The organism is Desulfurobacterium atlanticum (assembly GCF_900188395.1).
Classification (GTDB): domain Bacteria; phylum Aquificota; class Aquificia; order Desulfurobacteriales; family Desulfurobacteriaceae; genus Desulfurobacterium_A; species Desulfurobacterium_A atlanticum.
On record NZ_FZOB01000008.1, the window covers coordinates 1 to 57,492 of the forward strand.

At 37.1% G+C, this 57,492-nt stretch carries 56 protein-coding genes and 4 tRNA genes (1 of these 60 only partly in view); 35 read left to right on the forward strand and 25 right to left on the reverse strand.

Annotated features, from left to right (window positions below):
• Positions 1-176: 176 nt before the first annotated feature.
• A complete protein-coding gene (locus tag CHB58_RS06085; protein WP_180706450.1) occupies positions 177-1,439 on the reverse strand; it encodes a tetratricopeptide repeat protein in 1,263 nt (420 codons plus the stop codon).
• A gap of 84 nt (positions 1,440-1,523) precedes the next feature.
• On the opposite strand from CHB58_RS06085, the gene CHB58_RS06090 reads away from it, so the two are divergent.
• Genes CHB58_RS06090 through gmk form a run of 3 tightly spaced genes read left to right on the forward strand, consistent with a single transcriptional unit; the run spans position 1,524 to position 4,348 of the window.
• Positions 1,524-2,837, forward strand: coding sequence for a peptidylprolyl isomerase (locus CHB58_RS06090; RefSeq protein WP_089323225.1), 1,314 nt, complete (start codon positions 1,524-1,526; stop codon positions 2,835-2,837).
• Positions 2,838-2,842: 5 nt separating this feature from the next.
• Positions 2,843-3,709, forward strand: a complete 867-nt coding sequence (locus tag CHB58_RS06095) for a YicC/YloC family endoribonuclease (protein WP_245807353.1) — start codon at positions 2,843-2,845, stop codon at positions 3,707-3,709.
• Between the two features lie 3 nt (positions 3,710-3,712).
• The gene (gene gmk, locus CHB58_RS06100) at positions 3,713-4,348 is read left to right on the forward strand and encodes a guanylate kinase (protein ID WP_089323227.1); all 636 of its coding nucleotides are present in this window, start codon (positions 3,713-3,715) and stop codon (positions 4,346-4,348) included.
• 11 nt (positions 4,349-4,359) lie between these two features.
• Here gmk and tig read toward each other — a convergent pair whose 3' ends face one another.
• Together tig and CHB58_RS06110 are read right to left on the reverse strand one after the other, a co-directional pair.
• A complete protein-coding gene (tig, locus tag CHB58_RS06105) occupies positions 4,360-5,670 on the reverse strand; it encodes a trigger factor (RefSeq protein ID WP_089323228.1) in 1,311 nt (436 codons plus the stop codon).
• Between the two features lie 15 nt (positions 5,671-5,685).
• Positions 5,686-6,882, reverse strand: a complete 1,197-nt coding sequence (locus CHB58_RS06110; protein ID WP_089323229.1) for an argininosuccinate synthase — start codon at positions 6,880-6,882, stop codon at positions 5,686-5,688.
• A 98-nt stretch (positions 6,883-6,980) separates the two neighbouring features.
• On the opposite strand from CHB58_RS06110, the gene CHB58_RS06115 reads away from it, so the two are divergent.
• The 11 genes from CHB58_RS06115 (at position 6,981) to CHB58_RS06165 (ending at position 15,780) form a co-directional block, all read left to right on the forward strand.
• Positions 6,981-7,057: transfer RNA gene (locus tag CHB58_RS06115), tRNA-Met, on the forward strand.
• Between the two features lie 27 nt (positions 7,058-7,084).
• On the forward strand, positions 7,085-8,422 hold the full coding sequence (gene tilS, locus CHB58_RS06120; RefSeq protein WP_089323230.1) for a tRNA lysidine(34) synthetase TilS: 1,338 nt from the start codon (positions 7,085-7,087) through the stop codon (positions 8,420-8,422).
• The gene (gene hpt / locus CHB58_RS06125) at positions 8,397-8,897 is read left to right on the forward strand and encodes a hypoxanthine phosphoribosyltransferase (protein WP_089323231.1); all 501 of its coding nucleotides are present in this window, start codon (positions 8,397-8,399) and stop codon (positions 8,895-8,897) included. The genes tilS and hpt overlap by 26 nt, the downstream gene beginning before the upstream one ends.
• Positions 8,898-8,922: 25 nt before the next feature.
• Entirely contained in the window at positions 8,923-10,812 is a 1,890-nt protein-coding gene (ftsH, locus tag CHB58_RS06130; RefSeq protein WP_089323232.1) for an ATP-dependent zinc metalloprotease FtsH, read from the forward strand.
• Between the two features lie 12 nt (positions 10,813-10,824).
• Positions 10,825-11,385 (forward strand): GTP cyclohydrolase I FolE, encoded by a 561-nt coding sequence (gene folE / locus CHB58_RS06135; protein WP_089323233.1) that lies wholly within the window; start codon positions 10,825-10,827, stop codon positions 11,383-11,385.
• The gene (locus CHB58_RS06140; protein WP_089323234.1) at positions 11,382-12,182 is read left to right on the forward strand and encodes a tetratricopeptide repeat protein; all 801 of its coding nucleotides are present in this window, start codon (positions 11,382-11,384) and stop codon (positions 12,180-12,182) included. Before folE ends, CHB58_RS06140 begins: the two co-directional genes overlap by 4 nt.
• Positions 12,166-13,014 carry a hypothetical protein gene (locus tag CHB58_RS06145; RefSeq protein ID WP_089323235.1) on the forward strand — a complete coding sequence of 283 codons (849 nt, stop codon included), beginning with the start codon at positions 12,166-12,168 and terminating at the stop codon, positions 13,012-13,014. Before CHB58_RS06140 ends, CHB58_RS06145 begins: the two co-directional genes overlap by 17 nt.
• Before the next feature lie 38 nt (positions 13,015-13,052).
• Positions 13,053-13,943, forward strand: coding sequence for a GAF domain-containing protein (locus tag CHB58_RS06150; protein WP_089323236.1), 891 nt, complete (start codon positions 13,053-13,055; stop codon positions 13,941-13,943).
• Between the two features lie 75 nt (positions 13,944-14,018).
• Positions 14,019-14,095 (forward strand) — tRNA-Arg (locus tag CHB58_RS06155).
• 20 nt (positions 14,096-14,115) lie between these two features.
• Positions 14,116-14,574 (forward strand): nucleoside deaminase, encoded by a 459-nt coding sequence (locus tag CHB58_RS06160; protein ID WP_089323237.1) that lies wholly within the window; start codon positions 14,116-14,118, stop codon positions 14,572-14,574.
• Positions 14,575-14,601: 27 nt separating this feature from the next.
• On the forward strand, positions 14,602-15,780 hold the full coding sequence (locus tag CHB58_RS06165) for a pyridoxal-phosphate-dependent aminotransferase family protein (protein WP_089323238.1): 1,179 nt from the start codon (positions 14,602-14,604) through the stop codon (positions 15,778-15,780).
• Between the two features lie 9 nt (positions 15,781-15,789).
• Here CHB58_RS06165 and CHB58_RS06170 read toward each other — a convergent pair whose 3' ends face one another.
• Genes CHB58_RS06170 through dapA form a run of 6 tightly spaced genes read right to left on the reverse strand, consistent with a single transcriptional unit; the run spans position 15,790 to position 21,646 of the window.
• Complete coding sequence (locus CHB58_RS06170) at positions 15,790-17,001, reverse strand: homocysteine biosynthesis protein (protein WP_089323239.1); 1,212 nt, start codon at positions 16,999-17,001, stop codon at positions 15,790-15,792.
• Positions 17,002-17,014: 13 nt separating this feature from the next.
• A complete protein-coding gene (gene rimO, locus CHB58_RS06175) occupies positions 17,015-18,313 on the reverse strand; it encodes a 30S ribosomal protein S12 methylthiotransferase RimO (RefSeq protein ID WP_089323240.1) in 1,299 nt (432 codons plus the stop codon).
• A gap of 3 nt (positions 18,314-18,316) precedes the next feature.
• The gene (gene hisA / locus CHB58_RS06180; RefSeq protein WP_089323241.1) at positions 18,317-19,045 is read right to left on the reverse strand and encodes a 1-(5-phosphoribosyl)-5-[(5-phosphoribosylamino)methylideneamino]imidazole-4-carboxamide isomerase; all 729 of its coding nucleotides are present in this window, start codon (positions 19,043-19,045) and stop codon (positions 18,317-18,319) included.
• A 9-nt stretch (positions 19,046-19,054) separates the two neighbouring features.
• Positions 19,055-19,837, reverse strand: coding sequence for a 4-hydroxy-tetrahydrodipicolinate reductase (gene dapB, locus CHB58_RS06185; RefSeq protein ID WP_089323242.1), 783 nt, complete (start codon positions 19,835-19,837; stop codon positions 19,055-19,057).
• Positions 19,834-20,772 carry a protoglobin domain-containing protein gene (locus CHB58_RS06190; RefSeq protein ID WP_089323243.1) on the reverse strand — a complete coding sequence of 313 codons (939 nt, stop codon included), beginning with the start codon at positions 20,770-20,772 and terminating at the stop codon, positions 19,834-19,836. The genes dapB and CHB58_RS06190 overlap by 4 nt, the downstream gene beginning before the upstream one ends.
• Before the next feature lies 1 nt (position 20,773).
• Positions 20,774-21,646: a 4-hydroxy-tetrahydrodipicolinate synthase gene (dapA, locus tag CHB58_RS06195; protein WP_089323244.1), complete on the reverse strand. Its 873-nt coding sequence runs from the start codon at positions 21,644-21,646 to the stop codon at positions 20,774-20,776.
• A 146-nt stretch (positions 21,647-21,792) separates the two neighbouring features.
• On the opposite strand from dapA, the gene thrC reads away from it, so the two are divergent.
• From thrC to CHB58_RS06245, 10 genes are all read left to right on the forward strand, one after another.
• The gene (thrC, locus tag CHB58_RS06200; protein WP_089323245.1) at positions 21,793-22,854 is read left to right on the forward strand and encodes a threonine synthase; all 1,062 of its coding nucleotides are present in this window, start codon (positions 21,793-21,795) and stop codon (positions 22,852-22,854) included.
• Between the two features lie 8 nt (positions 22,855-22,862).
• The gene (hisZ, locus tag CHB58_RS06205; RefSeq protein ID WP_245807351.1) at positions 22,863-24,143 is read left to right on the forward strand and encodes an ATP phosphoribosyltransferase regulatory subunit; all 1,281 of its coding nucleotides are present in this window, start codon (positions 22,863-22,865) and stop codon (positions 24,141-24,143) included.
• Positions 24,143-25,432, forward strand: a complete 1,290-nt coding sequence (locus tag CHB58_RS06210) for an adenylosuccinate synthase (RefSeq protein ID WP_089323247.1) — start codon at positions 24,143-24,145, stop codon at positions 25,430-25,432. The genes hisZ and CHB58_RS06210 overlap by 1 nt, the downstream gene beginning before the upstream one ends.
• 55 nt (positions 25,433-25,487) lie before the next feature.
• Positions 25,488-25,564, forward strand: a tRNA-Arg gene (locus tag CHB58_RS06215).
• Positions 25,565-25,602: 38 nt separating this feature from the next.
• On the forward strand, positions 25,603-26,928 hold the full coding sequence (locus CHB58_RS06220) for an HD-GYP domain-containing protein (protein ID WP_245807352.1): 1,326 nt from the start codon (positions 25,603-25,605) through the stop codon (positions 26,926-26,928).
• 93 nt (positions 26,929-27,021) lie between these two features.
• Positions 27,022-28,539 carry a glutamate synthase-related protein gene (locus tag CHB58_RS06225; protein WP_089323248.1) on the forward strand — a complete coding sequence of 506 codons (1,518 nt, stop codon included), beginning with the start codon at positions 27,022-27,024 and terminating at the stop codon, positions 28,537-28,539.
• Positions 28,540-28,549: 10 nt separating this feature from the next.
• On the forward strand, positions 28,550-28,996 hold the full coding sequence (locus CHB58_RS06230; RefSeq protein ID WP_089323249.1) for a 4Fe-4S dicluster domain-containing protein: 447 nt from the start codon (positions 28,550-28,552) through the stop codon (positions 28,994-28,996).
• Between the two features lie 2 nt (positions 28,997-28,998).
• Positions 28,999-30,294 (forward strand): NAD(P)/FAD-dependent oxidoreductase, encoded by a 1,296-nt coding sequence (locus CHB58_RS06235; protein WP_089323250.1) that lies wholly within the window; start codon positions 28,999-29,001, stop codon positions 30,292-30,294.
• Positions 30,294-31,412, forward strand: coding sequence for a class II glutamine amidotransferase (locus CHB58_RS06240; protein WP_089323251.1), 1,119 nt, complete (start codon positions 30,294-30,296; stop codon positions 31,410-31,412). The genes CHB58_RS06235 and CHB58_RS06240 overlap by 1 nt, the downstream gene beginning before the upstream one ends.
• Before the next feature lie 21 nt (positions 31,413-31,433).
• Entirely contained in the window at positions 31,434-32,228 is a 795-nt protein-coding gene (locus CHB58_RS06245) for a GltB/FmdC/FwdC-like GXGXG domain-containing protein (RefSeq protein ID WP_089323252.1), read from the forward strand.
• A gap of 27 nt (positions 32,229-32,255) precedes the next feature.
• Here CHB58_RS06245 and CHB58_RS06250 read toward each other — a convergent pair whose 3' ends face one another.
• Positions 32,256-33,071, reverse strand: a complete 816-nt coding sequence (locus tag CHB58_RS06250) for a mechanosensitive ion channel family protein (RefSeq protein ID WP_089323253.1) — start codon at positions 33,069-33,071, stop codon at positions 32,256-32,258.
• Between the two features lie 171 nt (positions 33,072-33,242).
• Between CHB58_RS06250 and CHB58_RS06255 the strand changes: the two genes are divergently transcribed.
• The 3 genes from CHB58_RS06255 to CHB58_RS06265 are packed head-to-tail and all read left to right on the forward strand — an operon-like array spanning position 33,243 to position 35,901.
• Positions 33,243-34,568, forward strand: coding sequence for a tetratricopeptide repeat protein (locus tag CHB58_RS06255; protein ID WP_089323254.1), 1,326 nt, complete (start codon positions 33,243-33,245; stop codon positions 34,566-34,568).
• Positions 34,550-35,374, forward strand: coding sequence for a hypothetical protein (locus tag CHB58_RS06260; protein ID WP_089323255.1), 825 nt, complete (start codon positions 34,550-34,552; stop codon positions 35,372-35,374). Before CHB58_RS06255 ends, CHB58_RS06260 begins: the two co-directional genes overlap by 19 nt.
• Positions 35,375-35,388: 14 nt before the next feature.
• On the forward strand, positions 35,389-35,901 hold the full coding sequence (locus CHB58_RS06265) for a shikimate kinase (protein ID WP_089323256.1): 513 nt from the start codon (positions 35,389-35,391) through the stop codon (positions 35,899-35,901).
• Here CHB58_RS06265 and bioD read toward each other — a convergent pair.
• From bioD to hisG, 7 genes are all read right to left on the reverse strand, one after another.
• A complete protein-coding gene (bioD, locus tag CHB58_RS06270; RefSeq protein WP_089323257.1) occupies positions 35,876-36,505 on the reverse strand; it encodes a dethiobiotin synthase in 630 nt (209 codons plus the stop codon). The two genes, CHB58_RS06265 and bioD, sit on opposite strands and share 26 nt — an antisense overlap.
• Complete coding sequence (locus CHB58_RS06275; protein ID WP_089323258.1) at positions 36,502-36,756, reverse strand: hypothetical protein; 255 nt, start codon at positions 36,754-36,756, stop codon at positions 36,502-36,504. The genes bioD and CHB58_RS06275 overlap by 4 nt, the downstream gene beginning before the upstream one ends.
• Positions 36,729-37,085: a flagellar export chaperone FliS gene (fliS, locus tag CHB58_RS06280; RefSeq protein WP_089323259.1), complete on the reverse strand. Its 357-nt coding sequence runs from the start codon at positions 37,083-37,085 to the stop codon at positions 36,729-36,731. Before fliS ends, CHB58_RS06275 begins: the two co-directional genes overlap by 28 nt.
• A 14-nt stretch (positions 37,086-37,099) precedes the next feature.
• On the reverse strand, positions 37,100-38,452 hold the full coding sequence (fliD, locus tag CHB58_RS06285; RefSeq protein WP_089323260.1) for a flagellar filament capping protein FliD: 1,353 nt from the start codon (positions 38,450-38,452) through the stop codon (positions 37,100-37,102).
• Positions 38,453-38,471: 19 nt separating this feature from the next.
• The gene (locus CHB58_RS06290) at positions 38,472-38,840 is read right to left on the reverse strand and encodes a flagellar protein FlaG (RefSeq protein WP_089323261.1); all 369 of its coding nucleotides are present in this window, start codon (positions 38,838-38,840) and stop codon (positions 38,472-38,474) included.
• A 105-nt stretch (positions 38,841-38,945) separates the two neighbouring features.
• On the reverse strand, positions 38,946-40,451 hold the full coding sequence (locus tag CHB58_RS06295; protein WP_089323262.1) for a flagellin N-terminal helical domain-containing protein: 1,506 nt from the start codon (positions 40,449-40,451) through the stop codon (positions 38,946-38,948).
• 75 nt (positions 40,452-40,526) lie between these two features.
• Positions 40,527-41,177: an ATP phosphoribosyltransferase gene (hisG, locus tag CHB58_RS06300; RefSeq protein WP_089323263.1), complete on the reverse strand. Its 651-nt coding sequence runs from the start codon at positions 41,175-41,177 to the stop codon at positions 40,527-40,529.
• A gap of 268 nt (positions 41,178-41,445) precedes the next feature.
• Here hisG and purD point away from each other — a divergent pair, with 268 nt between their 5' ends.
• Positions 41,446-42,723 (forward strand): phosphoribosylamine--glycine ligase, encoded by a 1,278-nt coding sequence (gene purD, locus CHB58_RS06305; protein WP_089323264.1) that lies wholly within the window; start codon positions 41,446-41,448, stop codon positions 42,721-42,723.
• A 40-nt stretch (positions 42,724-42,763) separates the two neighbouring features.
• Here the strand turns inward: purD and CHB58_RS06310 are convergent, their stop codons facing one another.
• From CHB58_RS06310 to CHB58_RS06330, 5 genes are read right to left on the reverse strand one after another with little or no spacing between them, the layout of a single operon-like run.
• Positions 42,764-43,759: a sodium:calcium antiporter gene (locus CHB58_RS06310; protein ID WP_089323265.1), complete on the reverse strand. Its 996-nt coding sequence runs from the start codon at positions 43,757-43,759 to the stop codon at positions 42,764-42,766.
• Positions 43,744-46,242 carry a cation-translocating P-type ATPase gene (locus CHB58_RS06315; RefSeq protein WP_089323266.1) on the reverse strand — a complete coding sequence of 833 codons (2,499 nt, stop codon included), beginning with the start codon at positions 46,240-46,242 and terminating at the stop codon, positions 43,744-43,746. The genes CHB58_RS06310 and CHB58_RS06315 overlap by 16 nt, the downstream gene beginning before the upstream one ends.
• A gap of 31 nt (positions 46,243-46,273) precedes the next feature.
• The gene (gene mqnE / locus CHB58_RS06320; protein WP_089323267.1) at positions 46,274-47,377 is read right to left on the reverse strand and encodes an aminofutalosine synthase MqnE; all 1,104 of its coding nucleotides are present in this window, start codon (positions 47,375-47,377) and stop codon (positions 46,274-46,276) included.
• Positions 47,377-48,498 carry an aminofutalosine synthase MqnE gene (gene mqnE, locus CHB58_RS06325; RefSeq protein WP_089323268.1) on the reverse strand — a complete coding sequence of 374 codons (1,122 nt, stop codon included), beginning with the start codon at positions 48,496-48,498 and terminating at the stop codon, positions 47,377-47,379. The genes mqnE (CHB58_RS06320) and mqnE (CHB58_RS06325) overlap by 1 nt, the downstream gene beginning before the upstream one ends.
• Entirely contained in the window at positions 48,476-48,889 is a 414-nt protein-coding gene (locus tag CHB58_RS06330; RefSeq protein WP_089323269.1) for a metal-dependent transcriptional regulator, read from the reverse strand. Before CHB58_RS06330 ends, mqnE (CHB58_RS06325) begins: the two co-directional genes overlap by 23 nt.
• A 229-nt stretch (positions 48,890-49,118) precedes the next feature.
• On the opposite strand from CHB58_RS06330, the gene speD reads away from it, so the two are divergent.
• Positions 49,119-49,520 carry an adenosylmethionine decarboxylase gene (gene speD / locus CHB58_RS06335; protein ID WP_089323270.1) on the forward strand — a complete coding sequence of 134 codons (402 nt, stop codon included), beginning with the start codon at positions 49,119-49,121 and terminating at the stop codon, positions 49,518-49,520.
• 28 nt (positions 49,521-49,548) lie between these two features.
• On the opposite strand, the gene CHB58_RS06340 is transcribed toward speD, so the two are convergent.
• Together CHB58_RS06340 and mraY are read right to left on the reverse strand one after the other, a co-directional pair.
• Positions 49,549-49,932, reverse strand: coding sequence for a TraR/DksA family transcriptional regulator (locus CHB58_RS06340; RefSeq protein WP_089323271.1), 384 nt, complete (start codon positions 49,930-49,932; stop codon positions 49,549-49,551).
• 61 nt (positions 49,933-49,993) lie between these two features.
• A complete protein-coding gene (gene mraY, locus CHB58_RS06345; RefSeq protein ID WP_089323272.1) occupies positions 49,994-51,070 on the reverse strand; it encodes a phospho-N-acetylmuramoyl-pentapeptide-transferase in 1,077 nt (358 codons plus the stop codon).
• A 160-nt stretch (positions 51,071-51,230) separates the two neighbouring features.
• Between mraY and CHB58_RS06350 the strand changes: the two genes are divergently transcribed.
• Both CHB58_RS06350 and CHB58_RS06355 read left to right on the forward strand, forming a co-directional pair.
• Entirely contained in the window at positions 51,231-51,632 is a 402-nt protein-coding gene (locus CHB58_RS06350) for a CBS domain-containing protein (RefSeq protein WP_089323273.1), read from the forward strand.
• A 4-nt stretch (positions 51,633-51,636) separates the two neighbouring features.
• Positions 51,637-52,392, forward strand: a complete 756-nt coding sequence (locus CHB58_RS06355) for a segregation and condensation protein A (protein ID WP_089323274.1) — start codon at positions 51,637-51,639, stop codon at positions 52,390-52,392.
• Here the strand turns inward: CHB58_RS06355 and CHB58_RS06360 are convergent.
• Complete coding sequence (locus CHB58_RS06360; RefSeq protein ID WP_089323275.1) at positions 52,309-53,094, reverse strand: site-specific integrase; 786 nt, start codon at positions 53,092-53,094, stop codon at positions 52,309-52,311. The two genes, CHB58_RS06355 and CHB58_RS06360, sit on opposite strands and share 84 nt — an antisense overlap.
• A gap of 122 nt (positions 53,095-53,216) precedes the next feature.
• Between CHB58_RS06360 and CHB58_RS06365 the strand changes: the two genes are divergently transcribed.
• From CHB58_RS06365 to CHB58_RS06380, 4 genes are all read left to right on the forward strand, one after another.
• Positions 53,217-53,933 (forward strand): DUF2334 domain-containing protein, encoded by a 717-nt coding sequence (locus CHB58_RS06365; RefSeq protein WP_089323276.1) that lies wholly within the window; start codon positions 53,217-53,219, stop codon positions 53,931-53,933.
• Positions 53,926-56,268 carry a glycosyltransferase gene (locus CHB58_RS06370; protein WP_089323277.1) on the forward strand — a complete coding sequence of 781 codons (2,343 nt, stop codon included), beginning with the start codon at positions 53,926-53,928 and terminating at the stop codon, positions 56,266-56,268. Before CHB58_RS06365 ends, CHB58_RS06370 begins: the two co-directional genes overlap by 8 nt.
• Positions 56,255-57,394, forward strand: coding sequence for a glycosyltransferase (locus CHB58_RS06375; RefSeq protein ID WP_089323278.1), 1,140 nt, complete (start codon positions 56,255-56,257; stop codon positions 57,392-57,394). Before CHB58_RS06370 ends, CHB58_RS06375 begins: the two co-directional genes overlap by 14 nt.
• Before the next feature lie 74 nt (positions 57,395-57,468).
• A tRNA-Met gene (locus tag CHB58_RS06380) sits at positions 57,469-57,492 on the forward strand; it runs 53 nt beyond the window's last position.

Genomic DNA, 57,492 nt, shown 5'->3' on the forward strand with positions numbered 1-57,492 from the left:
CCTTCCTCTCGACTTTGTCAAGGGCAAGCCGCTATTTTCTCCTGACTTCTCTCAGGAAAACGCGGCTCCGCTTTCCGCGAGGGGTAAATATAGGCAAGTTTTACACCCTGTCAAGTGCCTTGAGCTTTTGCCCTCAAACCTGACGCGGGAAAATATAGAAACTTCAAACGGAAGTGTCAAGAGTTTTGTTGATCTTTCTTCCAAAGTTTTTCAAGAGAAACAATCTCTTTAAGGCGAGAAAGTCTTGTATAACAACGCTTTCTCTGCTTCTCATCGTTTGAGTTTTTCAAAACGTACTCACATACTTTTTTTGATGCAATAAGCTTGCCATCAGCCTCAAGAACATCTGAAACAATTTCAAGAAGTTCCATTTTTTCTTCTTCTGTAATTAAACCTTCTCTTAAAATTCCCTTTGCAATCTGAAGAATCTCTCCAAACCGCTCCTGTTCCATATAAATAATCGCAAGCTCAAGAAAGGCATCCATTATAAGCCATGAACTTTCTGCGTAATCTATAATTTCCCTTAAAATCTGCTCCGCCTGGTCATACTTTCCTTTTTCAATAAGGAGTTCTGAAAGCATCCGCATACTATCTTCTTTAAGATAAGACTCAGAGTTTGCTATTGCTTTTCTAATATAAAACTCAGCAAGCTCGTCTTTTCCAAGAATATCATAAATGGAAGCCACATATTGGTAGAGGTAAGGAGCATCCGGGAATTTTTCAAGGGACATCAAAAGAATATCAAGGGCTTCTTCTGCTTTTCCATTAGAAATAAGAATTTCAACAAGCTTTTGCTTATAATCCATATCATCTGGCGACTTCCCACAAACCTTACGCATCAATTCCTCAGCCCTATCAAAATCACCAATAAGCTGGAAAAACTTAGCGCTTTCATAAAGGAAAGAAACAGTATCTATTTTTTTTAAGCCTTCCTCTATAACATTTTCAGCCATATCAAGATTACCTGCAGAGTAGTAATAAGTTCCAAGCTCTACATAGGGATACTCCGAAAATGGATCAATCATAAGCAGTGTTTTAAGAATCTTAAGGGCTTCTTTTTTTATTCCCTGCCTTTTATAAAGCTTATGAAGCTCAATATAAGGTTCAGGATCAAAAGGATTTAAATCAATCGCCTCTTCAAGAAGCTTCTTTGCTTCAATGTAATCCTTCTTCTCAATAAGGTATTGACTTTTAATAAGATTCTGCCTTGACCTTATATCAGCTTCTATAAACCGTGCCTGCTCAAAATATTCTTCCGCCTTCTCGCTATTTCCTACCTTTTCATAAGCTTCTGCCAGCAACAGTAGATAATCAACATTTTTCTTAAAGTAGTTTTTATGCTTTTCCAGCTGCGATATGGCTTTCAAATACTTTTTATTCTCTATAAGATTTTTGGCTTCCTTTAGGAGGGTGTCTATCTCTTTTTTGAATCCTTTCAAATAAAATTCTCCTGAGGTTGAGATATCTTCTTTTTTAAAGTATAAATTTAATTTGAAAATTTTCAATAGGCTTGGAGGATTTTAATGCTTGCAAATATAAGAAAGAATATGAAACTTTTCAGCATACCTTTATGGATAGTAACCGCTTCCTTCATACTGACAATTTTCCTTGTATGGGGAAAAGGTTCTGTATCAGGACCAGGCGTTAATGATGTAGCAACTGTTAACGGTAAACCAATCTCGGCAACAGACTTTTACAAAACAGTTGACAGATTAACATCTTCCGGAATGAATAAAAAACAGGCTGAATCGGAAGCACTGCGCAGATTGCTTTTGAGAACGCTTTTACTTGATGCCGCAGAAAAGGAAGGACTTAAAGTAAGCGACTGGGCGGTTGCACAGCGTATAGCAAGTTTCACTGTCTTTCAAGAAAATGGAACATTTTCAGAAAAGCTTTACAAAAAATGGTTAAAACAGAACCATCTAACACCAGAACTGTTTGAAAATGAAATAAGAAAAGATCTTTTAATAGAAAAACTACAAACGGTAGTTGAGAGAACTCCATACGTAACTGAAAAAGAACTTAAACTTTTTTACAAGACAGCATTTGGAAAGAGAAAATATGAATACAAAATATTCAAAATTGACGAAAAGAAAATTAAAGTAAACGAAAAAGAGATTGAGGAATTTTACAATAAAAACAAAGATATGTTTAAAGAGACAAATACAGTGGTTAAAGGTGTAGAAATACCAAAATCTGAAAAGAACGCAAAGGAGCTTGTCAAAGAAGCTTACAGACTGGCAAAAGAAGGAAAACTTTCATCCTTTAAAAAACTTCCGGTTAAAGAAATAGAAGATAAAAAGTTGCTCTCAGAAATTGAAAACAGCACACAAAACCCCGGATACATAGAGAAAGATAAGTTTTATATCGTATATTCAAAAGAATCTACATCAAGAACTGTTCCTTTAAAGGAAGTGAAAGAAAATATTATTGAAATGTTAAAAGGTGAAAAAGCTAAAGAGATAGCACTTAAAAAAGCTGAAAATGCAGCTAAAGCAGGAAAACTTGATAACCCTGTTAAAACTGACTATTTAAGCGGGAATGAACTTATCCAGCAAACAGGACTCATGGATCTAAATGGAGAAATAACAACAAAAATAGTTAAAGCAAAAACAGGAACTTTAATGGGACCTTTCAAAACTTTAACTGGTTATATGGTAATAAAACCTGTAACCGACATAAAAGTGGATAAGTATGAAAAGGATAAAATGGAAACGTTAAAAACATTCCTGCTAACAGAAAAGAAAAAAGCAGCTTTTCAAGCTTACGTTCAATTTTTACAGAACAAAGCTAAAATTCAGATAAATCCAAAATTCTTCCCGGAGAGTAAGCTGTGAAAAGTATGACAGGATACGGAAAAGGAGAAGCCACAAATAACTTGATTAATGTTACTGTTGAAATCAAAACGATAAATAGTAAAGCTCTTGACGTAAGAATCAATCTTTCAAGAGCTATCAACAACCTTATGTCAACCTTTAACGAAATATTGAAAAAGTATATAAAAAGGGGAAAGGTTGATGTTTTCATAAACTACAAACTAAGCCCCGACGTTGAAATCCCTGTATGCGTAAACTATTCAATGGCAAAAACTTACATTAATGCAATAAACAAAATTTCAGGGCTTACAGGAAAAGAGATCTCCATTACAATGAGAGACCTTTTATCTATGCATGATATATTTATGAAGGAAGAGATAGACTTTTCTAAATTTGAACCTGTATTCATTGAAGCTTTTGAATCAGCCTTAAAAAAAGTTGATGAAGAACGTATAAAAGAGGGAGAAAAACTTAAGCAGGACATTGAAAAAAGACTTGAAAAAATAGAGGCAACTGTAAGAAAAATAGAAAACCGATCAAAAGAAATCTCCAAAATTCTTTTTGAAAAACTGAAAGAGAAAGTCAGCAAACTACTTGAAGATTTTGATGATAAAGAAGAATTAACAAAAAGAGTAGAACTTGAAGTAGCCCTTCTTGCAGAAAAGCAGGATGTATCTGAAGAAATCACCAGGCTCTACTCTCATATAAAAAGATTTAGAGAACTCCTAAATGAAGATTTCAGTGGTAAAACGATGGATTTCCTCTGTCAGGAAATGCACAGAGAAATTAATACTCTCGGTTCAAAACTCAAAGAGATAAACATAACAGAGCCTATTTTACAGATAAAAACAGAAATAGCAAGGATAAAAGAGCAGGTTCAAAATGTGGAGTAAAGGATGAAAGGTTTATTAATTGTAATCTCTGCACCTTCAGGCACAGGAAAGACAACCCTTGTAAATATGCTGATGAAAGAGATTCCAACCCTTGAATTTTCAATCTCATGCACCACCAGAAAACCAAGACCGGGAGAAGTAAACGGTAAAGATTACTACTTCCTTTCTTTAGAAGAGTTTGAAAAAAAGATAGAGAACAATGAACTCCTTGAGTGGGCAGAGGTTTATGGCAACTTTTACGGCACTCCAAAAGACAAAGTTTTACAGGCTCTTAAAGAAGGAAAGGACATACTCCTTGACATAGACACTCAAGGAGCCCTTCAGGTTAAGAAAAACTATCCGGACGCCGTGCTTATATTTATACTTCCTCCTTCTCTAAAAGAGCTTGAAAAGAGATTAAAAAAAAGAGGAACTGAAGACCCTGAAACGATAGAAAGAAGACTTTTGATAGCTCATAAAGAGATAAGCCTTGCAACAAAATATGATTACATAATAGTAAACGACCAGATTGAAAGAGCTTTTGAAAATCTTAAATCTATCATTACAGCTGAAAGGTGGAAAACTCATCGGATCAAAGAACAATTTGATGAAATTATTAATGATAAGGAGATGTTAGAACTTTTAAAAAGCGGGGCTTAAGCCCCGCTTTTTTATTGTTCTTCTTTATCTTCTTCCTTCTTCTCTTCTTTAAATTCAACTTCTTCAATCTCAGCAAGTTCAATCAATCTATCAAGAGCTTTCTGTCTTAAAACATCCTGCTTTACCATAGGCATAAGGTTTCTCTCTTCAAGAGACTGTCTTGCAAGAACAGTATCTCCATTAAAAGCCATGTTTGCAAGCTTTTCAATTTCTTTCTCTATATCTTCATCCGTTACTTCAAGACCTTCAAGCTCAGCTACCTTCTCTAGAAGAAGTTTGACCTTTACTGTTTTTTCCGCAGTCGGACGCACCATTTCAGCTATCGTTTGAGGCGAAATTTGCTTTACATCAACACCAAACTGAGCAAGCCTCATTATCTGATTTTCGGCCTGAGCCTTTATCTCCATACTTAAAAGGGATGAAGGCACAGGAATTCCCACTTTTTTAAGTAGCTCTTCAACTATCTTATCTTCCACTTCTTCCTGCTGTCTTTCAGCTTCTGCTTTTTCAAGGTCTTCTCTTATTTTTGACTTAAGCTCTTCTACTGTTTCAACACCAAACTTCTTTGCAAACTCATCATTTAACTCTGGAAGTTTCTTCTCCTTAACCGCAAGAACCTTAAACTTCAAAGTAACATCCTTACCAGCAGCATCTCCATATTTTTCATCTTCAGGAGCTTTAAAAGAAACTTCACCCTCTTCACCCTTTTTCTTACCAATAACCGCTGAGTCAACTTCTGACCACAGCTGATTTTCTCCAAGAACAGCTGTAACTTCTCCTTTCTTCTCTTCACCATCAATTATTGCAACATACTCAAGGTCAACAAGATCCCCTTTCTGGGCAGGTCTATCAACCTCTTCAAACTTTGCTTCTCTGTTAAGTAAAGATTCAAGAACCTGCTCCACATCTTTATCTTCTATTTTCCTAACACTTTTTGTTACCTTTATCCCTTTATAATCCTCAGGTTTAAGATCTATTTCCGGCTTAACCTCAAAAATTACTACACACTCAAGTGTATTATTTCTATCATCATACTTTAAATCTTCAATGTAAGGCTCTGAAATCAAAACAAGATTTGCTTCTTTTATTCCTTTATCAAGCTCCTTTGGGACAATGGCTCTTACAAGATTCTCCTCAATCAAATCTTTATACTGCTTTTTAATAATATTTACAGGAGCTTTTCCTGGTCTGAATCCCGGTATTTTTGCGTTTTTTCTTATCTCTTTACAGATATTCTCAACCTCTTTCTTAACAACTTCAGGTTCAGCTACAATTTTCGCTTCGTAAACAACACCTTCTCTCTTACTTACTGTACAGGCCATCTATATCCTCCTTGATTATTTTCTAACTCTTCCTGCTACCTTAAGTGGTAAACTCCACACTTTTGTGAACGCCGCTCCCGCTTTATGGTCAAATGAATCGTGCGGACTATAAGTTGCAAGGTCTTCAATATACATAGATTTTTCAGCACTTCTACCAACAACATTTCCGCAACCTTTGTAAAGTTTAAATTTAACCTTACCTGTTATAAGTTTTGCTATGTTCTCGTTAAAAGCATCAAGAGACTCTCTCAATGTTGAAAACCAGAGACCGTTGTAAACAACTTCCGCATAAGGATGGCGAACATGGGTAATCTTGTAGTGGTAGGTAAACCTGTCAAGAACCATACTTTCAAGCTCATCATACGCTTTTATCAAAAGAAGTCCGGCAGGGGACTCATAAACCTCTCTTGATTTAATGCCAACAAGCCTGTTTTCAATCATATCAATTCTTCCAAATCCGTGCTTCCCGGCTATCTCATTTAAATCCCATATAAGTTTCCAGAGATCTTTATAAACTTTACCATTTATAGCCACAGGTATCCCTTCCTTAAACTCTATCTCTACATATTCCGGTGTATCAGGAGCTTTCTCTGGAGAAACTGTAAGGACAAAAGCATCTTCTGGAGGTTCAGCATAAGGATCCTCAAGAGGACCAGACTCTATTGCAACACCCCACAAGTTTCTGTCATACGAGTAGGGTTTCTCCTTTGTTGCAACAACAGGAATACCGTACTTTTGAGCATACTCTATCTCCTCTTCTCTTGACTTAAACTCCCACTCTCTGACAGGAGCAAGAACTTCTATATCAGGGTCAAGTGCCCAAACAGATGCTTCAAACCTTACCTGGTCATTTCCCTTACCTGTTGAACCGTGAGCCACATAATCAGCACCTACCTTATGAGCAAGCTCAACAAGTTTCTTTGAAATCAAAGGTCTTGAAAGGGCCGACAGTAAAGGATATTTTCCCTCATAAAGAGCGCCTGCTCTCATAAGAGGCATGCAGTACTCCCTTGCAAACTCCTCTTTTATATCATCTATAACAGCTTCAACAGCTCCGGCCATTTTAGCCTTTTCTTCTATTTCGGAAAGCTCTTCACCCTGACCAACATCAGCAGTATAAGTTATAACCTCAAAACCTCTATCAGTAAGCCATCTAACAATAACAGAGGTATCAAGTCCTCCCGAATACGCAAGAACCACTCTTTTACTCACAACTTCCTCCAGACAAAAGATTAATAGATGGTGAATTTTATACAAAATTGATTGACATTTAAAGAGAGAGTGGCTATATTTGTAGCCATCAGAAATGTGGCGACGTGGCTCAGGTGGTTAGAGCGGGCGGCTCATACCCGCCAGGTCGGTGGTTCAACTCCACCCGTCGCCACCATATAAATAATCTTCTCATAAAAACTGTATGGATTTAAAAAAAAGAGTTCTCCAAACTATTAAAAAGTTTTCTCTTATTTCTCCAGGCGATACAGTTCTATGTGCCGTGTCAGGAGGCCCTGATTCTGTTGCTCTCCTTTTTATTCTTAATGAAATCTCAAAAGAGGAAATTCCAATCTCTCTGTACATCGCCCATTTCAATCACATGTTAAGAGAGGAGAGCGACGAAGAGGAAAATTTTGTAAAAGAGATAGGCAATTCTCTCAATATTCCAGTTTTTACAGAAAGAAAAAATTTAAAAGAGATTACAGGCGGCAAAAACATAGAAGCTATAGCAAGAAGAGAAAGGTATAAATTCCTTTACAAGATAGCACAGAAGATTGAAGCAAACAAAATAGCAACAGGCCATACAGCTTCAGACCTTGCAGAAACAGTAATTTTTAATCTCACAAAAGGAAGCGGTATAAAAGGGTTACGTGGCTTTTTGCCGAAACGGGAGAAAATTATAAGGCCACTTTTTGAAACAACAAAAGAAGAAGTTGAAAATTATCTGAAAGAAAGGAAAATTCCATATAGAATAGACTTTTCCAACTTCTCAATGAAATTTTCCAGAAACCTTATAAGAATAAAGGTAATCCCGGAGCTAAAAAAGATAAATCCATCCCTGGAGAAAACCATCCTTAGAGAAACAGCCACACTAAGAGAAGCGGAAGATTTTATAAAAGAAGAGGTCAAAAAAATTCTAAGTAGAGCCAATATTCGTAGTGATAAAGCAGAAATTTCTCTTTCAATCATAAAAGCTGTGCATCCATTTATACTAAAAGAAACCATAAATGAAATGTTCTTCAAAATTTCGGGAGAATACCTTAACAGGACAAAGTTAAAAGCGATAGAACACCTGATAAAAAAAGATGAAAGTGGTGAAATTGACCTGAAGAAAGGATTTAAAGGTAGAAAGGACCAGAACAGTTTTTCCATAGAAAAAGAACAATTTTCACCAGAAAACAAAGTGAAAATTAAAGTAACTAGCGAAACAGAGAAAATAGAAACCCCTTCAGGAACTTTCATTTTTAATGCTAAAAATCCCCATTTTGAAATTCCAGAAGAAATAATAAAAAAGGGAGTTTTTATAAAAAATCGTGAAGGAGGAGAGTGGCTCCAATTTCCATACGGCAGAAAAAAATTGAAAAAATTTTTTATAGAAAAGAAAGTTCCTGTTAAATTAAGGGATTTTCTTCCTATTGTTGTTACAGCAGACAACGAAGTAATATGGATTCCAGAATTGTTTAAAAAAACATATATTAAGGAAAATCAAAACATCATAGGTGTGAGGTTTGAAAGTGGAATTAAAAATTTTGATAACTGAAGAGGAAATAAAAAAAAGGATAAAAACACTTGCAAAAGATATTTCTGAAGAGTTCAATGGAGAGAAAGTAACGGCTATCTGCCTTTTAAAGGGAGCTTTTATTTTTACAGCAGACCTTGTAAGGGAGATGAAAACAGAAGTTGAAATAGAGTTTATGAGAATAAAAAGTTATGAAGGGACAGAAAAGGGAGAAGACAAACTGATATACAATGTGGAAAGTGATATAGAAGGAAAAAATGTTCTAATCATTGATGACATTCTTGACACAGGCGGATGTCTTAAAACGGCAGTTTCTGTTATAAAAGAGAAAAAACCTGCTAAAATAAAAACCTGCGTTCTTCTTGAAAAGGAAAGAGATAAAGTTATAGATGCTGATTTTGTTGGATTTAAAATTCCAGATAAATTTGTAGTAGGCTACGGTCTTGATATGAATGAGCTTTACAGAGACTTACCGTATATAGCTGTCGTTGAATAAAAACTTCAACTGGAAGGAGTAAAGAATGAATCGGTTCCAAGACATATTAAAAAGTGTGGCTCTTTGGATAACTATAGCGTTACTCATGATAATTGCATTTAACTTTTTCAGTTCTCCACAATTTACAAGAAAAACGATACCTTTCTCAACATTTCTGCAAGAAGTGGAAAAGGGAGAAATTAAAAAGGTTACCATTCAGGGACAGGAAATTACAGGTCAAACAAAAGAGGGACAGGAGTTTAAAACCTACACTCCTTACTATCCAGACCTTGTTAAAAAGCTGACAGAGAAAAATGTAGAGATAAATGTAAAACCTGAAGAAGGAAGTCCCTGGTATATCACAGTTCTTGTTTCGTGGCTCCCGATGATATTTCTCATAGTTATATGGATAAGCATGATGCGCCAGATGAACGCAGGCGGAAGCAAAGCTTTATCTTTTGCAAAAAGCAGAGCAAAAATCTTCATAGACAATAAACCTAAAGTAACATTTAAAGATGTTGCAGGTATAGATGAGATAAAGGAGGAAGTTGCTGAAATAGTTGAGTTCTTAAGAAATCCAAAAAAATACCAGCAACTTGGCGGTAAAATCCCTAAAGGAATACTGCTTGCTGGTGCTCCCGGAACAGGGAAAACTCTTCTTGCAAAGGCGATAGCAGGAGAAGCAAACGTTCCTTTCCTTTCCGTAAGCGGTTCAGAATTTGTTGAGATGTTCGTAGGTGTTGGAGCTTCAAGAGTAAGAGACCTCTTTGACCAGGCAAAAAAACACGCTCCCTGCATAGTGTTTATAGATGAGATTGATGCTGTGGGAAGGAAAAGAGGTGTTGGAGTAACAGGAGGACACGACGAAAGAGAGCAGACACTGAACCAGTTGCTTGTTGAAATGGACGGTTTTGAAAGTAACGAAGGGATTATAGTCATAGGTGCAACAAACAGACCTGATATTCTTGACCAGGCTTTATTAAGACCTGGAAGATTTGATAGACAGATATATGTTCCCCTGCCTGATGTAAAAGGAAGACTTGAAATTCTTAAAATTCACACCAAAGATAAACCTTTAGGTGATGATGTTGACCTTGAAGTTATAGCCCGTTCAACGCCCGGATTTTCAGGAGCCGACCTTGCCAACATAGTAAACGAAGCTGCACTTATAGCCGCACGGAAAGGACACGGAAAAATAATGATGGAAGATTTTGAAGAAGCAAAGGATAAAGTTACAATGGGAATAGAAAGAAAAAGTCTGGCTTTAAGTGAAAGAGAGAAAATAACAACAGCTTACCATGAAGCAGGACATACACTTGTAGCAAAACTCCTTCCAAATGCAGACAAAGTTCACAAAGTAACAATAATTCCCCGAGGTAAAGCTCTTGGAATTACCCAACAACTTCCTGAAGAGGATAAATACACATATACCAAAGACTACCTTCTTGACAAGCTTTGCGTTTTATTCGGCGGTAGAGTTGCAGAAGAAATAGCCCTTGGAACAATCTCCACAGGAGCTGGAAACGATATAGAGAGAGCCACTGAAATTGCCAGAAAAATGGTTGCAGAGTGGGGAATGAGTGAGAAGATAGGACCGATAGCAGTTAAAATGAAAGAAGAATTTGGAGAACCTGTTGAAATCGTAAGTGAAGACACAAAACGGTTAATAGACAAAGAGGTTAAAAGAATAATAAATGAAACCTATCAGAAAGCCAAGGAGCTTATAACCAGCAATTTTGAAAAACTTGAAAATCTTGCAAAAGCACTTCTTGAGAAAGAAACCCTTACAGGAGAAGAGATAGATCTTGCAATGGAAGGAAAACTAAACGATTCCGATAAACCACCTCAAAACCCTTCCCCACCAGAAAGTAAAAATAAAGAAAAGAACGATAAAAAGGATCTTCCACCTAACTTCAATCCTCAGTTCGATGCGTGAAGGAGAAAGCAGATGATAGATACAGAAAGAATAGAAAAAGCTGTTAGAGAAATCCTTCTAGCCATAGGAGAAGATCCAGACAGGGAAGGGCTTAAAGATACTCCAAAACGTGTTGCAAAAATGTATAAAGAAGTCCTTGCAGGATATGATGACTCCCCGGAAAACCACTCTGTCCTGTTTACAGAAAGATACGATGAAATGATTATAGTTAAAGATATTCCTTTCTTCTCCATGTGCGAACACCACATGCTTCCCTTTTTTGGAAAGATACATATAGCTTACATCCCGGGTGAAGATAGAGTCACAGGGCTTTCCAAACTTGCAAGAATAGCAGATGTTTACGCCAAAAGACTTCAGCTGCAGGAAAGAATGACTGAACAGATAGCTTCTGCAATAATGGAAAAATTTAACGCGAAAGGGGTTATGGTTGTGGTGGAAGCCCAGCACCTTTGCATGATAATGAGAGGAGTTAAGAAACCTGGCTCATTTACCATAACAAGTGCAATAAAAGGTATGCTTAGAAAAGAACCTACAAGAACGGAAGCACTTTTCCTTATAAAGGGTGGGAAATGAAAAAACTTTTAGCTTTATCATTTACAGTTCTGATTTTAAACTCCTGCGCAACTGCACCTCAAGAGAAAAAACAGATTCAACCACCTCCTATTCAGGAAACAAAAACGTTTACAAGAAAAGAGAAAGCTGACGGATTTTACAAAATAGGGGTTTCATATCTCCAGCTTGGAGACATTCCACTGGCGTTAAATTATCTCTTCAAAGCAAAGGATCTTAATCCGAAAGACCCCAAAATCTATAATATGATAGGCTACACCTTCTATGTAAGAGGAGATGTAAAACGGGCAAAGAAGTATATAAACAAAGCTCTAAACTTAGACCCTAAATTTTCCGAAGCGTATATGAATCTTGCAACTATTGCAGAAGAGGAAGGAAATTTAAAAGAGGCCAAAAAATATTACCTGAAAGCACTTGAAAACCCACTTTTTCTTAACCCGGAAGTTGCCTATTACAAACTTGCCCTTATAGAAGAGAAAGAGGGAAACTTAACACTTGCAAAAAGGCATTTAACACTTGCAATAAGGAACAACTTAGACTTTGCTCCTGCGTATGTTGAACTTGGCAAACTGCTTGAAAAAGAGGAAAAACAGGAAGAAGCAAAGGAACTTTACTATCAAATAATAAAAAGGTTTCCCAAGCTTCAAGAAGCCTACTACCGCCTTGCTTTAATATATTTAAATGAGAAAAATTTACCTCTTGCAGAAAAATTTATTAAGAAATGTTATAAAATTAATCCTGATTCCAGATGGGGTATAAAAGCGCAAGAGGTGATGGTTAAATATGGCTTTGAAAAATAAGTTCCTTATCTTAATATCTGTTTTTCTCGGGCTTTTTCTTGCATTTATAGCTGCCGGAATTCTCTTTCTGTATAAACCGGACTTTTTTCTCTCATTAATTTTCGGAAAGAAGCCAATAGAGATTACAGAAAAAAAAGAAACTCAAAAACTGACAAAAAAGGAGCTTTTCCAGATAGAAGAAATTGTCACAAACAACCTGTCTATGATTAAAGAAGGAATAACAATCCATCCTGCCATAATTTTCAAAATAGCTGAAACTGAAAACTCAACTGACGCTTACGTGCTTACACTTTCAGAACTTGAGTGGCCATTTGTAAAAACTATAGTAAGAGGCGGAATAACTCTTGACAGAGTGAAAAAAGTTTACAAATGTTCCGATATCTTTATACTGGATTTTGATACAAAAGGAATGGTCGTTCCACCTGTCAAAAGTGGACCTTTTATAGACAAAGGAGTTATAGTTCCGGGATTTGAAGGACAAAAACCGATAGTGTCTCCATTTTACGGTGATTGTCAGGAAATTTCAGGATTTGTGTTTAACCAGTTTGGTGATTTTTCGGGAGTTTGTAAAAGTCAAGATTTTATCCCTGCATCCTGGATAAACAATCTTAATCTATCAACGTGCTCAATAATTTACGGTAAACCTGCCCAGACAGAAAATTCAACAACAAACGATACTGAAAATACGACCGAAAATGAAACAGAAAACAGAACACTTGAATCAGAAAACATAACCAACAATACCAAACCAGATAACCAGACTTTAGAATTCAACCAGACATACATCGGGGAAAATAGCACTGGCAATTTCACAACCAATCAAACCGAATAAGGTATAATAAATTTCAAAACAGATTTAGAGAAGAAAAGATGCCATTCTTTAAAAAGAAAAATGCCATTGAGAACTTTAAGAAACTCCTTTCAAAGAAAAACTATTCAGACGCATTTAAAATAGCCATTACTATTCTGGAAAAGGACCCGGATAACCCATTCGTCCTTGATGAAGCAATAAATATCCTAAAACAGCTCCACAGAAAAGACTCTCTTGAAAATTTCATACTCTCTATAGCGGAGAAAAAATTTAAAGATGGTTATTACGATAAAGCCATAGCCATTTTAAAAAAGGGATTAAAAGAGGTTCCTTCCAGCTATTCTTTGATTAAACTACTATCTTCTATCTATGAAAAGAAAGACCTATACTACGAAGCTCTCAACTGCGTATATCAGGGATGGAAAAAAGCTAAAGAACCGGAAAAGAGCAAACTGAAGAAGTTAATGATAGAAAAACTCACAAAACTCCTTGAAACTGCAGAAGAATTAAAAAAACACGATACAGAAAAACTTTTAATCTATTTCTCAAATCTTGCCAGAAAACTTTTAAACGTTGACAGGTGCACCATCTACATCGCAGACCCGGAAAAGAAAATTCTATGGACCAAAATAGCCCACGGAATAGACAAAATAATCATCCCGATAGATAAAGGATTTGCAGGCTATGTGTACCGGACAGGAGAAAGTATAATCAGTAATGACCCATACAACGACAGACGGTTTTTTAAAGATGTGGACACCATCACAGGATATAAAACCAGAAATATTGTAACCGTTCCCATAATTATAAACGGAAGAAAAATAGGAGTGTTTCAGGCTCTGAACAAAATAGGAGAAAAATTCAACGAGGATGACCTATCCATTCTTACAATCTTAGCCCTACACAGTGCTCCCTACCTGATAGAAAGTATAAAAGAAAGTAAAAATTAAAAAATAGAAATCGGATAACTTTTTAACAGGAAGTTGCAAATATATCCATTTTGAATATATTTTAGCACCGTAAATGCGCCCGTAGCTCAACTGGATAGAGCGTGGGACTACGGATCCCAAGGTTGCAGGTTCGACTCCTGCCGGGCGCGCCACACTTTAATGGAAAAATCAGATGGAAAATCACCTTTTCTTCCTTAAAGAAGCCGTAAAAGAGGCAAAAAAAGCATTAAAATTTGGAGAAGTTCCAATCGGAGCTGTTATAGTAAAAAACAACAGGATAATTGGAAGGGGATTTAATAAAAAGGAGTTTCTCCAATCTCCCACAGCTCACGCGGAAATCATTGCAATTGAAGATGCAGCAAAAAGACTAAACTCCTGGAGACTTACAGGAACAATCCTTTATTCAACTGTTGAACCGTGCATTATGTGTTGCGGTGCAATTATTCAGGCAAGGATAGAGAAGGTTGTTTATTCAACACCTGACCCGAAATTTGGAGGAGTTGAAAGCCTTTTTTCTATATTCTCAAATGGAAACCTCAACCATAAAGTAAAGGTTGAAAAATATCCTCTTGAAGAACCAGAAAAGCTTCTGAAAGAGTTTTTCCGGAATCTTAGAAAAAAACAGGTATAATTTCCAAAACCGCTTTAGGGAGGCATTGTGAAACCTTTAAAAGAAAGACTTATGACCCCAGGACCAACTCCAGTTCCTGAAAGAGTGCTTCAGGCTATGGCATCACACACAATGTATCACAGGTCACCTAAATTTAAAGAAATTTTTGCAGAAACTATAGAAAGACTTAAAAGACTGTTCAAAACAGAAAGGGATACACTTATACTAACATCTTCCGGAACAGGTGCAATGGAAGCTGCTGTTTCCAATCTCTTTTCTCCTGGCGATAGTGCAGTTGTCATAGTTGGCGGAAAGTTCGGTCAGAGATGGAAAGAGCTGTGCGAAACCTTTGGAGTTAATCCTGTAGTTATAGAACTTGAATGGGGAAAGTCGGTAAATCCTGAAGATGTTAAAAAGAAAATTGAGGAAAACAGAAATATAAAGGGTGTTCTGGTTCAGATATGTGAAACATCAACAGGAGCTTTCAACGATGTTAAAGCTCTCGGAGAGATAACTGCCAGATATGATAATGTAATTCTTGTAGCTGATGGAATTACAGCCTTTGGTGTTTATGATATACCTGTTGATGACTGGAACATAGATGTTGCCATTACAGGCTCACAAAAAGCTCTGATGACACCACCGGGACTTGCTGTAATAAGCTTAAGTGAAAAGGCAAAATCAAGACTAAGCAGGAAAAAATGGGCATACTACTTTGACCTATCCAAAGAGATAAAGAATCAGGCTAAAGGGCAGACAGCATACACTCCGGCAGTAAACCTTATTGTAGGTCTTAATGAAGCACTTAAAATGATAGAAGAGGAAGGACTTGAAAATGTAGCTAAAAGACACGAAATACTTGCAAAATCAGCCCGCGCCGGTATAAAGGCTCTTGAACTTGAACTGCTCCCTGAACATCCTGCAAACGGCGTAACAGCAGTAAAACTTCCTGAACACATTGATGGACAAAAGTTTGTCTCATGGATAAGAGACAGACTCGGAATAGTTATTGCAGGAGGTCAGGAACACCTTAAAGGAAAAATTTTCAGATTGTCCCACATGGGATACATAGACATTTTTGACCTTTTAACTCAACTTGAAGCTGTTGAGTTTGCCCTGACAAGAATGGAGATGTATCCAGCTTACGGAAAAGCTGTTGCAGCAGCAATGGAAACCTATATAGAACTTGTTCATCAATCCCCAATCAAATATAGAGGAGAGAGGTAATCTCTCCTCCTATTTCCTATCATCATACTCTATCTTCACTTCCGGCTCTGGCGCTGGAAGAGTTTGAGCAGGTTTTGAAATTTCAAATTTCCCTTCTTCAATCCACTCCTTAAGAATCTGTGCTATCTCCCTTGCTTTGTAGTAGGAGGAAAGTGGTGATGCTGGAATTTTCTTACCCTCCACCTCTATAAATCCTTTTCTTAAATCAGCATAACTTACATACGCCAAAGGTTCTACCGACTCTCCACTTGGATAATCGTGAGAATAATCAAACACAGGAGCAAAAATTTCAGAATCCTTAACAGAGGTATAAAAAGCTATTCGTTCATTAAGTACAGGAATCGGAATACCAATTCCTACAAACAGCGAAACACCGTAACCAACTATTGAAGCAGCTCTTATAAACTCTGTACTCATCCCTTTCATATCACCGACAGTCATAATCGTTCCGCTACCTGCAAGGGGAATACCTCGCTCATTTCTTTTAACGTTCGGTGCGTGCTGAGTTCCATGAAAAGCTATATATCCCACACCGCCGCCAAGGAAAATTCGCGTTCCGATTCCTATAGTTTCAAAAAACGGATCATTTAAAAGGGGGCTTAACTGTCCAGCACTTGAATAGGTTGCGTTTGAAAGATTTGGTTTTAAAACACCCATATACGTGTAAATCGTTCGTGAGGATTTATTAACTGCAACATTATAGTTCTGATAACAGTTTCTCGGATTAAGCAGAATCGCATCCCTTACGGTATTTATGTTAATAATCTTTTTTATCTCTCTTCGCGGATAACAGTCTGTTCCGTAACCGTAAGCTTCAAGTTCTATGTCTTCCCCTGCAATAAGCTCTTCTATCACATGAGCTCCGCCATATTCAAACTTTCCCGGATAAACCTCGTTTCTTGGGTCATTTTCAGGAAGAGCCGTAGCACCTATATAAAGGTCAACAGCAGCAAGTCCTCCATAGGCAGGCACACCATTTAAATATATCTCCTCCATCTTCATTTTTGGCTTTGTATGACCAACATTTAAAAAAGCACCAGAAGAACACATAGCACCAAAAGTCCCTGTTGTTACAACATCCACCTCTTCAGCTGCCTTCACAACCCCCTTTTCTTCAACTATTTCTATCATCTCTTCAGCGGTAACAACAACCACTTCACCTTTTCTTATCTTTTCGTTAATCTCTTCATAGGTTTTATTTACTTTAAACTCTTCTTTCATACGCCAAACCTCTCTAAACAGGTTCTGCAAGCAGATCAACATTGCTTGCAAGACCTACTATTTTTCCTCTAACAAATTCTCCTGGCTTAAAATTCCCTTTAAGATAGACAATTCCATCTATCTCATAAGCACTTCTATAGCTTCTCGCTTCAACATATCCTTTCATATCCTGAGAAATAGCATCAACAAGAAGAGTAAACTCTTTTCCTACAAGTTTCTGACTGTTCTCCTCAAAAATAGCATACTGAACATCTTCAATAAAGTTAAGCCTTGAATCTTTAACATCCTCAGGTAAATCACCTAAGTTGTAAGCAGAAGTTCCTTCTTCTCTGGAATACTTAAAAAAACCTGCCCAATCAAGTTTCTTTCGCTTTAAAAAAGAAATTAGCTGTTCAAAGTCCTTCTCGGTCTCTGTGGGAAATCCAACTATAAAAGAACTTCTTATAGCAACATCAGGAATCTTTTCTCTTAGTTTATCAATCAACTCATCAATATAAGAGTATGAATATTTTCTTCCCATTGACATTAAAACCTTATCAGAAACATGCTGAAAAGGAACATCTATATAGTTAACAATTTTCTCACTTTCAGCAATTAAACCTATTAAATCTTTTGAAACATGAGTTGGATAGGTGTACATCAATCTTATCCATTCTATACCTTTTACTTTCTCCAGCCTTTTTAAAAGTCTTACAAGGGCATCTTTTTCTCCCCTGTCAAATCCATACGCTGTTGTATCCTGAGCCACGACATAAAGCTCTTTTATCCCCTTTTTAGCAAGAAGTTTTGCTTCTTCAACAATTTCATCAGCAGGACGACTTCTTAAAGGCCCCCTTATTATAGGAATTGCACAGTAGGAACAGTTGTTTGAACACCCTTCTGAAATTTTCAGATAAGCAAAATGGGGAAGAGTAAGAATCTCTCTGTAAAGAAACGGTTTATCAGGCTGAAAGCGCTTATTAAGAATCTTTTCTACACTCTTTTCAAGCTCATCAACACCTATAAAAACATCAACTTCAGGAAGCTCTTTTTTAAGTTCTTCTCTATAACGCTGATAAAGACATCCTGCAACAACAACCTTCTTTTCAGGATTACGTTTCTTTTCCTCTACAGCGGTTAATATTTCATCAATAGATTCCTCTTTTGCAGACCTTATAAAACCACAGGTGTTCACAATAACTATATCCGCATCTTCAACCCTATCCACAAAAATCACGTCTCCTGTGGCTTTTAAAAAACCAACCATAAGCTCAGTATCAACGTGATTTTTAGGACAACCAAGACTTATAACGGCAATCTTCTTTTTTTCCATAAATCACCCTTTTTTCTCAAGCCTTTTTACAACACTTTCAAAATCTATAGTGCCCTCATACACGGCCTTTCCTGTAATAGCCCCCACGACATTAGGAATTTCTGCAAGTCTAAAAACGTCTTCTTCTCTCGCAATTCCACCAGAAGCTATAACCGGTTTTTTTACACTCCCTGCAAACCGCTCAACCTCTTCAAAGTTCGGTCCTTCCAGAGTACCATCTCTTGAAATATCTGTATAGACAAAACCCCATATAGGCTCATCCTCATACTTTTTAGCAAACTCAACTGCTTTTAACTCTGTCTTTTCAACCCATCCACGAGTAGTCATATAACCATCTTTAGCATCCACTCCAAGCACCATACCATCAGGAAAAACATCTATCATCTCTTCAAAAAGCTCAGGATTTTCAACAGCAACCGTCCCAACAATTATACGGTCAACACCTGCATCCTTTAAAGCTTTCACAGCTTCTACCGTTCTCACTCCTCCACCAAACTGAACAGGAATAGAAAGTCTTTTAACTATCTCCTCCACTATTTTTATATTTTTAGGAACTCCTTCAAAAGCCCCATCAAGGTCAACAACATGAAGCCTTGTTGCCCCTTTATTCTGCCACAAAAGAGCAGCTTCAACAGGATTATCAAAATACTCCTTTACAGCATCAGCCCTTCCTTTATAAAGCCTAACGCACTTCCCATCTTTTATATCAACTGCAGGTATAAGCTCAAACATTGAATCCTCCTAAATACCTAAAACATCAAACATACTGTAAAATCCACAAGGCTTTCCATAAATCCACTTTGCCGCTACAACAGCTCCTCTTGCAAAAGTTTCTCTGCTTGTAGCCCTGTGTGTTAACTCTATCCTTTCACCAAAAGTTGCAAAATAAACGGTATGGTCACCTACAACATCGCCCATCCGTGCAGCAAGCACACCTATCTCTTCAGAACTTCTTTCACCAACAAAACCTTTCCTCCCAAAAACAAAAACATCTTCAGGATTTCTATCAAGGGTTTTTGCCACTATTTCAGCAAGTCTCATAGCAGTCCCGGAGGGAGCATCCTTTTTGAATCTGTGATGAATTTCAAAAATTTCAACATCGTAATCTTTATCCTTCAAAGCTTTCGTCACTTCTTCAACTATCCTGAAAAGAATGTTTACCCCAAGACTCATATTCGGAGAAAAAAGCAGGGGAATTTTCTTCCCTGCAGCTTTAAGCTTTTCCATCTCCTCACTTGAAAAACCGGTAGTCCCTGTAACAACGGCAACCCCTTCAGCAACAGCATCTTCCACAAGGGTTAAAGTAGCACAGGGAACAGTAAAATCTATAACAACATCAGGTTTATCTTTAATCTCTTTCAAAGAACCAACAAACTTTAAATTTTCATCAAACGGTTCTCCCAATAAGTCGGACTCCGGATTTTCAATAACTCCTACAAGCTCCATATCTTCATTCTCTTTCACAAGAGAGGCAATGAGCCTACCCATTCTCCCATTTGCACCGTTAACAGCTATCTTTATCATAACTCTCCCCTTTTATACTCATACCATTTAACTATTCCATATACTATACCAAGTATGAAAATAAGCGCTCCTATTCCAAGCTTAAAATCTATTGGTTTATCGTGCTGGAGAGAAAGAACAAGCGCTTCCCTGATGGTAGCAGCAAGGGCAACACTTACAAAAGCACTTACAGCAAGTTCTCCACCCATCATAAACTTTATCTCACTGTTAAGAAGCTCAAGAACCGTCCAGAGAATCAAAAGGTCGCCAAGAGCAGCTATCAATCCATGAGTTAAATCTCCGCTAAACAGATGCATCACATCCTGAACAAACAGCCCAACCACAACCATACCTACAACCATCAATCCCAAAATTATCGCCACATCCATAACAAAAGCAAACTTTTTGGAAAATCTAATAACAAACTTCTCTGCAGGATCTGCATCTATAAACGTTCTCATCTCATGGTCTATATAAAAAGAAAGCATTACACTTAAATGAAGGTCAAGAAGCTTTGAGAACGAGCGGATGTGTTCCTCCACACCACTACAATCTTTACCCATCTTCTCACTTACAACAGACACTATCCTTTTTGTGCAAAATCTCCTTACAAAGTTCATCATAGCAACTATAAGATTCGGGGGGATTCCTGCCTCTGCATGCACCCTTGCTATTTTAAGGATATAAGTAAGATACTCAGAATCATACTTTCCTGTAAAAAGCATTTCATACCAGTGGATAACTTCTCTTCTTACTCTTCGATTATACTCCTCTTCACTTATAAACTTTGTAGCCTCCTCACACCTCATAAGCTGATTTAAAAAAGCATCCGCAAACTCTTCTTTATATTCAAGAAGATATTTTCCAATCTCTTTAAGGTTGTTAAAATCTTTTTCTCTTAACTCAAGCTGATAAAGAAGTTTTTCTATATCAGAATAGCTCACATACACACCCATCTTATATCACCTCCATCTTCTCAAGAATCTGCTTTATTTTCGCTTCCTTATCAGCGGAGGTCGGACAAAGGGGTAATCTAAACTCCTTCTCCATCCTTCCCATAAAGGAAAGAGCCGTTTTAACAGGAATTGGATTTGTATCTATGAACATAATTTTGTGAAGAGGATAAAGAGAAAGATGAAGGTTTTTAGCTGTTTCAACATCACCTTCAATAAACGCCTTATACATCTTAACCATCCTGTCAGGAACTATGTTGGCAGTCACAGAAATTACCCCTTTAGCACCTACAGAAAGTAGAGGATAGAAAGTTAAATCATCTCCGGACAATACTTCAATCTTATCACCGCAAAGGTTAACTATTTCTGAAGCAACATTTGTACTTCCTGTAGCCTCTTTAATTGCAACAACATTTTCTATTTCAGAAAGTCTTGCAACAGTTTCAGGAAGCATATTAACACCTGTTCTTCCTGGAACATTGTAGAGAACAATAGGAATAGAAACAGCATCCGCTATTGTTTTAAAATGAAGAAAAAGCCCCTCCTGATTAGGCTTGTTGTAGTAAGGAGTTATAAGAAGAGCTCCATCCGCTCCAGCCTTCTCTGCGTATTTTGTAAGTTCTATAGCTTCCTTCGTTGAATTTGAGCCGGTTCCGGCAATAACTTTTACCTTTCCTTTTGCCAGCTCAACAGCAAAAGCTATAACCTCTTCATGCTCTTGATAAGAAAGAGTTGCTGACTCACCAGTAGTTCCACAGGGAACGATTCCGTCAACTCCATTTTCTATCAGAAAGTGGATATGCTTTTTCAACGCTTCCCAATCAATATTTCCATTTTTAAAAGGTGTAGGTATGGCAACATAGATTCCTTCAAACATCACTTCCTCCAGAAGTAATTTAAAATAAAATTAAACCGAACAAGTTATTTGTGATTTTAGCAAATATGAAGTTTTTATATAATTTTGAATAAAGATAAAATAGGTCGTTACTTTTTAAATCAAGTTTACCGGAGGTTACAAATAGTATGAAATTATGGAAAGGAGTGATAGAAGAGTTCAGAGAGTTTCTACCTGTATCAGACAAAACGCCAGTAATAACGTTAAAAGAGGGAAATACTCCTCTCATAGAGGCTGATAACCTTGCAAAAGCCATTAATCCAGATATTAAGATATTTCTCAAATATGAAGGACTGAACCCAACAGGCTCATTCAAAGACCGCGGAATGACAATGGCCGTATCAAAAGCGGTGGAAGAAGGAGCAAAAGCTGTTATATGTGCATCTACAGGCAATACATCCGCAGCAGCAGCAGCATACGCAGCAAAAGCAGGAATAAAAGCTGTGGTTCTCATACCTGAAGGGAAAATAGCACTTGGAAAACTCTCCCAGGCGGTAATGTATGGAGCTGAAGTTATTCAGATAAAAGGCAACTTTGACGAAGCACTTGATATAGTCAGAGAAATAGGGAAAAAATATCCCATAACAATAGTAAACTCCATAAATCCTTACAGGCTTCAGGGACAAAAAACCGCGGCATTTGAAGTGTGTGAGCAGCTCGGGAAAGCTCCAGATTTCCACTTTATTCCCGTTGGAAATGCCGGAAACATAACAGCTTACTGGATGGGATACAAAGAGTACTTTGAAGCTGGAAAAATAAACTCTAAACCTAAAATGTGCGGATGGCAGGCAGCAGGAGCCGCTCCAATTGTCCTGGGACATCCTGTTGAAAACCCGGAAACAATAGCCACAGCGATAAGGATAGGAAACCCTGCAAGCTGGGAAGGTGCTGTTAATGCAGCTAAAGAATCCGGCGGTTTAATAGATATGGTTACAGATGAAGAAATTCTTGAAGCGTATAAACTTGTAGCAAGAACGGAAGGAATTTTCTGTGAACCTGCATCAGCGGCGTCCATTGCAGGAGTAATAAAGGCAAACAGAGAAAAACAACTTTTCAATAAAGGAGACATTATCGTTTGCACTTTAACGGGCCATGGACTTAAAGACCCTGACACCGCAATTTCTATGGGAGTAAAACCTGTAACCCTTCCAGCAGAAGAAAAAGCAATAGTAAAACATCTCGGATTTTAAAAGGATAGATGATGAAAGAAACAGAAATTCCGCAGGGTTTTAAAACCCATCTTCCAAAAGAGGCTCTGGAGATAGGATACATACTTTCAAAGTTTGAAGATGTTATGCAGCAGTGGGGGTATCTGCCTGTTATTCCCCCAACAATGGAATACCTAAACACATTCAAAAAGATAGACGAAGAGTTTGAAGAGTTATCTTTTAAAGTAGTGGATAAACTCACAGGAAGACTTATAGCTGTAAGACCAGACTTTACACCTCAAATATCAAGAATTGTGGCTTCCTCTTTCAAGAATGAACAACCTCCTTTCAGATTCTACTACAGCGGAAACGTTTTCAGAGATTCAAAAGGAAACAGAGAGTTTCCGCAGATAGGATTTGAGCTAATAGGGGTTAGTGATATTGAGGCGGATGCTGAAGTTGTAAGTATTATAGTAAATATCCTTAAAGAGCTTGGCCTTAAATCGTTTCAAATAGATATAGGACAAATTGAATTTATAGACGGTGCTTTAGAAGAGCTTAAAATCCCTGAAAATAAAAAACTGGAGTTCATTCATCTCCTATCCACAAAAGACTTTTCAGGAATAGAACTTTTCTGTGAAAAAAACCAAATAACCGGAGAAAGAAAAAAGAAGATAGAGATACTCCTTGACCTTTACGGAAAAGAACAGATTCTTGAGAAAGCGGTAGAAACATTTAAAAATGAAACATCTCAAAGTGCAATAAATACTTTAAAAGAGATGTTTGAAATCTTAAAAACTTACGGCTTTGAAAAAAATATTTTTTTTGACCTTTCAGAAAGAAAAGGGATGAACTACCACAGCGGTATAACTTTTGAGATATTTCATCCACTAATAGGAATATCCATTGGAGGTGGTGGCCGTTACGACCACTTAATAAATTCTTTTGGGAGGAATCTTCCAGCAACAGGAACCTCTATAAGAATTGACCATATATATGAGCTTTTAAAAAGAAAAGATAGTTTAAACGTTAAACTTCCATGCGACATCTATCTCATAGACACAAAAAAGGAACTGAAAAAAGCCTATGAGGTAGCCAAAGAACTCAGGAAAAGAGGATTTAAAGTTGCAAGAGATATTGTTAAAAGACCGGTTGAAGAATCAATAGAAGTAGCTTTCAATAAAGGATTTAAATTTGCTATCGTCCTGAACCCAAAGGAGCATAAAAGTAAGTTTATAGTATGCGGTAAAAATTTCAGGAAAATCGCAGATGAAGGAAAAACAACTGAAGAAACTGTAAATACGATAATTGAAATACTGGAGGAGTGTTAATGGCAACCCTTGCAATCGTTGGAACCCAGTGGGGCGATGAAGGAAAAGGAAAAATTGTTGATATTTTATCTGAAAAAGCCGACGTAATAGTAAGATTTCAGGGAGGAAACAACGCAGGACATACAGTAGTTATAAACGGCACAAAATATGTCCTTCACCTTCTCCCCTCTGGAATACTTCATGAAGGTAAAACCTGCATCCTTGGAAACGGAATGGTAATAGACCTTGAAGCCCTCGTAAATGAGATTGAATTCATAAAAAGAGTTGGAAAAAGTGTTGACGGCAGAATCAAACTCTCTGAGAGAGCACACATAATTCTTCCTTACCACAAGCAGCTTGACGCAGCATCGGAAAAAAGAAAAGGAAACGGCTCTATAGGAACAACCTTAAAAGGAATAGGACCAGCATACAGAGACAAAGCAGGAAGAGTAGGTATCAGGATAGCAGACCTTAAAAATCCTGAAACATTTAAGCGCAGGCTTGTAGAAAACATAAAAGAGAAAAGCATAATACTTAAATACGTTTACGGATTTGAACCTGACCTTAACGCAGACAAAATCTACTCTGCCACCATGAGAATCTTTGAAAAGCTTGAACCATTTGTATGCGATACAATTTCCTATCTGAACAAAGCAATAGATGAAGATAAAAATGTTCTATTTGAAGGTGCACAGGCTACTCTTCTTGATATTGACGCCGGAACCTACCCTTACGTAACATCCTCAAACTCTTCAGCCCTTGGTATAGCATCAGGCAGCGGAATAAGTCCTAAAAAAGTGAAAAAAATAACCGGAATAGCAAAAGCTTATACAACAAGGGTTGGTGGCGGACCGTTTCCAACAGAGCTGTGTTGTCAGCTTGGAGAACTTTTAAGGGCAAGAGGGCACGAATACGGAGCAACAACAGGAAGACCAAGAAGATGCGGCTGGCTCGACCTTGTAGCTGTAAAATACTCTGCAATGGTTAATGACCTTGACACTCTCGTAATAACAAAACTTGATGTTCTTGACGCCTTTGAAGAGATAAAAGTGTGCACAGGCTATAAAATTGATGGAAAGCTGATAAACACATTCCCTTCAACTGTGGAGGAGCTTTCCAGAGTTGAACCTGTATATGAAACACTTCCTGGCTGGAAAGCTAAAACAACAGACATAAAAGAGTTTGATAAACTACCAGAAAATGCCCAGAAATTTATCAAATTTATAGAAGAATTTTTAAACATTCCTGTTTCCCTTGTTTCTACAGGACCTCAGCGAGATGAAATAATCTGCAGAAAAACCCTCTGGTAAAAACTTGCTGGAAACTTTATAAAATATTATATTAACAATCAACGCTTAAAACGGTGCGCCCGTAGCTCAGTAGGATAGAGCGCGAGATTCCTAATCTCGAGGTCGCAGGTTCGATCCCTGCCGGGCGCACCATTTTTCTGGACGTACCGTTCTTATTCATAGGGGGAATAATGTTTGAAATAACCGATTCCACTGTTGACATCTCCAAATTCCTCATAGCCATCTCTTCAATGAGCAGCCTCTCTGACCCTTCAATAAACAACCACAACTATAGGGTTGCATACATCGCTTTTCTTATAGGAAAAAGAATAAGTTATTCAAACGAATTTTTATACAACCTGATAGTATCAGGGCTTCTTCACGATATCGGCCTTCTTCTTGTTCACACAAAAGAAGACCTTGCTTTAATAAAAGAACCAGATGCTGAAGAAAATAAAATTGTTCACATCCACAGCGAAATCGGATATGAACTTTTGAAAAATTTCCCCTTTTTCTCAAAGATAGCAAAAACAATAAAATATCACCACTATCCATACAAGGATATAGTAAAAATCAGATTTCCTATAAGCTCTTCCATCATCTACATTGCCGACAGAATAGACATTTTCATTACAAACAACTTAAGAGAAGAGAATAAATTTTCTCAAATCTCTAAACTTATCCCGAAACTTAAACAATTTCTTTTAAAACAAAGAGGCACTTCCTTCAGTCCACGAACAGTTGATGTAGCAGTTGAAGAGATTATCAACAAAGAGTGTTTCTGGTTTGAAATTTTAAATGATCTCTACATAAAGGAAACCCTTGAAGACATTCTTAAAAACTTTGACAGAAAAATACCTGCCGAAGCGTTTTTTGACCTTGCCCAGATAATGGCTTACCTGATTGACTTTAAAAGTCCTTTCACCGCCACCCACTCTTCAGGAGTTGCTCATATTGCAGCTTCCCTTGCAAGCCTTTTTAAATTTACAGCTCCCGACCTGAAAAAGATGAAAATTGCAGGACTTCTTCACGATATAGGAAAGGTAGCCATTCCCATTGATATACTTGAAAAACCGGGAAGATTAACTCAAGAAGAAGTAAACATAATGAAATCTCATGTTTTTTACAGTTATAAAATAATTTCAAAATTAAACCTTGATCCCAATATAGTCCAATGGGCGGCTTTTCACCATGAAACACTAAACGGTAAAGGGTATCCTTTCCATTTAAGAGCAAAAGACCTTTCCCTTGGCTCAAGAATAATGGCTGTAGCTGACATATTTACAGCTTTGATGGAAGATAGACCTTACAAAAAGGGAATGCCTGAGGATAAAGCTTTATCAATAATTAAAGAGCTCGCCGATAAAAACATTCTTGACAAAAGGGTTGTAAATATTCTCCAACAAAACATTAAAAGCATTAATATGCAAAGGGCAGAAGCTCAGAAAAAGGCAGCTGAAACCTACAAAAAAATAAGGGAAATCCCCGCAAAATTTAAAAAACAAAATCTGTTCTGAAAACCTATCACGTTCTTACTCTATTCAACTTTTGGTATAATTTCTTCCACCTTTTAGCTTCTATCTCTCTTACTGTGATTTTGGAGGTTAATTATGCTTTTTAAAAAACCCCAGGTGGCTTTTTATCCTTTTACGGTTATAAGAAACCCTGACAGATGCGTTAAATGTAAATCCTGCGTTGATCAGTGCTCTTTTGAAGCCACTTACTATGATGAAGATTACGATAAGATTATGAACAGAAACGAAAACTGTGTTAACTGTAAAAGATGTGAAGCATTCTGTCCTACAGACGCAATCAAAGTTATTCCAAACCCTTCAACCTTCCATACAGACGCAAACTGGACACCTGAAGCTATAAGAGATATCCACACTCAGATGCTCACAGGAGCAATAATCCTCACATCCACCGGGAACGATAAGCCATACAAAAATTACTTTGACCATCTCCTCCTTGACGCATGTCAGGTAACAAATCCATCAATTGACCCATTAAGAGAACCCATGGAACTTAAAACATTCCTCGGAAGAAAACCTGATAGGCTTGAAATAGATGAAGATGGAGTTTCCACCAAAACAACCATAGGAAAACAACTTGAACTTGATATTCCTGTTCTTTTCTCTGCAATGTCCTACGGCTCAATAAACCTTAACCTTCACAAAGCTATGGCAATGGCAGCTAAAGAAAACGGCACATACTGGAACACAGGAGAAGGTGGACTTCATAAAAGCCTTAAAAAGTTTAAAGACTGCACAATCGTTCAGGTGGCATCAGGACGTTTCGGAGTTGATATTGAATATCTTGAAACATCAGCAGCAATAGAGATAAAAATCGGGCAGGGAGCAAAACCGGGAATCGGCGGACACCTTCCGGGAGAAAAAGTAAATGAAGGTATAGCAGAAACAAGAATGATTCCTGTAGGTTCAGATGCTATTTCACCTGCTCCACATCACGACATCTATTCAATTGAAGATTTAAGACAGTTAATATATGCATTAAAAGAAGCTACAAACTATGAAAAGCCCGTATCTGTAAAGATTGCCGCTGTTCACAACGTCGCAGCGATAGCTTCAGGTATAGCCCACGCCGGTGCTGACATCATAGCAATAGATGGATTTAGAGGCGGAACAGGAGCAACTCCAAAATCTCTAAGAGACTATGTTGGTATTCCCATTGAACTTGCAATAGCTGCTGTTGATGAAAGGCTCAGACAGGAAGGCTTGAGAAACAACGTTTCTCTTATAGCAGCAGGAGGATTTAGAAATCCTGTTGATGTTCTAAAAGCGATAGCTCTTGGAGCTGATGCTGTATATATCGGAACAGTAGCCCTACTTGCTGCAGGATGCACTCAGTGCCAGCAGTGCCATACAGGTAGATGTGCCTGGGGTATAACCACAAACGATCCAAAACTTGCAAAAAGGTTAAATCCTGAAATAGTGGCAGAAAATCTTTCAAACATTCTAAGAGCATGGAAACATGATATAAAAGAGATGCTCGGTGCAATGGGAATAAATGCTATTGAAAGTATAAAAGGCAACAGATTGAGACTAAGAAGTATCGGTCTCACAGAACAGGAAAATAAAATCCTTGGCGTTCTACCTGCCGGAATGTAAGGAGTGAAAAATGGGCAAAAGAAACGTTTACAAAATTTATCCAATAGAAGAGAACTGTATGTCCTGTAGATATTGTGAAGTAGCATGCACAATGGTGCACAGCCAATCACAGGACCCTGTAAAGGCTTACAAACTTGAAAATCTCATCCCAAGACCGAAAGTGGAAATTGAAGGAGCGGTTTCTCTGTCTGTAACATGCAGACACTGTAAACATCCATTCTGTGTTGATGCCTGCGTTTCAGGAGCTCTTTATCAGGATGAAAACGGAACAGTTCATCTTAACGAAAGCAAATGTGTAGGATGCTGGAGCTGTGTCCTTATGTGTCCTTTCGGATGCGTCCATCCGAACCTTAACAAAAGATACACTTTCAAGTGTGACTTGTGCGAAGGAAGAGACTTTCCCGCATGTGTTGAAGCCTGTCCAAACAGAGCCCTCGTTTACGATAAGGAGAGGTAAAAATGAAATATGTGATTGTTGGAAACAGTGCAGCAGCAGTCGGCTGTATAAACGGAATAAGAAAAAAGGATAAAGAAAGCGAAATTGTGGTTATCACCTATGAAACGGAAGGTTGCTACTCAAAACCTCTTATTGCCGACATTCTTATAGACCTTCCCCTTGAAAAACTTATGTATAAAGAAAAATCTTTTTACGAAAAGAACAACGTTAAACTAATGCTCGGCACAAGAGCAGAAAAAATAAATCCTGAGAAAAAAGAGATTATTCTTGATTCAGGAGTAGTTGAAAATTACGACAAACTCCTCATATCAACAGGTGCTATACCTTTTGTCCCACCTATTGAAGGAAGTGACAAAAAAGGAGTTTTTACATTTACAGAACTTGGAAAAGCAAAGGCTGCAAAAGAGTACATTAAAAACAACGGCGTTGAAAACGTCGTTATAATAGGTTCAGGTTTTATAGGCCTTGAAGTTGCCTACTTTCTAAGGAAAAAGGGATTAAACGTTTCTGTAGTAGAACTTCTTGATAAGGTTTTAGGGAAAGCCCTTGACAATAGAGGCTCTCAAATAGTTGAAACAATTATGAGAGATAAAGGAATCAACTTCTTCTTCAAAAACACCGTAGAAGAGATAATAGGTGAAGAAAGAGTGGAAGCTGTGAGATTACAATCTGGAACAGTTCTTAAAGCTGAAGCTGTTATCATAGCAATAGGTGTAAGACCAAACACTCAACTTGCTGAAACAGCAGGCATAAAAGTTGATGGCGGGATAGATACAAACCTTCTCATGGAAACATCCTGCCCTGACATATACGCTGCAGGTGACTGTGTGGTAAACATAGATATAATTGACGGGAAAAAGAAAAATCTTCCGCTTTTTCCACTGGCGTATGAACAGGGATTTGTTGCAGGCCTTAACATGACAGGTGAAAAAACAGAATACCTTGGAGGATTACCACTAAACTCTCTGAAATTTCTTGAAGAAACACCGGTTCTTAACGCTGGTATTGTTGAAGCTCCCGATTCAACTTACGAAGTTATTATAAATGACCAGTTTGAAAGAAGAGGTTACTATAGAAAAGCGATAATAAAAGATGACAGGCTGGTTGGATTTGTAGCAGTTGGAGAGATAGACAGAGTTGGAATATTGACAGGAATTATAAGACAGAAACTTGATGTCTCATCTTTCAAACATAAACTTGCAGATATTGACTTTGGGCTTGTTCATCTTCCTAAAAGCTGGAGAGAAAAGAGAATCCAGCAGGATAAAACAGGATACAAAAGCTGGAGGCCTGAATAATGAAAAGTTACTCCGAAATGTCTGGCTGCGGCCTTGCAGGATTTATTAATAGAGACGGGAAAAGAGTTTCAGGAAAAGATATTTTTAACTCAATTACATCCATGAAAGAGCGCGGCAACGGAATGGGAGCAGGATATGCCGCCTACGGCATCTACCCGGAAATGGCAGAATACTACGCCTTTCATGTAATGATAGACGATATGGATAAGGTTACAGAAATAACAGGTGTTCTTAATAGATTTTTCCACATAATCAAAAGTGAGCTAATCCCTACAAAAAGTGTGCCTTCCCTTTATAAAAAAACAACACCTCCTCTTTTTTACAGATATTTCGTTGCTCCGAAAAATGACGTAAAACTGCCCCTTGAAACGGAAGAAGATATGGTTGTAAGGGCAGTTATGACAATAAACGAAAAGATAGACGGAGCTTATGTAATATCAAGCGGTAAAAACATGGGAGCATTTAAAGGAGTCGGTGAACCTGACGAAATCGGAGAGTTCTTTGAAATAGACCAGTATGAAGGCTACATCTGGATAGCCCACACCAGATTCCCGACAAACACTCCCGGCTGGTGGGGCGGGGCACATCCATTCACACTTCTTGATTGGTCAATAGTCCACAACGGAGAGATAACATCTTACGGAACAAATAAACGTTATGTTGAAATGTACGGATATAAATGCACCCTTTTAACAGACACAGAAGTTGCTGCATACATATTTGACCTTCTTTTCAGAAAACACAAACTGCCCATTAAAGCAACCCTGCTTGCGATAGCAGCTCCTTTCTGGAAAGATATAGAGTATTTAAAAGAAAATAAACTTGATAGAGTAAGCGAACTTGCAATGAAAATAAGAGAGGTTTATTCATCAGCAATGTTAAACGGACCGTTTGCAATGCTGTTTGCATACAAGGATGGTCTTATAGGATTTAACGACAGAATAAAACTTCGTCCGTTTGTTGCAGCTGTAAATAAAGACACCGTTTATATGGCAAGTGAAGAATCTGCAATCAGAGTGATATGCAACAATCCAGAAAAAGTATGGATGCCAAAAGCAGGAGAACCTGTAATAGCCCTCATGAATTACTGTAAAAACGGCTCATGCCATCCTGCATAATCTCTAAAAAAGAGGTAAAAAATGGAAGTAAAACAGCTTAATGAAACAACTTATGAAATAACCTGTGGGACGACCCATTATAAAATTGTCAATGAAAAGGTAAAGGAGCTTGTTAAAAAAGGTGCTGATAAAATCATCTTAAGAGAAGTTTACGGACAAAGATACATAGGCACAGGTATAAAAGAACCTGTAAAAATAGAAATACATGGAATTGCAGGAAATGATCTTGGAATATTCCTATACAATCCAAAAATAGAGGTATTTGGAAACGCTCAGGACTGTGTCGGCAACACAATGATGAAAGGTGAAATCATAGTAAGAGGACATGCTGGAGATGTCTGCGGTTATGGAATGAGAGGTGGTAAAGTTTATATTGAAGGCGATGTTGGATACAGAGTAGGTATCCATATGAAAGGGTATAAAGAGTTTGTCCCTACATTCATTATAGGCGGAAAAGCTGGAAACTTTTTCGGTGAGTATATGGCAGGTGGAAGGTTGATACTTCTTGGACTTAACAGAAAGAACGGAGAAGAGATAGTCGGAGATTATTGCGCAACAGGAATGCACGGCGGAGTGATGTATATAAGAGGCGAAGTCCCAGAAAGATACCTTGGAAAAGAAGTTAAAATATTTGAAATAGATGAAGAGGATAGAAAAATCCTTGAAGCGGAACTTAAAGGGTTCGCATCTGCATTTGGAATGAGTGTTGAAGAAATTATGTCTGAACCATTTATAAAAATTGTTCCTGTAAGTGCCAGACCTTACGGAAGACTTTACGCCCACAGATGGGGAATTGCAAGTGGAGTTATAAAATAAAATCCCCCTTTAACGGGGGACTTACCTTTACTCTTTGTTTATCTTAACATCAGCATGAACATCCATCTGAGGGTATGGAATAGAAATGCCGTTCTTATCAAACTCTTCTTTTATCTTTTCAAGCAGATCACTTCTTACAGACCAGTAATCCTCCTTTTTTACCCACGGCCTTATAAATAGATTTATACTGCTGTCGGCAAGTTCTGCAACACCAACAGATGGAGCAGGTTCAGAAAGTATCCTTTCATCCGAGCTAATTATCTCCATTAACACATCTTTAGCCTTTTTAATATCATCTTCATAACCGATACCTATTGTTAGATCCACCCTCCTTATAGGCTCAAGAGAATAGTTTTTAATGTTTCCACCTATAATAGATGAATTGGGGACAAATATCACAACATTATCCGGTGTTTTAAGCTTGGTATTAAGGATTCCCAAAACTTCAACTGTTCCAGATGTTCCTGCAACTTCCACAAAGTCTCCCTTTTTAAACGGCTTAAGAAGAATAAGTAAAATTCCAGCACCGATGTTTGAAATGTTACTCTGAACTGCAAAACCAACAGCAAGACCAAAAGCTCCGATAATTGCCGCAAAAGATGTGGTGTTAATCCCTAAAGTCCCAAGAGCAGCAATAATCACAAGAACAAGAAGAACGATATAAGCTGTAGTCTCAAGAAACTTTACAAGCGTTTCATCAACCTTTGCCCTTTCAAGAGCCCTTCCAAGGAAAAGACTAATTCTTTTAGATATCCACTTACCAACTACAAACACAACCAACGCGGAAACTATCTTTACAATCCATGGAATTGCAAGTCCTATGAGTATACCCAGTACATCCATACTTCCTCCCTCTTTAAAATTTATTATCAACTACAAAGGGATTTTATCATAAAATTTCTTAAATTCAGAATTTTAGAATACAAAACGATATCCATTCAAATTTACAAAAGTAAAAATTTACTATAATTTACTTAGAGAAATTAAATTTCCAGCAAAGTAAAGGGGAAAAAGGTGAGAAAACTTACCATAAGCAGAACCCTAATAAAGATAATCTTCGGCTTCCTTCTTATATTTTCAGTATCTCTCCCTGCAATAGCTCAACCCAGCAACGTGGAAAATAAAACAGAAAATCCACCAACAATAGAATCAATCATAGGAAAGCTTGAAACTAAACTTAAAGAAAATGCTCCCTTCTCTGAAATAGAAAACCTAACAAAAGAAACCTTTAGTCTAAAGAGAAAGTCCTCTATCTTTTATATTCCAGAAATCAATTTCCTGCTGAATAGACAAGTAGAAAAAATACCTGAATCTCAAACTGCAACCTTCAGAAAAAGAATTCTACAAATGGATACTATTATAAGCGGACTTACAACTATCCTTACTATCTTTGGGGCTTTTTCCCTGATATATTTTGCTGATAAAGTTTTCTCTTCAGAAATAAAGCGAAATACCGCCATTCTTATAGGAGCATGCTTAATATTCACAGGACTGCTTTTTCAAGGTTATCTATTCTACGCGGTTTTTGGCATACTTGCAGGAATCGGATTTATATCAAGGAACAAAATTCCTTTCTCCATTTTAATGCTAATTATTCTTTCTCTTCATTTAGTAAGCCAAACAGTAAACAAAGCCTTTTTTGAAGCAGCCAATCTACCGAAAAATCAGCTAATAGATAAACTTAAAAGAGACAATTACTCTCCCTATTTTCTGATATCAAACTCCTCTCTTTCTAAAATTGAAAAAGAGATAGCCACAATGGCAAACAAGCAAGCTCTACTTTATGAAATAAACATAGACACGTGGAAGAAATTACTTGAAAACAGACTCTCACCTGAGGAAAAAGCAATAATTCTTAACAATATCGGTTGTATCCTTTATAAACACGGCAATCTGAAAGAAGCAATTAAATATTTTGAGGAAGCACGTAAAGTGTATCCTACACCGAAAACGTACTACAACCTGTTTTTAACATATTCCTCTTTATTTGAACCAGATAAGGCAGACTTTTATTCAAAAAAATTGAAAAATTACAGTTATTTCTTCCAAAAAGAAATACCTCTTGTAGCTAACATCGGAGATGTTTATAAGATTATCCTCAAAGTAAATATACCTTTCACGTCTATAGTTATAATAATAGCAACATTTCTTATATCCAGTATAACTGCAGGAAAATTTATCAAAAAGCTTTCTTTTATAAGCATCAACCCATTTTATAATAACTATCTCCCTGGATACTCCTTATATTATAATAACAATTACGGTGGAATTATTTTATTTATTATAAGCATATTTATACTGGAATTGCTTGTGAGGAGCTTATGTTTAATGAACCTGTGAAGGGGAAAATAACCGACTTCGAACAGTTTTTAAACCTCTTAAAATTTTTAGGAGACGATGTTCTTTTCAAATTAAAATGTGATGACGAAAGTATAGTTTTCTGCTCAAAACAAGGAAAATTTATACTTATAAGTGAAGGACAACCTTTATCAGAAATGGAATTTAAAAAGAAATTAACAAATTGGATATTATCTGGAAATAGAAACATAAGTTTTACAATAATACCTGCACTTGAAGATTGTCCTGAAGGAACACTTATAGATAAAGATAAAATTATAGAAATCATAGAGGCAGCTAAATATCTAAGACAGATACCGGAAGTTTTAAATATTAAAATTTTGAATCCTGATAACGTTCCAGAAAAATTGAAAGCATTTGCCAATCAAAAAATACCCAAAAATTTGTTAGTAAATAGCTCTTCAATATCACTCATAGACCTCTGTCTTCTTGAGCAAAACGGAGCAATAACAATAGAAAAACCGGGAATATCCAGCAAAATATCCCCTTTAATAGGAGCAATAGCTGTGTTAATAATTATCATTTCTGGACTATTTTCTCTTCTTCCGTATGAAAGAAAAATGGTAACCCTAACAATAATGGAAAATCTAACAAATACACTAACTGCTAAACGAATAATAAACCGTAAAATTCCAGAAAAGTTAAACGTAAAAGATGCATATTTAAACTACATATATTACAAAAATGGCAAACTGATAAGCCCTGGAATGGACAGAAAACCTGGAACAAAAGATGACATAATCTATAATTTACCAGAGCCAGATTCTCCGCTTTTTGCTATGCCTTAAAGGAATTAAATGAAATGAGAATAGCTTTAATAGGATTTATGGGTTGCGGAAAAACAACCATTGGAAAACTCCTTGCAGAAAGGCTTAATTATAAATTTATTGATACTGATTCAGAAATTGAAAAGAAAACAGGTTTAACAATCCCTGAAATATTTAAAAAACACGGAGAAAAGTTCTTCAGAGAAAAAGAAAGAGAAGTATTAATTGATATACTTAAAGAAGATAACATAGTAATCGCCACAGGTGGCGGACTTCCTGCATATAAAGACAACATGGAAGTTTTAAACGAAAATGCATTAACTATCTATCTTGATACAGACTTTGAAACTTTATGGAATAGGATAAGCAAAGATAAAAACAGACCTCTTGTAAAAAAGGGAAAAGAATCTATACAGGAACTATACAATTTAAGAAAACCTTTTTATAAACTATCCAAGATTATAGTTGCCCAAAAAGAAAATGAATCTCCTGAAAAACTGGCTGAAACAATACTTGAAAAAATTAAAAAAACTCAACGAAAGATTTAAAATCCTCTGCGGTCTTAAACTTAAAAACAGGAACATTCAGCAACTCTTTTAAGGTATCAAAATTTGAAATCCTGCTCACATCCTTTCTTTCATTTTCCTTTCCAAAGTTGTTAAGGAAAACTCCCTTTAAATTTAAATTGTTATATTTGCACACTTCAACTGTTAAAAGAGTATGATTGATCACGCCAAGCTTATTTAAAGCAACAATAGCTACCTCATCAGCTATTTCTCTTGCAAAGTCAAGAAAAGTATAACTACCGGAAATAGGCACCATTATTCCGCCTGCACCTTCCACAATAAGCAGCTCCGTTTCACTCTCATACTCTCTTATTTTTTCTTTCAAAAGCCCAATATCTATCTTTCTATTTTCTAAAATCTCTGCCACAGAAGGAGCCACCGGAGTTTTAAACGAGTAAACAGGCGGTATCTCTTTTCCACACACTTCTGAAATTTTCGTAGCATCTTCACACACAGGGTCGCAACCTGTCTCAACAGGTTTAAACCCCAAAACATCTTTACCACTTTCTTTAAGTACCTTTAAAAGATTAACGGTAAAAAATGTCTTCCCAACTCCCGTATCTGTACCTGTTACAAAAAGAATCACTTTAAAAACCTCTTTGCATGTTGCTTTTTATTGAGGATTTCCACTATCTCAAGCTCTTTATTTTTTGCCTTTTCAAGGAAACAATTTAGAGTATAAGATACCTTCTTTGCCTCTTCAAGAGATAACGATGAAAAGTCATAATTTAAAAGGTCATTGGAAAGCTCTGTTGCTTTTTTAAAATCCTCCATTTCAACAGCAATCGCCATTTCAGAAAGAATCTCTTTTAAATCTTTGATTCTATCTCCTCCCACGCACTTTTAAGATTTGCAACAATTTCTATCAAATCGTCAAGAAGTTTTACATCGTTTGAAGCGTTCACTTTAACAAGAGAATCCTCTATAAATTCGTAAAGAGCCCTTAAATTTTCAGCTATCTCCCCACCCTTCTCCATATCAAGAGAAGCGTTTAAAACTCTTATAATATCATGTGCCCTAAGAATACTCTCCACTTTTGTTTTAAGGTCATTTTCTTCAATTGCCAGCTTGGCATCTTCCATACATAAAATTGCCTTCTCATATAACATTATAACCTTCCGAGCCGGAGATGCTGTTTCAACATCCATTTTAAGATACGGATTCATGGTAACCTCTTAAACTATTTATTTTGGGTAGATGTGTTTAAAGATGTAAATGTTTGAGCCAATCTTGCCTGAACATCCTGCATTTTAGCCATAAAAAGCTGTGTTTGTATTAACTGCTTCTTCAAGCTTTCCATCTCTCTTTTTATCATCTCATTTGTAAAGTCTATCTGCTTCTCTATATAATCAATCTGTCTATTATATGCATTTTGCTCAGATGTAATTGGCCCTGTTGGCCCTGTTAAATAATCAAGGTAGTCCTGCAAATTATTTTTCAAATCAACAGTAACTGCTTCTTTTATAGCATCAAAATTGTCATTTAAAGCCTTATCTAAATTCTCACTGTTAAGCGAAATATGGCCTGTATTATCATCTACATCAAAAATTCCGAACTTGGATAAAGGAGCAAGTTTGGAAAAAATAGTTGACCTAATAGTGCTTAATGTAGTATCACCTGCTAAAACTCCACCTTTACCTGTATTTTGAGATATAAAATCAACTATCTTATTGTACGCATCCACTATTGAAGAAAGAGCACTTTTAATTTTTGAATAATCATTAGAAACTGAAACATTTACAGGAGTTGTGGTTAAATCTTTAGCTGTAATACTAAGTCCTGGAACAACATCATTAAATACCCCATTAGGGCTTGTTAATTGAGCACCATAAATTTCTATAATTGCATCCTGTGCTGTTTGAACATGACTTGATGTATAATTATCTCCAAGCTGGAGAACATCTAAAAGATCTCCACCGCCTATCTCGGTAATAGAAATTGTGTTATCAGCTCCAGTGCTGTTCCCAGAAAGCAGAAGCCTGTAGTTTGTTCCATCAAAAAAAACCGTTGCCTTTACATCTTCCTGCTGAGAATTTATAGCATCTGCTATCTCCTGTAATGTAGAAGGCGTATCTGTTCCTAAATCTGTATCATAGTCTATAGTGGCTACAACACTTCCACCATAAGAAATCTGAAGTGTTCCACCAGTAGTAGCAACTGCTGTATCTAAGGAAGAAACTCCACTCTGGGAAAGCCATATATCATTTTCTGGAAGCTGAACTACAGATACATCAAAAGAGGTTCCACTATCCACCAATGTCTCATCAGAAATTGAAGCTGAAATTTTAGAATCATCAGATACTGCAACCGATTTAGTATCAAAAATTGTATCATCAAAAAGAGGCTCTACTGCAGACTTAAATCCACTTAGCAAAGAATTAAACTTTCCCAATGCTGAAACTTTAGCCTGTAGAGTTTGCTCTCTAACCTGATACTGTTGTATCTTAATACTTTTAACTGCATACATCTGATCAAGAATCTGCTGGTAATCAAAGTTACCCGCCAAATTACTTAAATATAACTCTCCTGCCATTTTGGTCTCCTAAATAGCTTTACACTTTCTCTCTTAAAAGCAATCCTGTTATCTCATCAATATACTTTGCAATTTTAAGCATATATTCAGGCGGTATCTGTCTTATAACTTTATTTGTGGTTTTATCTATAACTTTAACAACTGGAATTTCTTCATTATCCCCAACTTTTTCAACCTCTATCTTAAGCTGGGTATTTAAAAGAGATATTTTCTTCTGTAAATCCTCAAGAATCTTCTCAATATCTTTAGGAGATATTTTTTTAAGCTGCTGGTTTTCATTAGACGCGGATGAAGATTTCTGCATCTGCAGATTTGCCTGCTGATTAATTTTCTGAGATTCGGTCATCTTTACAGAAACTTGAAGATTGGCAACATTCTTTATTTCCATCTTCTTCCCCATCAATCAAGTTCATATAACTAAATTAAAGCTTTCCTGCCCCTTTTACAACTGCCGAAGCAGCTCTAAAAGGGGCGGGACAACCCGCCCGAATAATTATCTTAGAAGCTGAAGAACCATCTGTGGAAGCTGATTCGCCTGAGCAAGCATAGCCATACCAGACTGCATAAGAGTCTGCTGTTTTGTAAAGTTTGCCATCTCTTTAGCAAAGTCAACGTTTCTGATACGTGATTCAGCTTCAGATGTTTGTGTAGCTGCAAAGTCGTTGTTATCAATAATAGCCTGAAGATTTATTTGAATAGAACCAAGATCTGATCTTAAAGAATCCACTTTCTTTATTGCTCCATTTAATATCTTTAATGCATCCTCTGCAGAAGTATTATTAGTAACATCAATCGCCTGTAAAGAGGTAATATTGAAAGTTCCTGTTGTTATACCTAAGTCAGCATCAATACCACCCGTAGCACTTATAGTTATAGCTTCTGGTGACTCAAGAGTTATAGTTCCTATAGAATGTATATAACCTGTAGTATTTGTATCATCAACTACGGTTGACGTAGCTGCCCCAAACTTGGCAAGATCTATTGACGTATTTCCAGATGTAGCTCCAGGTGAAACGGAAAAATCTAAGTTAAAGGTTCCTCCATTTTGAGTATAAAGAACAAGTTTTGTCCCTGTTGAATCTGCTTTTGCGAAAACTCCTGTATTATTAGATACTCCATTAATTAGACTTATCATAGCATTCAAATCATACCCTTGGCCACTTGCCAAATTTATAGTTGCATTGCCTTCTGGCCCACTAATAGTAATTGTGGCAGAATCATCACTTCCTATAGAAATTGTTCCAAATTCAACAGTACCTGTAATCTCATTTTTAGCAGTTGCAGTCACTCCTTTTACATTTTCATTAATATTCTGAGCTATCTTAGCAGCATCTAAATCATCTCCATCAGCAAAACCTTGAACTACAGATGTTCCATTGATTATTAAATCTTCACCAGAATTAAATTGAGTAGGATCTGAACCTGTATAAGTTCCAGTATTAGCAGAAGTAATTAAAGGATTACCATTGTTTGATTTAACCAAAGCTGCACCTAAATCTTGAGGAAGAGCACTAGCTATAGAAATGGAAAGAGTCTGCCCAGCTCTTGGACCAAAATGAATAACTTTGTCTTGAAATGTCCCATCCAAAAGTTTTATACCGTTAAACTCAGCAGTAGATGCTATTTTTAAAATAGCATCTCTCAATTTTTCTATATCTGTTTGTAATGCCGCTCTTGCATTCGGATCATTGGTATCATTTGCAGCCTGTTCAGCTTTTGTGTACATAGCTGTCAATTTATCATAGATTTGTGAAAGGGAACTTTCAGCTATCTGAGCTGCAGAAATACCATCCTGGGCATTTCTTGAACCTTGATTTAAAGCTTTAGCAACAAGTCTCAACTGGTCAGCGATAAAAAGACCAGCAGCATCGTCTTTAGCAGAGTTAATTCTGTAACCTGTAGAAAGTCTCTCTAAAGATGTGTTCAAGTTACGCTCTGTTTTAAGAAGGTTAACATGTGTAAACTCTGCCTGAAAGTTGTAGTTAATCCTGAGGGACATCGTCCACCTCCTTACTTAGGTTTTAGTTTCTATTTTCCATTATCGGAGAGGTGGGAATTTTTTTTATACCTAAGTTTAAATTTGTTCAAACACAACTATTTTTCTTAAAGATTCAATAAAACTTTTTAACATCTCATACTTCGTCTTCAAACTCGCCCGATTTACTATCAACCTTGCAGTTGAAACAAGTATAGTATCAACCTCTTTAAGACCGTTAGCTCTCAAAGTTGATCCTGTTTGAACAAGGTCAACTATTCTGTCTGTCAATCCAAGTAACGGTGCTATCTCCACAGAACCGTAAAGCTCTATTATCTCAGGGTGAACTCCCCTGCTTCTAAAATATTTATCGGTAATTTTTGGATATTTTGTAGCCACTTTTATGAAAGAGAGCTTTTCTATATCGTAAGGTTCTGAAATCCTTTCAGGCTCTGCAACACAAAGACGGCAGAATCCAAACTTTAAGTCAAGCGGTTCATACACATCAAGCCCTTTCTCTTCAATAACATCCTTACCTGCTATCCCTACATCCGCCGCTCCATAATACACATAGGTGGGAACATCCATAGGCTTAACAAGAATAAACTTATACTTCCCATTTTCAAAAATAAGCTTTCTCGTTTTTTCAAGTGTCTGCCTTGCATCTATTCCAACTTCATAAAGCAGGTTAACTGCATCTTCAAGCAATCTGCCTTTTGGAAGAGCAAAAGTTATCTTATCTCTGTCCATCTAAAAGCCTCACTGAAAACTTTAATTTCCTTTCATTTTAACACACTAAACACCTGAGGGTGTTTGAAAATTCTCATTTATCTCTAAAAAATATTGAGATTCTTCGGCTGCAAAGCAGCCTCAGAATGACGATGAAAGTCATCCTGAGGGCAAAGTCCGAAGGATCTCTTAAAGTTCATAGCCATTTTTCAAACACTCTCATTAAACACCTTAATTTTCCATAAAAAAATCTATATAATTTGCCCAAAAGCCATTTTAAGGAGAAACTATGAAGGTTCTTATAATAGGTTCAGGTGGAAGAGAACATGCACTTGCGTGGAAAGTCTCAAAAAGCCCTAAAGTAAGTAAAGTGCTTGCCATACCGGGAAACCCGGGAATTGGAAGGCTTGGAGAGTGCATTAACATCCCCATCACAGATATCAAAAAAATAGCGGATTTTGCAGAATCTGAAAATATAGACCTAACAATAGTAGGACCTGAAGCTCCACTTGTAGCCGGAATTGTTGATGAATTTGAGAAAAGAGGACTTAAAATTTTTGGACCATCAAAAGAAGCTGCAAGACTTGAAGGAAGTAAAGTTTTCTCAAAGGAGATGATGAAAGAATTTGGAGTGCCAACTGCCGATTTTAAGGTATTTGATAATCCAGATGAAGCAAAAGAATATATAAAAGAAAAAGGCGCTCCAATCGTTGTAAAGGCAGACGGTCTGGCTGCCGGGAAAGGTGTAACAGTAGCCCAAACCGTTGAAGAAGCTATTGAAGCGATAGATAGGATAATGGTTAATAAGATATTTGGAGAAGCAGGGAACAGGGTAGTAGTAGAAGAGTGTCTTAAGGGAGAAGAAGCATCTTACCTTGTAATAAGTGACGGCGAAAGATATATACCTCTTGCACCGGCTCAGGATCACAAAGCGGTATTTGACAAAGATAAAGGACCAAATACCGGCGGAATGGGTGCATACTCTCCAGCTCCAGTTTTATCACCTGAAATTGAAAAAGAGGTTCAAAAAAAGGTTATAGAACCGATGATAAAAGGGATGAAAGAAAGGGGAACCCCATTTAAAGGAATACTTTACGCCGGGATAATGATAACAGATGACGGAATAAAAACACTTGAATTTAATGTAAGGTTTGGCGACCCGGAAGCTCAGGTAATCCTTAGAAGGCTCAAAAACGATTTTGTTGATATCTGCTTTGACACCATAAACGGAACTCTTCCTGAAAACTTAAACTGGGACGAGAGAACAGCAATTTGCGTTGTGCTTGCATCAAAAGGATATCCTGGGAAGTATGAAAAAGGAAAAGAGATAACCGGTATAGATGAAGCAGAAAAAATTGATGATGTTGTGGTATTTCACGCAGGCACAGCAATAAAAGATGGAAAACTTGTAACAAACGGCGGAAGAGTTTTAAACGTAACAGCAATGGGAAAAGACGTAAAAGAGGCTATCAAAAACGTTTATAACGCAGTAGATAAAATCCATTTTGACGGAATGCATTTCAGGAAAGATATCGGAGCAAAAGCTTTAAAAAGAATTAAAGAATAATTTACAACTTAACCTGCCTGATATCAGGCAGGTTTTTAATCTACCTTGTTCCTATATAAATAAACGTGAAAAGATACACTGCAACTATAGCAAGGGATTCATAATCAAAACGCCCCAGAGCTTTTCTCTCAGAACGGTATATAAGCTCTATCATTATAATGGCAGCCATTATTATAGAAGCCGTTGCAAGAACTCCCTGATCAGGACTTACATGGACAAAAATAGAACCTTTGGTAAAAAACAGGTCATCCACCGTAAGAGTAAATATGTTAAAAATATTGCTGCCTAAAATATTTGAAACAGCCATTTCAACCATATCCATCTTTACAGCAAGCATAGAAACGGCTATCTCTGGCAAAGATGTCGTTATACCAAGCAGAATTCCACCTATAAAGCTTTCTCCTATCCCTGTCTCTATAGCTATAAGCTTCCCAAGATAAGGAAGTAACATTGCGGCAAAAATTATTACAGTACTATGAATAATATACTGAATAACCGCTTCTTTCTTTGAAATTGCCTCTTCCTTTATCTCATAAACGGTCTTTTCTATCATCTTTTTCATTCTTCTTTTCTCGTAGGAAGAAGTAACAGAGATAGCAATCATATATACAACCAAAATAAGCACTGAAAATATACTGAACCAGCCTAAAGTAAGCTCTTTTTTAAGCCACAAAGGCATCATAGCAATTCCTATAAGAATAATTCCAAAAGCCGCAGAAAGAGATAAACCGTGATGGACCTTTTTTGTCATCGGAGTATCTTCAAGAAGAAAGTCAACAAACGCAAACACCATAAAATTGAACATACAGCTTCCAAAGATGTTACTTACAGCAATATCAGGACTTTTAGCTATTGTAACAGAACTTATACCTGTAATAAGTTCAGGAAGAGATGTAATTGAAGCAACGAAAATAACACCGAAAAGACTCCTCCCAAGATTAAACTTATCAGCTAAAATATCTCCGTAAATTAATAGATTTCTTCCTGAATAAAACACAAGAACAACAAGGGCAAAAAATGCTATGTAGAGAACCATTTTTTCACCTCTATCATTAAGAAGAATGCAATACCACTGGCAAGTATGTAGCCCCAATCGGTAAGAGCAAGGGGAACAGTGTTAAGCACTCCCGAAAGCAGATATACGGCAGCAAGCTGCAGAGCAAAACCTGCAAATATAGCAAGGAACATATACGGATTTACTTTAAAAGTTTCTATAACATTTGCAAAGAACGGCTTCTCTTTGATGGACTGAATTCCGTTAAACCATTGAATAACAGCAAGAGATGTAAAAGCTGCAGTGTTTGCTCTTTCATAAGAACCGTGACCTAAAAGATATACAAACACAGCAACAACAAGAACACCCATTAAAACCGCCGCAAACGCAGTATCTTTAAGCTGTTTTTTATCAAAAAAAGCCTCTTCAGGCTTTTTAGGTTTTTCATTCATAGGATCCTTATCACTTTTCCCAAATGCAAACGTTTTATCCTGAACACCCTCAGTTACAAGGTTTATCCATAGAATCTGAACAGGCTGAAGTGGAAGTGGAAGATTAAGGAAAAATCCTGAAGTAACAACAAAAATCTCTCCAAAACTACAGGAAACAAGATAGTAAATAGCTTTTCTTATGTTTTTGGCAATTTCTCTTCCTGTTTTAATAGCTTCAACTATTACAGATAAATTGTTGTCTGTAATAACCATTTTTGCTACTTCCCTTGCAGCCTGACTACCTCCACCCATGGCAATTCCTAAATCAGCAGCTTTTAAAGCCGGCACATCATTGACACCGTCACCTGTAACAGCAACAATCTCTTTTGCACTTTGAAGGACCCTTACAATTCTGTATTTATTCTCAGGCGTTGCCCTTGCAATAACAGCAGTGTTTTTTAATGCTTCAAGAAGCTCCCCATCACTCATTTTGTCTATATCCGTTCCCTTTAATACCCTTTCACCTTCTTTCAGAATATCAACAGAACGTGCTATAGCAGCTGCAGTGGCAGGATTATCTCCTGTAACCATCAACACCCTTATTCCTGCCTTTCTTGCAGTATTTACAGCTTCCTTAACCCCTTCTTTCGGAGGGTCTATAAAACCTACAAGTCCCACAATCTTAATTGTCAGATTATCTATGGAAAATTTATCATCAGAAACATCAGCAACACCAAAAGCAAGAACCCTTAATCCTTGAGAGGCAAGTTCATCATGAAGTTTTGAAAGCTTTTCAACCGCTTCATCTTTCAAAGAAAGCTCAACAAGTGACTCAAACGCTCCTTTTACAAGTACCTGTTTCTTTCCATCAATTTCTACACCCACCGCCATAAGCCTTCTCTTTGTATCAAAAGGATACTCCCACAGCTTAACAGCTTTCTGCCTTAAAAGTCTCCAGTTAATCCCCTCTTCCTCAAGCCACTTAAGTAGTGCAATCTCAAGAGGATCTCCTCTGTCAATATCAGCATCGTTGCACAACGCTGCAACGTTATAAAGCTCCTCTTTATCAATGGCAAAAGTGGAATAAACTTTCAGCTTTCCCTCTGTTATAGTCCCCGTTTTATCTGAAACTATATAGGTGGAACTTCCAAGGGTTTCAACGGCTGGAAGATACTTTACAAGAACTTTCTTTTTTGAAAGATAAACAGCACCTATCACAAGAACAAAAGTAACAACAAGTGGAAGCCCTTCAGGAACAGCAGAAACAAGCTCAGCAATAATAAGCATAATAACATCATAGATGTCTCTTTTCTCAAGAACAGCAACAACAAGAATAACAGCAAGAATAAGAAACAGGACAAGCATCCATCTTTTTGAAAAACTCTCAAGAGCACGGGTTAAAGGGGATTCTGGAGATGACTCTTTTGCTCTTTCTGCTATCTTCCCTATCTCTGTATTTTTTCCTGTAGCAAAAACAACACCTAAAGCTTTACCTCTTACAACAACAGTTCCTTTAAAAACAACATTCTCCCTTTTATAAATCGGAGTATCTTCTTTATGAATAACATCAGCATTCTTTTCAACAGGAACAGACTCTCCGGTTAGTATCGCCTCATCAACAAGAAGGCCTGTTGATTTTACAAGCCTTATATCTGCAGGAACAACATCCCCTTCACCAAGAATCACTACATCCCCGGGAACAACTTCTGAAACAGGAATTTCAACCTCTTTTCCATCTCTTAAAACAACGGTTCTCTCTTCCGCTAATTTTTGTAGCGCTTCCATTGAAGATATAGCCTTTAACTCCTGCCAGAAGCCAAGAATACCGTTAAAAAGAATAATAAAAACGATAATCAGGGAGTCTTTAGCATGCCCCATAAAAGCTGTTAATACAGCAGCACCTATAAGTATAAAAACAAGCGGGTTGTTAAACTGTCTTAGAAATATCTGCCACTTTTTTATCTCCTCTTTTTTAAGGGCATTATATCCGTAAACTTTCAAGCGCTCCTTAACTTCACTGGTTGCCAAACCTTTTAAAGAAGTTCTTAATTTTTTAAGGGTTTCATCAACAGAAAGGGAATGAAAAAAGGACATAAAACCTCCTGACAGGAAAGATAAGCTTTTGTTAATATACATTAATTATATTATACAGAGCATCTCTTTCAACAGGTGTTTTGCCAGCTTCTCTTATAAGTCTAATAAGTCTCTCTTTAGGCATATATTTTCCTGCTTTAGCTCCTGCCGCTTGTGTTATCTCCTCTTCAACAACAGTTCCATCAAGGTCATCAACACCGTAAAACAGCGAAAGCTGTGCAACCTTCTCACCTAACATTATCCAGTAAGCTTTAATGTGGTCAAAATTATCAAGGAGAAGCCGTGAAACGGCAAGTGTTTTTATCTCATCAACGGCAGTAGTATAATCAGCCCCCTCTATCCTTGTATTTATCGGATGAAATGCAAGGGGAATAAACGCCTGAAAACCGCCCGTCTCATCCTGAGCTTCACGAAGCATAAGAAGATGTTCCACCCTATCTCTGTAAGATTCAACATGCCCAAAAAGCATCGTCGCATTGGTTTTTATGCCAAGCCTGTGAGCAGTTTTATGAATATCAAGATACTCTTTCGCTGAAATCTTTTCAGGACAAAGCTTACTTCTCACTTCAGGATTAAAAATCTCTCCACCGCCACCTGGCATTGAAGAAAGCCCGACCTCTTTAAACTCCTTTAAAGTATCCTCTACACTTTTACCACCTCTTTCTGCTATATACTTTATCTCTTCTGCAGTGAAAGCTTTTATCTGAATAAAAGGATACCTCTCCTTTATCCTTTTTACCATTTCAAGATAGTATTCATACCCCCAATCAGGATGCAAACCGCCGACTATGTGAACCTCTGTAACTCCATCAAGATTTAAGGAATCAAGCTTTTCAAGAATTTTCTCTATCGTTAATTCATACGCACCTTCATCCCCTTTGTCTTTTCTAAAAGCACAAAATTTACACGTTCCGATACATATATTTGTAGGCGTAATATGGACATTTACATTAAAATAGACCCTATCCTGATTTTTCTTTTCATTAACATAGGATGCAAGATACCCTATAGAGAGCAAATCATTGCTTTCAAAAAGCTTTAAACCATCATCAAAATCAAGCCGCTCTCCCGAAAAAATCTTTTCTGCCACAGAAATCAACTTCTTATCTTTAATAAAATTGATTACCTTATCCATTACTCTTCTCCATAGTAAACATTAACAACGTTATAAACAGAGTCTCTCTCCACGGGAATTTTACCGGCTTCCTTTATAAGCTTAATAAGACGGCTTTTAGGCATATAACTTCCGGTATCCGCACCTGCACAGCGGGTTATCTCTTCTTCAACAACAGTTCCGTCAAGGTCATCAACACCAAAGAAAAGAGAAGTTTGAGCAAGTTTTTCGCCAAGCATTATCCAGAAAGCCCTTATATGAGGAAAATTATCAAGTAAAAGCCTTGACACAGATAGCATTTTTAAGTCATCAAACCCTGTAGTTTTCTTCCCGCCAAGAGCCGTATTCTCAGGATGGTAAGCAAAAGAGAGAAAAGCCTGAAAGCCACCTGTCTCATCCTGAGCTTCTCTAAGCATGAGAAGATGCTCCACCCTGTCCCTGTAAGATTCAACATGCCCGTAAAGGATGGAAGCGTTGCTCCTTAAACCGAACCTGTGGGCAGTTTTATGAATATCAAGATATCTTTGAGCTGTAAGTTTTTCAGGACACAAAGAGTTCCTGATTTTACTGTTAAAGATTTCTGCCCCACCGGCAGGGATTGAACCAAGTCCCGCCCTTACAAGGTCAAACAGAACCTCTTCCACATCTTTCTTACCTATTCTGGAAAGATAGTCTATCTCCTCTGCAGTAAAAGCCTGAATGTTAATATCTGGATAGGCTCTGTGAAGTTCCCTAATCATCTCAAGATAGTAGTCATAACTCCAGTCAGGATGAAGTCCGCCAACAAGGTGAATCTCTGTTATCCCTTTATCAACATACTCACCGGCTTTTTTCAAAATCTCTTCTATCGTTAGCTCATAAGCCCCTTCATCACCTTTATCTTTTCTGAAAGCACAAAATTTACAGTTTCCTATACAGATGTTAGTCGGATTTATGTGTCTATTAACAACAAAATAAACAAGTTTTCCATTCTTTTTCTCATTAACGTAAGAAGCAAGTCTGCCGAGTGTAAGAATATCTGTGGTCTCAAAAAGTTTTAAACCATCCTCAAAATCAAGCCGTTCACCAGATTCTATCTTTTCATAAATCTTAAGCAGATCTCTATCCTCTGCAAACCTTTCAATATCTTCTCTCAAGCTCATCTATCAATCCTTTCTCTTTTAAAAATTGTGTTAATCTCCCTATACGTTCTACCGTATTACCACTTAAATGGTGCTCAAGTAAACAACCTTCCGTTTCTGCAAGATTATCAGGAAGCTTAAGAATCTCTCTCATAAACTCTTCAAGAATCCTGTGCTTCTCCAGCAACCGCTCAGCATACAACCTTCCTTTAGAAGTGATTTTTACAGTTCCGTAAGGCTCATAATCAACAAATCCTCTCTCAGAAAGCCTTTTCAACACATCAGAAACAGTTGGCATTCTGACGCCCCTTTCAGAGGCTATATCCTTAACCCTTGCAACACCTTTTTCTATCTCAAGTAGATATATCGTTTCAAGATAATCTTCAAGACGGGGAGGTAGTTTCTCTTCCATAGTTAAATCCTGTCAGTTTAATTGATTTAATTTTAACACAGCCAGAAGTTGAGCAAATTAAAGCAATACCGCTGCCAACAAATCCCATTTTCTTAACCAAACTTTTAAAATTTCCCCTTTTAAAATTGCACCTGTGGCTATTTAGCATATAATTGTAGGTTGCAACCCTAAAACTTTCAGGAGGCAAACCAGCCTTGATTGGGAAAATCGTTCTAAAGGAGGAGTGGAAATGGCCAAGACTCTCGGCGTCCACATTGTAGCGGACATGTACGGATGTGATCCAGAAATCTTAAAATCAGCCGACAGAATGGCTGAAATTTTTGAGGGTGCTGTAAAAGAAGCAAACCTCAACAAACTATCTTCTCACTTTCATCAGTTTTACCCCCACGGTGCTACAGGGGTAATAGTAATATCAGAATCCCACCTGTCATTCCACACCTGGCCAGAACACGGCTATGTGGCGATAGATGTTTACACTTGCGGTGACCATTCTCTTGCGTTTAAAGCTTTTGACTACATTATGGAAAAACTAAACCCTGAAAGAGTGGAGAAAGAGGTCCACTTTAGAGGGGTGATTGATGAAAGTGAGGAGGTAGAATTTGCTTCCTCAAACTATTCAGTAGAAGCTTAAATTGGGAAGGGGCTTGAAAGCCCCTCCTTTATTCTGCTTCAAATTTCCTTTCAAGCTTCTCCTGTTTCAACTTACAGTTTATACAAAGCTCGGCTACAGGTCTTAATCGCAATCTTTCATAAGAGATACACTTTCCACACTCCTCACATATTCCGTAAGTTCCTTCTTCTATCTTCCTTAAAGCTTTTTCTATCTTCTTAAGATATTTTGCCTCTCTGTCTCTGATTCTCATCTCAAAAGTTCTCAAAATCTCTTCTGTTGACATATCAACAAGGTCTCCAACCTCTCTTTCACTGCTTGCTTCTTCCAATATTCCTCGTTTAATATCTTCTATAAGCTCTTTCCTGCGCTCTTCAAGAATCGCTTTCAGCTCTTTTAGCTGTTCTGGAGTCAAACATTTATTCCCTTTCATCGGAGTATCCTCCATCCATTTTGGTGGTAATGTAAAAACAATTATCAATAATGTCAACAATTCAGCGAATTTTTAAGAAACTTAAAGAAACAAGAGCAAGGAGGATAGATATTATCCAGAATCTTACAGTAATTTTCGGTTCTTCCCAGCCCTTTTTCTCAAAATGGTGGTGGATAGGTGCCATCAGGAAAACTCTTCTTCCCTCACCAAATCTCCTTTTTGTGTACTTGAAATAAAGTCTCTGAATGATAACCGAGATTGTCTCCATAACAAAAACTCCGCCGGCAATCGCAAGAACAAACTCCTGCTTAACAATCACCGCAACTGTTCCAAGAATAGCTCCAAGTGCAAGAGAACCAACGTCACCCATAAAAACTTCAGCTGGATAGGTATTAAACCACAAAAATACAAGAGAAGCACCGATAACCGCTCCACAAACTATAGAAAGCTCACCGGCTCCGGAAATATAGGGAAGGTGAAGGTAGCTTGAAAACCTTGCATGACCTGCAACGTACGCGTAAACAAGAAAAACAAGAGAAGTTGTTATAACAGGACCTATTGCAAGACCGTCAAGACCATCTGTAAGATTCACAGCATTTGACGCTCCCACTATCACAAATATGACCCACAGAATAAACAAAATTCCAAGATTTAAATGAAGATGTTTAAAAACCGGAAAGTAAAGAACTGTTGAAAAACCTGAAGCATAGAGAATTACGGCAATTGTAAAAGAAACTATAATCTGACATATCAGCTTTTTCTTCTCTGAAAGCCCTTCAGGATTTTTCAATTTCGCCTTTATATAGTCATCAACAAAGCCTATAAGACCAAACCCAACAGCTGAAAAAAGAACAAGCCAGACAAAAAGATTATCCAGCCTGTTCCACAAAATCACAGCGAGAGTAAACGCAGAAAGAATTAGCACTCCACCCATTGTGGGAACACGCTTCTTTTTGTGAGTTTCTGGCATAAACTCTTTAATTGTTTGCTCAAACTGCATACCATCAAGAAACTTTTTAAGCCTGGGATATATGAAAAAGCCGGCAACAATAGCTGTCATTGTGGCATACAAAAGCCTGAACGTTATGTATTTAAAGAGGTTAATGCCTAAAACAGCATAAAACAGCCAGTAAAACATTAAACACCCCTGAACTTACAAAACTTTGAAGAGTAATTCTATACTTTTTAAAACATTTTCAAACAAGAAAACCTTTAAAAAGGAAGAGAAGTGATTGGTGGAAAATCCCAGTAAACTCCGATAAATTTAATTAGGGAAAAACCAATTTTTGAGGGAAATTATGCCGATAAAAGAGATAATGGTTAGAAATGTTGTAACAGCCTTTCCAGACGAAACTTTAGAGTCTGTTGTGAAAAAACTTTACTCAAAAAATGTAGGATGTGTCGTGATAGTTGAAGATGATAAACCTATAGGAATAATCACAGACAGGGACGTTGCTATACGAGGCTTCAAAAAAGCACCTGAAACACCTGTAAAGGAGATAATGACCCCTAAAGTCATAACCATCTCAGAAGATGATGGAATATTTGAGCTTACAAAAAAGTTTCGCAATCACGGAATAAGAAGAATACCTGTGGTTGACACAACCGGTAAATTGAAAGGTATAATTTCCATTGACGACATTTTTGAGCTTCTTGTTACAGAATTTGCCAATCTCGTAGGTGCTATAAGGAGCATTTAAAAACATGTATAGAGTTGATATTGAGGTTTTTGAAGGGCCCCTTGACCTTTTAATCTATCTCATAAGGAAAAAAGATGTAAGTATCTACGATATTCCGATTTCAGAGATTACAGAAGAGTTTTTAAACTACATAGAAACGATGAAAGAACTTAATATTCCTCTTGCCTCTGAATTTATAGTGATGGCGGCAACACTTGCAAAAATTAAATCTGAAATGCTTATTCCCAGAGATGACGATTACGACCCGAGAAAAGCGATAGTGCAGGCGATAGAAGAGTATCTTAAAATAAAAAAAGGCGTTAAAAAACTTGAAGAACTTGAAAATATTCAGGCGGAGAAGTTTTCAAACAATCCTGCAGACATAGTTTTCCAGTTTCAGGATAAAATTAAAATAGACAACACTGTGGAAGACCTTAAAAATGCTCTCATATCACTTCTTGAAAGAAAAGAGGAAAAACCGCCGATAGGTATCTCCCTTAACAGTGAAAAGTTTAAAGTATCAGTAAAAATTGAATACTTGAGAAAAGTTTTAAACAAAAAAGATGTGATTCTTTTTTCTGAACTTTCAGAGAAAGCATCATGCAAGCTTGAAGTTATAGTCTATTTCCTTGCAATCCTTGAACTTTGTAAAATGGGAGAGGCAGCAGTCTGTCAGCAGGGAGAGGAAATAGTTGTATCAAAAGTCTGTAAGCTTTTCACCAATAATCTCCTGCTTACTCTTGAGAGTGAGAACCCTGTAAAGGTAGGAAACCCTATCTAAAGGAACCTGTGAAAATTCAACAACAATATCAACAGGAAGCCCTTTCTTCAAAAGTCTATAAGCGTAATTTTCCCTGAAATCGTTAACAGAAAACTCCTTTCCAACAATTCTAAAAAACACAACCTTTAAACTATCAGGTTTTACCTTGAACCTAACAACTCCGTTCTCATCCTCCATCTCTTTAATGATTTTTAAAAGCCTGTCATCAACTATAAGCCTTTTTATACCGTTTTCATCTATTGCAGGCACTCTTCCAAAGAAACTGAGACGAAAGGTGGAGATTTTTACAATCTCCGAAGGTTTTAAGCCGAGAAAAAGAATCAGATAAAGGGCAAACTTCAAATCTTTTTTCCTTCTTTTCTCTACCATTTCAAGAATTTCTGAAAATTTTTCATCGGAAATCTCTTTAAATTCCCTGAAATCATCAACAAAAATCTCATCAAACCCTATTTTTACCCTCTTTTTAAAAACAAAAGAAAGATACCTTGAAATGGCTGAAACTGCAGTGTATAAGCTCTTTCTTGTTTTATATGTGGAAGAAAGAAAAGAGACAAGCTTTTCTTCATCAAACTTCTTCTCAGTAAAGCCGTAAAACTTTAAAAAAAGATAAAACTTTTCAACCGCTCTTATGTATGTGGAAACAGAGCTTTTAGAATAACCATTATCCTGCAAATATTTCCTGAATTCCTCAATCTTATTCACATATTCGCTCCTTTTAAAAACTCTGAAACAGAAGAATTATACCCAAACGTTAAGAAAATGTAATTGAAGGTTAAGAATATCGCAAATAAGATTTAGGAAAAGAGCGGTGTAAAAGGAATGAGATGGAATTTTTCAACGTTTCAATACACGATGTTACAAAAAGTTCTCTTTCAAAGGTTAAGCGGATAAAGGAACTTTTAATGGAAGAAGGAATAGAAAAAATAACCTATCTGCTAATTCCCAACTATCACAGGGGGGAAACCATTACAGAGATAAAAGAGGAGATACAGGAATTGGTTTCTAACGGAGAGCCTGTCCTTCACGGATATACCCACAAAGGGAAGGAGTATTTCAAGCTCTCTCCGATGAAACTTTTCACATCAAATGAAGGAGAATTTATCTCTTTTTCAGAAGAGGAGTTAAAAAAAAGGTTGAGGAAAGGAAAAAAGATACTGGAGGAGATTGGAATCAGACCTAAAGGATTCATCCCTCCTGCATGGCTTATAAAGAAAAGCACCATAAAAACATTAAAAGAGGAAGGATTTGAATTTGCAACAAACAGATACTTCGTCTTCAACCTTAAAAATGAGCAGAAACAGTTTTCACCTGTTGTAACGTTCAGCTGCAGAGAGCCGATTCAGTGGCTATCAAAAGAACTGTTTCTACTTCAGACAGACCTTTACGCAAGATTCTTAAAAGCTGTAAGAATCGCCATCCATCCCTGTGATATTGATAATACAGAAAAGGTTAATCTGATAAAAAAGGCTATCAACGACCTTAAAGCAGTCGGTCAGGAAAAATTTTTAAACGAAATAGCAAAGGGGGGACAAAATGATTAAAGTGGATATGCATCTTCACTCAACAGCATCAAATAGACCTGCAGGATTTTTATCAAAAAAACTCGGTATATGCGAAAGTTACTCCCAGCCGATAAAGCTTTACGAAAAACTTATGGAAAGCGGTATGACCCTTTTTACACTTACAGACCACGATTCAATTGACGGGTGCCTTGAAATAGCCCACCTGCCCAACGTTTTTATAAGCGAAGAGATAACTGCATATTTCCCTGAAGATAGATGTAAAATCCATGTACTTGCTTACGATATAAATGAAGAAATCCACCGTGAAATTCAGAAGCTAAAAGAAAACGTTTACGACCTTGTTGACTATCTCAATCAACAAAATGTTGCATTTGCACTTGCCCATCCCTTCTACGATATGGTTGGGAAGCTCTCCAAAGAGCACGTTGAAAAATTTTTACTCCTATTTGACACATGGGAAATCTATAACGGAACAAGGTCAAGACTCTCAGCTGTGCTAACTGCAAAAGTCGCTCTAAAATTTAAATGGGATGACATTCTTAAACTCGCAGACAAACACGGCTTTCTGAAAAGAAAAAGGAAAAGAATCTCCTTCATCGGCGGTTCAGATGACCACAGCGGGCTTGATGCAGGTAAAACTTTTACCTTTGTTAAAGCCGGAGAAACCGTTGAAGATTTAAAATTAGCAATAGCTGAATGCAGAACCCTGCCGTCAGGGATACACGGCTCACCAAAAAGATTAACCCACACAGTTATGAACATAGCTTTTCAGGGAGCAAACCAGAAGTATAACCTTGGAGAATTCAAACATATATTCTGCAATCTTTTCAATATTGAAAATGGTAATGAGAAAAAGTTCTCCATATCAAAATTTATCAAAAACGGAAAAAGTGAACAGTTTATAAAAAAGATAATGGGAAACACTTACGAAGACGCAAAAGACAATGTTCATGCCAGAATCTACTCATTTGTTAACTCATTAATCCCCTATGCTCTCGGTAGAATAACAAAGGAAGAAAGTATCACTTTCTCAACACTAACATCCTCTCTTGGATTAAGCGTATTATCCCTTCTACCTATGGCAACTTATGCTGCTACCTACTGGCAGAGAGCCCTTGAAAAGAACAAATCAAAAGAACTTTACTTTGCCCTGACAGGACAGCAACACATTGAAGGAAAAATGGCGTGTTTCACCGATACTTTCTTTGAAATAAACGGTGTAGCAAGAACCTACCAGAAAATCATAGATGTAGCAAAAGAGGAGAAACTTAACCTTAAAGTTATCGTTACAGATGCAAGAGGAGAATCGGATGAGTATCTTAAAGTTTTCAGGCCGATAGCATCGTTCCCTCTTCCAGAGTATGAAGAGATTCCTATAAACATCCCGAACTTTCTTGAAATACTTGACTATGTAGAGAAAGAAAACTTTGATGTTATCTATGCAGCAACACCTGGAGTACTCGGGATAGTTGCATTTCTTGTGGCAAAAATCTTGAACCTACCCTTTGTAACAACATTTCACACAGACATTCCAGAGTATGTTTACAAATACACCGAAGACCACATAGCAAAAGATATAACATGGAAACTTTTATCTGCTTTTTACAACAGTTCAACAAAAGTTCTTTCTCCATCACAATGCTACAAAAATGTGCTGGTAGAAAATGGTGTTAAAGAAGAACTTGTTGAGGTGTTTCAAAGAGGTGTTGACCTTCAAAAGTTTAACCCAAAATACAGAAAACCGGATTTCTTTAAAAAGTTTGACCCATCATATAAAGGTGAAAAGGTGGTTCTCTATGTGGGCAGAGTATCAAAGGAGAAAGAGATAGATGTTTTCATTGAAGTTGCAAGAAGAATGAAAGATAAAAAAGATGTGAAATTCATTATTGTGGGAGATGGCCCTTACAGAAAAGAAGCGGAAAGAAAGGCAGAAAATGTAATCTTCACAGGATACCTTGAAAAAGAGGCACTTTCCACAGCTTATGCTTCTGCGGATATTTTCCTGTTCCCAAGCACAACAGAAACCTTTGGAAACGTCATCCTTGAAGCTTACGCAAGCGGCCTGCCTGTCCTTGTCTCAGACAAAGGAGCATCAAAGGAAAACGTTATTCATAAAGTTACCGGATTTGTAGTTGAAAACAACAGCGTAGAAAAATACATAAACTTCATAAAAACACTTCTTGATGACGAGATGTTTTATAAAAAGATGAGAGCAAATGCACTTTATTACATTAAGGATAAAGAGTACAAAAAGCTTCTACTTGAAGTCATAAAAACCATGTCTCTTGGAAAGATTAAAAGAAAAGAGGAAGAGATTGAATTTCTTGAAGGAGTAATCTATGAAACTGTTTGATATAACCCACTTTTACGCCTGCGAAAGCGGAGGAGTTAAAACATACCTTGATAAAAAACACCAGTATCTGTTAGAAAACTCAGACACAGAACATGTGATGCTGCTTCCGTCAGACAAAGACAAAGTGGAAAACGGCAAAAAATACTTCATAAAATCTCCACTTATCCCTTTCTGGAAACCTTACAGATTACTGATAGAGAAACGTAAAATCTTACACATCATAGAAGCGGAACAACCTGATATTGTTGAAGTAGGTTCACCCTACCTTCTGCCAAAGTGGATATGTAAACACAGTAAAAAACACGGCTATAAAACGGTTGGTTTTTTCCATGCCAATGTTGAAGAAAGCATAAAATCCATCCTAAAAAGTAACAGCAAGCAGATAAGCCACCTTATAAGAAGATACATTAGAAGGGAATATAAAGATTTTGATATCGTAATAGCCCCTTCACAATATATGAAAAGTTATCTTAAAGGAATAGGCATAGAAAACACATACACCGTTTATCTTGGAACAGATACAGAAAACTTTTCCCCTGATAGAAAAGACCCAGACTTTAGAAAAAAATACAACATTCCCGAAAACAAAACACTTTTAATCTACACAGGAAGGCTCTCTTCAGACAAAAACATCTTTGAGCTTGTACAGATTTTCAAGAAACTTGATTCCATGTTTCCAGAAAAGTACCATCTTATAATCGCAGGAAGCGGACCAGACGAAGAAAAGTTAAAAGAGGAACTGCAGGAAAACACAACTTTCTTAGGATACATAAAGGACAGAAACAAGCTATCCACCATCTACAGCAGCTGTGACATTTTCATCACACCTTCAAAAGCTGAAACTTTTGGGCTTGCAATTATAGAAGCTCAGGCAGCAGGTCTGCCTGTTGTTGCATTTAACACTGCATCTTTACCAGAAGTGGCCGTCAATCCAAATCTTCTTGCAGAAGATGTAACGGAATTTATAAGAAACATAATCCACGCAGAAAAACTGCTCAAAACACCTTACAGATACTTTATTTCTAACACTATCAAAGAAAAATTTTCCTGGAATAAGACATTCCAGAACCTGCTGGAGGTATATAACAACGTTTTAAGAAACAGCAAAAAACCTGCTTTTATATAAAAATATCTATAGATAAGAACCTCTACCCCGTTGACACAGAAAAACAGAAGCCTATATTATTGGTTACCAATTGACGCGGGGTAGAGCAGTCTGGTAGC

What these genes read in the sequence shown, in the direction of transcription:
- CHB58_RS06370 (WP_089323277.1), top strand. Translation starts at nt 53,926, where the DNA reads ATGATTAAAGTGGATATGCATCTTCACTCAACAGCATCAAATAGACCT.
- rimO (WP_089323240.1), bottom strand. Translation starts at nt 18,313, where the DNA reads ATGGAAAAAAAGAAGATTGCCGTTATAAGTCTTGGTTGTCCTAAAAAT.
- mraY (WP_089323272.1), bottom strand. Translation starts at nt 51,070, where the DNA reads ATGTTTTACTGGCTGTTTTATGCTGTTTTAGGCATTAACCTCTTTAAA.
- CHB58_RS06220 (WP_245807352.1), top strand. Translation starts at nt 25,603, where the DNA reads ATGTTTGAAATAACCGATTCCACTGTTGACATCTCCAAATTCCTCATA.
- mqnE (WP_089323267.1), bottom strand. Translation starts at nt 47,377, where the DNA reads ATGGATAAGGTAATCAATTTTATTAAAGATAAGAAGTTGATTTCTGTG.
- CHB58_RS06160 (WP_089323237.1), top strand. Translation starts at nt 14,116, where the DNA reads ATGGAAAATCACCTTTTCTTCCTTAAAGAAGCCGTAAAAGAGGCAAAA.
- ftsH (WP_089323232.1), top strand. Translation starts at nt 8,923, where the DNA reads ATGAATCGGTTCCAAGACATATTAAAAAGTGTGGCTCTTTGGATAACT.
- CHB58_RS06225 (WP_089323248.1), top strand. Translation starts at nt 27,022, where the DNA reads ATGCTTTTTAAAAAACCCCAGGTGGCTTTTTATCCTTTTACGGTTATA.
- CHB58_RS06230 (WP_089323249.1), top strand. Translation starts at nt 28,550, where the DNA reads ATGGGCAAAAGAAACGTTTACAAAATTTATCCAATAGAAGAGAACTGT.
- dapA (WP_089323244.1), bottom strand. Translation starts at nt 21,646, where the DNA reads ATGTTTGAAGGAATCTATGTTGCCATACCTACACCTTTTAAAAATGGA.
- CHB58_RS06170 (WP_089323239.1), bottom strand. Translation starts at nt 17,001, where the DNA reads ATGAAAGAAGAGTTTAAAGTAAATAAAACCTATGAAGAGATTAACGAA.
- dapB (WP_089323242.1), bottom strand. Translation starts at nt 19,837, where the DNA reads ATGATAAAGATAGCTGTTAACGGTGCAAATGGGAGAATGGGTAGGCTC.
- CHB58_RS06090 (WP_089323225.1), top strand. Translation starts at nt 1,524, where the DNA reads ATGCTTGCAAATATAAGAAAGAATATGAAACTTTTCAGCATACCTTTA.
- hisG (WP_089323263.1), bottom strand. Translation starts at nt 41,177, where the DNA reads ATGGACAGAGATAAGATAACTTTTGCTCTTCCAAAAGGCAGATTGCTT.
- CHB58_RS06330 (WP_089323269.1), bottom strand. Translation starts at nt 48,889, where the DNA reads ATGGAAGAGAAACTACCTCCCCGTCTTGAAGATTATCTTGAAACGATA.
- CHB58_RS06290 (WP_089323261.1), bottom strand. Translation starts at nt 38,840, where the DNA reads ATGGAAATAAAGAATGTTGCCAATCTTCAAGTTTCTGTAAAGATGACC.
- CHB58_RS06095 (WP_245807353.1), top strand. Translation starts at nt 2,843, where the DNA reads ATGACAGGATACGGAAAAGGAGAAGCCACAAATAACTTGATTAATGTT.
- CHB58_RS06340 (WP_089323271.1), bottom strand. Translation starts at nt 49,932, where the DNA reads ATGAAAGGGAATAAATGTTTGACTCCAGAACAGCTAAAAGAGCTGAAA.
- tilS (WP_089323230.1), top strand. Translation starts at nt 7,085, where the DNA reads ATGGATTTAAAAAAAAGAGTTCTCCAAACTATTAAAAAGTTTTCTCTT.
- speD (WP_089323270.1), top strand. Translation starts at nt 49,119, where the DNA reads ATGGCCAAGACTCTCGGCGTCCACATTGTAGCGGACATGTACGGATGT.
- CHB58_RS06260 (WP_089323255.1), top strand. Translation starts at nt 34,550, where the DNA reads ATGTTTAATGAACCTGTGAAGGGGAAAATAACCGACTTCGAACAGTTT.
- CHB58_RS06365 (WP_089323276.1), top strand. Translation starts at nt 53,217, where the DNA reads ATGGAATTTTTCAACGTTTCAATACACGATGTTACAAAAAGTTCTCTT.
- thrC (WP_089323245.1), top strand. Translation starts at nt 21,793, where the DNA reads ATGAAATTATGGAAAGGAGTGATAGAAGAGTTCAGAGAGTTTCTACCT.
- CHB58_RS06235 (WP_089323250.1), top strand. Translation starts at nt 28,999, where the DNA reads ATGAAATATGTGATTGTTGGAAACAGTGCAGCAGCAGTCGGCTGTATA.
- CHB58_RS06250 (WP_089323253.1), bottom strand. Translation starts at nt 33,071, where the DNA reads ATGGATGTACTGGGTATACTCATAGGACTTGCAATTCCATGGATTGTA.
- CHB58_RS06150 (WP_089323236.1), top strand. Translation starts at nt 13,053, where the DNA reads ATGCCATTCTTTAAAAAGAAAAATGCCATTGAGAACTTTAAGAAACTC.
- CHB58_RS06375 (WP_089323278.1), top strand. Translation starts at nt 56,255, where the DNA reads ATGAAACTGTTTGATATAACCCACTTTTACGCCTGCGAAAGCGGAGGA.
- CHB58_RS06140 (WP_089323234.1), top strand. Translation starts at nt 11,382, where the DNA reads ATGAAAAAACTTTTAGCTTTATCATTTACAGTTCTGATTTTAAACTCC.
- CHB58_RS06295 (WP_089323262.1), bottom strand. Translation starts at nt 40,451, where the DNA reads ATGTCCCTCAGGATTAACTACAACTTTCAGGCAGAGTTTACACATGTT.
- CHB58_RS06190 (WP_089323243.1), bottom strand. Translation starts at nt 20,772, where the DNA reads ATGGGTGTGTATGTGAGCTATTCTGATATAGAAAAACTTCTTTATCAG.
- CHB58_RS06315 (WP_089323266.1), bottom strand. Translation starts at nt 46,242, where the DNA reads ATGTCCTTTTTTCATTCCCTTTCTGTTGATGAAACCCTTAAAAAATTA.
- CHB58_RS06145 (WP_089323235.1), top strand. Translation starts at nt 12,166, where the DNA reads ATGGCTTTGAAAAATAAGTTCCTTATCTTAATATCTGTTTTTCTCGGG.
- CHB58_RS06245 (WP_089323252.1), top strand. Translation starts at nt 31,434, where the DNA reads ATGGAAGTAAAACAGCTTAATGAAACAACTTATGAAATAACCTGTGGG.
- CHB58_RS06265 (WP_089323256.1), top strand. Translation starts at nt 35,389, where the DNA reads ATGAGAATAGCTTTAATAGGATTTATGGGTTGCGGAAAAACAACCATT.
- CHB58_RS06355 (WP_089323274.1), top strand. Translation starts at nt 51,637, where the DNA reads ATGTATAGAGTTGATATTGAGGTTTTTGAAGGGCCCCTTGACCTTTTA.
- CHB58_RS06210 (WP_089323247.1), top strand. Translation starts at nt 24,143, where the DNA reads ATGGCAACCCTTGCAATCGTTGGAACCCAGTGGGGCGATGAAGGAAAA.
- CHB58_RS06310 (WP_089323265.1), bottom strand. Translation starts at nt 43,759, where the DNA reads ATGGTTCTCTACATAGCATTTTTTGCCCTTGTTGTTCTTGTGTTTTAT.
- gmk (WP_089323227.1), top strand. Translation starts at nt 3,713, where the DNA reads ATGAAAGGTTTATTAATTGTAATCTCTGCACCTTCAGGCACAGGAAAG.
- hisA (WP_089323241.1), bottom strand. Translation starts at nt 19,045, where the DNA reads ATGTTTGAGCTTATACCTGCAGTTGATATAAAAGATGGGAAGTGCGTT.
- mqnE (WP_089323268.1), bottom strand. Translation starts at nt 48,498, where the DNA reads ATGAGCTTGAGAGAAGATATTGAAAGGTTTGCAGAGGATAGAGATCTG.
- fliS (WP_089323259.1), bottom strand. Translation starts at nt 37,085, where the DNA reads ATGAATCCGTATCTTAAAATGGATGTTGAAACAGCATCTCCGGCTCGG.
- fliD (WP_089323260.1), bottom strand. Translation starts at nt 38,452, where the DNA reads ATGGCAGGAGAGTTATATTTAAGTAATTTGGCGGGTAACTTTGATTAC.
- CHB58_RS06240 (WP_089323251.1), top strand. Translation starts at nt 30,294, where the DNA reads ATGAAAAGTTACTCCGAAATGTCTGGCTGCGGCCTTGCAGGATTTATT.
- folE (WP_089323233.1), top strand. Translation starts at nt 10,825, where the DNA reads ATGATAGATACAGAAAGAATAGAAAAAGCTGTTAGAGAAATCCTTCTA.
- tig (WP_089323228.1), bottom strand. Translation starts at nt 5,670, where the DNA reads ATGGCCTGTACAGTAAGTAAGAGAGAAGGTGTTGTTTACGAAGCGAAA.
- purD (WP_089323264.1), top strand. Translation starts at nt 41,446, where the DNA reads ATGAAGGTTCTTATAATAGGTTCAGGTGGAAGAGAACATGCACTTGCG.
- CHB58_RS06350 (WP_089323273.1), top strand. Translation starts at nt 51,231, where the DNA reads ATGCCGATAAAAGAGATAATGGTTAGAAATGTTGTAACAGCCTTTCCA.
- hisZ (WP_245807351.1), top strand. Translation starts at nt 22,863, where the DNA reads ATGATGAAAGAAACAGAAATTCCGCAGGGTTTTAAAACCCATCTTCCA.